Below are 46668 nucleotides of genomic sequence, written 5' to 3'. Positions count from 1 at the left end.
GGGAGCAGAGATAGAAGTGCTCACCCAGGGCGACGAGGGACGCGGTAACTGGTCGGGTGAAGCCGAGCTGATCGATCAGACTCGCAGTGACGCCGGAGGCTATTTTCGACTCGGCGTGTATCCGGGCGAATTCCAACTAAAGGCGGGCGCTCAGGGTTTTGCGCCGCTGGCGCTCAGGGACATTGTGGCCGGCAGTCGGGATGTTCAAGTGAGGCTCTCACCCGGTCGGCGCCTGACGGGCATTGTGCTCGACCAGCGGGGTCGGCCGGTTCCCGGCGCAGAGCTGGCCCTCTGGCTGGGTGAGGGAGTGAAGCACCGGTTCGCGGAACCGGTTTCCCTGCTCCAGACTGCCTTTAGCGTACCCGTCGCCAGGCGCACGAGCGACGACGAGGGCAAGTTTCAATTCGAGGGCTTGCGGGCCGGCGCCTATGGACTGCTGGCCCAAAAAGGAGGCTTCACGCCAGGTGTGGCACTGGGAGAGATCAGGCAAGACAACCGGGTCACGACCATCGAGCTGCGACTGGCATCGGGGTTCTTCCTGTTAGGAAGGGTCATTGATCTCGAGGGTAGTCCGGTCCCGGGAGCACTGGTCGCCGTGGTCCCGAACACGGTGTCGAATGAAGTGTTGCATGAGCGGCGCGAGCACGCACGTGTCGCCAGGGAACAGTTTCTGATCCGGGAAGGCCGTAATGAGGAGTTGCAGAACTGGTATGCCCGGCAGGTCCAGAGAGCCCGGGAACAGCCGTATCAGCCCATTTCCCTGAACCGTGCCATAGGTGCGGTCGAAACGGACACGCAGGGCCGTTTCCGGTTCGACACCCTGGAGGAGAAGGTTTACGACCTCAGCGTCGTGGCCGCCGACCTGCTGCCCCGTCGCCTGGAAAACGTCGCCGTCGGACAGGGCGCCACACAGCTAACCGTGGTGCTGGAATCGGGTGTGCGCGTGGAAGGGCGGGTTTTTTCTTCGCTGACCGGCAGTGCGATTTCTGACGCCATCGTGGCCGTTGGCAAGGGCGCCAAACGGCGTCTGTTGAGCCAGACCGATCGGGATGGGTGGTACCGTATAGGCGGCCTCCTGGAGAAGGAAATCGATCAGCTCACCGTCCGCGCGGAGGGTTTCGCTTTGCGCATTTTGGATGGCATCGACGTTCCGGCTGGATCCCAGGTACGCAGGCTCGACCTGGCGTTGGATCCGGCTGTTCGAGTGAGTGGAACCGTGATCGATCCCGCCGGGATACCGGTTGCGGGCGCGTGGGTACACGTGGAGCCTGTTGAGCAGTCACTCGTTTTAATGGCAGCGGGTGATGAGCAGTACGCTCGCGACTTGCGCCTCGTCCTTCGAGGCAGCGCTCAAAGTGATGCGACAGGATACTTCGAGCTCGACAATGTCAATCCAGCTTCATCCCTCGAGCTTTGCGTCAGGCATCCGGAATTTCAGACGCGCTGCATAGAACCCTTCGAAGGCATCTCTGGCCAGCGACTCTCGGCCATCCAGATTCAACTGGAATAGGCGCCTAGATTCCCATCGGAGACTTAGTTTCCCGATTTAATTACTAGAAGCCATCTCATAAATACTTTTTAGCCAAGATCATGAAAGCGGCGAGTTTGAGAAAGGCAAGGAAGTTTTCAGCATAATATTCGAATCGAGTGACAAGCCTGCGATAGTTTTGTAACCATGCAAATAGGCGTTCAACTTTCCAACGCCGTTTGTAACCTCGCAACGCTCGACCGTCTTGGCTCTTTGGTTTCTTACGGTTGGATTTATGTGGCGCAATCAGGGTTACCCCCAGACACTGACACAGATCATCCAGTGGATCGCTATCGTAGGCCTTGTCGCCTATGAATAATCCGGGCTAGGGATCCACCCAGTCGCGGTACAAAGCGGGCCGCCGGTCGGCCAGAAACAGTTTTCTTGCGTGCGACAAAGCGACTTGGGAAAAATCCAGGTCGGCGTACAGTATTTCATCGCTGCCCAGGCCGGCCCTGGCAATAACCACGCCTGCCGGGTTGCAGACGAAAGATTCGCCGGCAAAATCCATCGTCGGTTCTTTGCCGACGCGATTGCACAAGGCGGTAAAAAAACCGTTCTGAAAGGCCGCCACCCGCATTTCCGCTTCGAACAATCCAGCGGGCCATTCGTCCGCAGCGCCGGCTTGCGGCGTCAGAACAAGCTCGGCGCCGGCTACAGCGAGCGCTCTCATATATTCGGGGTAATGCCGGTCATAACAGATCGCGACGCCGATTCTGCCGATGGCCGTGTCATAGACGGCGGCACCGCGATCACCCGGCGTGTAATAGCTTTTTTCATGGAAGCAGGGATAGTCGGGCACGTGCACCATGCGTGTGCTGCCCAGGATGGCGCCATCGGCGTCGATGACCGGCGAGCTGTCAAAGGTCTTGCCGCCATCCATTTCGAGAAAATTGAGCACGACGATGACTTTCAGTTCGCGGGCCAGGGCGGTGAACATCTCCGTGGTCGGACCCGGGATGGTTTCAGCCAGCTTGTCCCGATCCGGACCTGCCGGTTGCGCCGGATAAAACCGGTCGAAAGCAAGCTCGGAAAAACAAACCAGCGCCGCACCGTTTTCCGCCGCTTCGCGAGTCGCGGCAATGCCTTTATTGATGTTTTCTCCGCGGCTACCCGATGCGGGCTGCTGGATTAGAGCGATTTTGGTCATCATCGGATTCCTGGCTCGCCGCCATCGTCCGGGAAGCGGCACGGGGTTTGCGGAAACTTGGGCATCAGTTTACATTAAAAGACGCAATGTCGATCCGGACCTTGGCCCGCATGTCGCCGAGGCGGTAGCCGCCGGGCCGACCCGGAATGGCCTTACCGGCGCTGCCAAAGTACAGGCGATGGAGGGTTTTATGAGCCGAAACATTCAGTTTCGCCATGCATGAGCAATCGGGCATCGATGAATGCCGGATGGGTGAGGCCTGGGAAGACGGGCAACCGGCTTCGCATCCAATATGGTCGGTTTATATCGTTCGCTGCGCCGATGGAACGCTCTATACGGGCGTTGCAAAAGACGTCGATGGCCGTCTGGCCAGCCATAATGACGGCGTGGGCGCTAAATACACACGCTCGAGGCTGCCGGTCAAGCTTGTTTTCCGGGAAGAAGTCGGTGACCACGGTGCCGCGTTGAGGCGAGAGATAAAAATCAAAGCCATGGCCGCTGGCGACAAGCGCGAACTCATAGACGCGTCCAGGATGCCTTGGAATCCTGTGGGCCGGTAAGCAAAGGGAAGCGGACGAATGGTTGGTGAAAAGGGCGGGAGCAGTATCAACCAGGGACGGCAAATCTGAATGTCCGCTTCGGGCTTGCAAAAATTCAGTGCGGCGTTGCTGGACCTGGGGCTGGAATGCCGCGTAATCACCCTGGCCGATACCACTCGGTCGGCCCAGGATGCGGCATCGGCGATAGGCTGCGAGCAGGGCCGGATCGTCAAGTCGATCATTTTCAGGGGGCTGAGCAGTGACACGCCGGTACTGGCGCTGGTCAGCGGCAACAATACCGTATGCCTCGAAAAACTCGGCGAAGTACATGGTGAGGCGCTGGGCAAGGCGGATGCGGAATTTGTCATAGATGCCACCGGATACGCAATTGGCGGCGTGCCCCCGCTGGGGCATGGCCGGATGATCGATACCTACCTCGATGATGATCTGTTTGCACATGCCACCGTCTGGGCGGCGGCCGGCGATGCGCACAGCGTTTTTGAGATAGAAACCAGCAAATTACTGGCCGCGACCCTGGGTACGCAGGCGGCGATCAAAAATTTGTCGCAATAGCGTCGATTCGTGGTGTACAATCGCCGCCACCTCAGGAACGTAGCTCAGCTGGCGTCGCCGATGCCTAATCGCTGAGGAATCCCCAGCCAGGCAAGCGTGACAGGTTTTAGGCCAATTCTTTATGGGGTTGGTAGTTTGTAACTCCGATTTATCGGAAATTTAAAAGTAAGAGAGAGTTATGTCTGAACAAGTAGAAGGTACCGTCAAGTGGTTCAATGATGAAAAGGGTTTTGGATTTATTGAACAGGAAAGCGGTAAAGACGTTTTCGTTCACTACAGCGCCATCGCTGGTAGTGGTCGCAAATCATTACACGAAGGCCAGAAAGTCACGATGGAAGTGACCATGGGCGCAAAAGGGCCCCAGGCCGAAAACGTAATGCCCGCCGAATAAGGCCAAGCTTGCGTGGCCGGATCCTGATATCCAAAAAATAAAAGGATCCGGCCTGCTGCTCCAGGCAGCAAAACATCCCGATATACTCCCGGCCTGACTCGCCGGCGGCATGTGCGTGGCCGGTGCTTTGTACTGGACAACGCCAGTTGCCTATAGTCCGTCCAGCTGCCGTCCCAGTGCGCTGCCAAAAATAATCAGCGCCGGCATTTGAGCGAACAGGCGCAGGCTCTCGGCGACCAGCCGCTTGCGTGCAAGCTGAAGATAATATCCAGCCATCCAGGACAGCAGACCCGCTGTGCCCGTGATCAACAGGATTTTTGCGAGCAGCCTCCAGCCCGGCAACAACCAGTACTGTGTCAAACCCAAATCCTGTGCAAGCCAACCGAACAACATCGCGCTGGCGACCATGCCCTGGAGGGTCAGGACGATCCCCGGAATCCGGCCCAGCCCGGGTACGGCCGGCAGCGCGAGGCTGACCAGCAAGACGCCGTTGATCCACCAGTCGAGCCGATAATGTCCGGCGCTCAGCAAGCTATCGATCGCTGGGGCATCTTGCAGCCCAAACAGCGCCGGGTAGGCGGCGGCCACAAAAACCAGAGCCAGGGCGGCCCTGAGCATGGGGATGTACAGGTGTTCGCTCAGCCAGGTCCCAAGGTTGCTGAGCGATGGGTGATTGTGCAGGTATTCTTCAAAAATCAGCAGTCCGATCGACCCGAGTACAAACAGGAAAATCGCGGTCAGCATTCGATCCGTTTAGTAACGATAATGCGCGGGTTTGTATGGGCCGTCGACGGTTACGCCGATATATTCAGCTTGTTCCGGGGTCAGTTTGGTGAGCGTGGCGCCAATCCTGTCCAGGTGCAACCGGGCAACTTCTTCATCCAGGTGCTTGGGCAGGACGTAGACCTCGTTGCCATACTGCTCAGGCTTGTTCCAGAGTTCCATCTGCGCCAGCACCTGGTTGGAAAAGGAATTGGACATCACGAAACTCGGATGGCCGGTTGCGCAGCCAAGATTCACCAGGCGACCTTCCGCGAGCAGAATGATTCGCTTGCCGTCCGGGAAAATCACATGGTCGACCTGCGGCTTGATGTTGTCCCACTCGTATTGCTTTAGCGCGGCGACGTCAATTTCATTGTCGAAATGCCCGATATTGCAAACGATGGCCTGGTGCTTCATTTTTTTCATGTGCTCATGGCTGATCACCAGGTAATTTCCCGTCGCGGAAACGAAAATATCGGCCTTGTCGCAGGCGTAATCCATGGTGACGACGCGGAACCCCTCCATCCCGGCCTGCAAGGCGCAAATCGGGTCAATCTCGGTAACCCAAACGGTTGCCCCGAGGCCTTTCAGCGACTGCGCGCATCCCTTGCCGACATCGCCATAGCCCGCAATCACCGCGGTCTTGCCGGCTACCATCACATCGGTCGCGCGCTTGATGCCGTCGACCAGCGACTCGCGGCAACCGTACAGGTTGTCAAATTTCGCCTTGGTGACCGAATCGTTGACGTTGATGGCCGGGAACGGCAGCTCGCCGGCTTTTTCCAGCTGGTACAGACGGTTGACTCCGGTGGTCGTTTCTTCGGTGACGCCCTTGAGGTTTTTCTGGATGTTCGAATACCAGCCCGGGTGTTTTTCCAGGCGCTTGCGAATCGCTGCGAAAAGAAATTGCTCTTCTTCACTGCCGGGGTTATCGAGCACGGATTTATCCTGTTCTGCTTTGCTGCCAAGCATCACCAGCATGGTTGCGTCGCCGCCGTCATCGAGAATCATGTTCGGGGTACCGCCGTCGTGCCATTCCATGATCTTGTGCGTAAAATTCCAGTACTCCTCCAGCGACTCGTCCTTGAAGGCGAATACCGGGACCCCGGTGGCGGCTATCGCCGCAGCGGCATGATCCTGGGTCGAATAAATATTGCACGAGGCCCAGCGAACTTCCGCGCCGAGCGCGGTCAATGTTTCAATCAGCATCGCGGTCTGAATGGTCATGTGCAGTGAGCCGGCAATCCTGGCGCCTTTCAATGGCTTTTCGCTGGCATACTTTTCGCGCAGCGCCATCAATCCTGGCATTTCCGTCTCGGCTATCGCCATTTCCTTGCGCCCCCACTCGGCAAGGCTCATATCGGCAACCTCGTAGTCGGCCGGCAAGGCTGTGGCAGTTTCAATGGTCATGGTCTTTTTCTCACGTTCATGTGATCGATGAACCGCTCAGGCCGCGGCTTCCATTTTCAGTAATTCGGCTTTGTCCGTGCGTTCCCAGGAAAAATCAGCTTCCTCTCGACCGAAATGGCCATAAGCGGCGGTAGCTTTGTAGATCGGCCGCAATAAGTCGAGCATTTCCAGGATGGCGAAAGGCGTCAGGTCAAAATGCTGGCGTACTAGCTGAATCAACCGCTCCTCCGAAACCTTGCCGGTGCCAAAGGAATCGATGCTGATCGAGGTGGGCTCCGCGACACCGATGGCGTAGGAAATCTGGATCTCGCAGCGATCGGCCAGACCGGCGGCGACGATATTTTTGGCAACATAACGGCCGGCATAAGCAGCCGAACGGTCGACCTTCGATGGATCCTTGCCAGAGAAGGCGCCACCCCCGTGCCGGGCCATGCCGCCATAAGTATCGACGATAATTTTTCGTCCGGTCAGGCCGCAGTCACCGACCGGGCCACCGATCACGAAACGGCCAGTCGGATTAACGTGAATCCGGGTTTTCTTGTGCAGCCAGCCATCCGGCAGCGTCGGGCGAATAATCTCCTCGATAACCGCTTCCGTCAGGTCCGCATGCGATATGTCCGGGTCGTGCTGGGTTGACAGGACGATGGCATCGACGGCGACCGGTACGTTGTCTTCGTAGCGTATGGATACCTGGCTTTTTGCATCCGGCCTCAGCCAGGGCAAAGTCCCGTTCTTGCGCAGTTCGGCCTGCCGCTGGACCAGCCGGTGAGCATAAGTAATCGGCGCCGGCATCAGTACCTCGGTTTCATTGCTCGCATAACCAAACATCATGCCCTGGTCGCCGGCACCTTGATCGGCCGGCGTCGCACGGTCCACGCCCTGGTTGATATCCGATGACTGCTTGCCGATCGCATTGATCACCGCGCAGGTCGCCCCATCGAAACCCACCTCGGAATTATCGTAACCAATGTCGAGGATCACCTGGCGGGTGATCTCTTCCAGGTCGACCCAGGCATCCGTGCTGACCTCGCCGGCGATAACTGCCATGCCGGTTTTGACCATTGTTTCGCAGGCGACCCTGGCACTTGGATCTAGCGCAATAATTGCATCCAGGACGGCGTCCGAGATCTGATCCGCTACCTTGTCCGGATGACCCTCGGAAACCGATTCCGAAGTAAATAGAAAATTTTTCAGCATGTTACTGAAACCTCTGAATCCTCAGCTGCGCTAACGCACAAGTATAACGGGCAGGCCGGCCGGTTTCACGCGGCCCCGGGATTATGTCGTTTGTTGGCGGCCCGCCTGCTAGTATTTTAAAAGATACTCCTTATCTTCGAGCAGCTGATGATTGCCCTGGAAACGCCTGTTTGTGATTTTGGCTGGCCGGCGCCCGATTTCGCGCTTCCCGACCCGGCTGGCAAGCTATGGACGCTGGAAGATTGCCGTGGCTCGCGTGCCACACTGGTCATGTTTCTCAGCAACCATTGCCCGTTCGTCAAGGCATCGTTGCGACGAATAATCGGGGACTTGCAGGTTCTGGCGCCCGAAGGCGTCGCAGCGGTTGGCATTATGAGCAACGATATCAGCCGTTACCCGGAGGATGGGCCGGATGAGATGCAGCGTCTGGCCAGTGAGCTGGCTTTTCCTTTTCCTTATCTGCTTGACGAAAGCCAACAGACGGCGAGTGACTACGGGGCGGTCTGTACACCGGATTTTTTTGGCTTCAACCAGGACCTGGAACTACAGTACCGCGGCCGTCTGGATGCCGGTCGAACCGAGGAGCCACCGGCCGGCAGCCCGCGCGAATTACTCGATGCGATGCTGCAGATCGTGCGTACCAGTCACGGGCCGCGGGAACAAACGCCTTCTGTGGGCTGTTCGATCAAGTGGAAGACCTGAGGCCGCACCCGCCAGTCTGTCGCGCGCGATTTTGCATATCTGGTGGTGCCACCGAGCGAAGAACCGGCAGCGGAACAATTTTCGGAATATAGCTCAGGCAAAGCGCAGTAAGTGACTCGGCCCGCTGGGCAGGACCTGGCAAGAGTGTATTTGCGAGGGCAGGCACGCAGCAGTTGCCCGTCGGCGGCTCATCGGCGAAAATGCGCCGCTTTCCAACTCAGGATTCAGCAAAAATGCCTCAGCGCAGAGACCTTGCCAATGCAGTTCGTGCCCTGTCGATGGATGCAGTTCAAAAAGCCAATTCCGGGCACCCGGGCATGCCGATGGGCATGGCCGACATTGCGGAGGTACTCTGGAACGATTACCTCAGGCACAACCCGGCTAATCCGCGCTGGGAAAATCGGGATCGTTTCGTGTTGTCGAATGGCCATGGCTCGATGCTCTTGTATTCGGTCTTGTACCTGAGTGGGTATCCGCTGGATATAGAGCAGATCCAAAATTTCCGCCAGCTCGGTTATCATACCGCCGGCCACCCGGAAATCGATCGGGACCTCGGTATAGAAACGACCACCGGCCCGCTGGGGCAAGGCATCACCAACGCGATCGGCATGGCGCTGGCTGAAAAAGTCCTGGCGGCACAATTCAACAAGCCCGGCTTCGATCTGGTCGATCACCATACCTATGCCTTCACCGGTGATGGTTGCCTGATGGAGGGCATTTCGCATGAAGCCTGCTCTCTGGCCGGTACCTTGCGCCTCGGCAAGTTGATTGTTTTCTATGACGACAACGGGATTTCCATCGACGGCAAGGTCGATGGCTGGTTTACCGATGATACGCCGGCCCGTTTCCGGGCCTATGGCTGGCATGTGGTTGCCGATGTCGATGGCCACGACCCGGTGGCCGTGGCGAAGGCCATAGACGACGCCCGCGCCAGCGACAGTCCCAGTCTGATCTGTTGTAAAACGGTAATCGGCTGGGGTTCGCCAAACAAGCAGGGCAGTGCAGCGACCCACGGTGCGCCGCTGGGCGCTGAAGAAATTGCGCTGGTCAGGGAGACCATCGGCTGGCCGCACGCGCCGTTCGAAGTCCCGAACGACATACGCGCCGGATGGGATGCCAGGGGAAAGGGAGCCAGGCTGGAAGAACAATGGCAGCAGATGTTTGCCGCTTACCGGCAAAAGCATCCGCAACTGGGGGCTGAATTCCAGCGGCGCATGGCTGGCGAACTGCCGGATAACTGGCAGGAATTCGCTGCCGGCGTCGTTGAGGAAATAAACACCGAAGCCGCCGATATGGCGACTCGCAAGGCATCGTTGCGGGCGCTCAACGGGTTCGCGCCGGTCTTGCCGGAAATGCTCGGCGGATCGGCGGATCTGACCGGCTCCAATCTGACTTACTGGGATGGGTCGAAGACGATTACCGCAGAGGATGTCGGCGGCAACTACCTTTATTACGGGGTCAGGGAATTCGGCATGTCCGCGATGATGAATGGCATGGCGCTGCACGGTGGTCTGATTCCCTATGGCGCCACCTTCCTGACATTCTCGGACTATGCACGCAACGCCGTACGGATGGCGGCGCTGATGAAAGTGCGCAGCATTTTCGTTTACACCCACGACTCGATCGGCCTTGGCGAAGACGGGCCCACCCATCAGCCGGTAGAACATCTCGCCAGCCTTCGGCTGATACCGGGGATGATCGTCTGGAGGCCATGCGACTCCGTCGAGTCCGTCGTCGCATGGCAGGCGGCGATCGAAAGGCGGGACGGGCCGACCTGCCTGGTATTTACCCGCCAGGGCCTGCCGTTCCAGAAACGTGACGGCAAGCAGATCGAAAATATCCGGCGCGGCGGCTATGTCCTGCGTGACTGTGCAGGAACGCCCGCGTTAATTTTGATCGCCACCGGTTCCGAGGTTGCCGTCGCGATGGAGGCGGCCGAGCAACTGGAAAAATCCGGCGTGTCCACACGGGTGGTGTCGATTCCGAGTACCAACGTTTTCGAGGTTCAGGACGATGCGTATCGCGCTTCGGTGTTGCCTGCCGAAGTTAGCGCCCGTGTAGTTATCGAAGCAGGCGTCAGCGATTGCTGGCATCGTTATGCTGGCCCGAGTGGCCGGATTATTGGTATGGACCGGTTTGGCTTGTCAGCGCCGGCCCGCTTGTTATTTGAAAAATTCGGATTCACCTCGGATAACATCGTCAAGGTTGCCCGAGAGATTCTTTGATCGCAGCCAGATATTCAGAAAGGAAAATAACATGACTGTCAAAGTAGCAATTAATGGCTATGGCCGAATTGGCCGCAATATTCTGCGCTCCCTGTACGAATCGGGTCGCAACGGGGAAATCAGCATTGTTGCCGTCAATGACCTGGGTGACGCGAATACCAATGCCCATCTGACGCGGTATGACACCGCGCACGGCAAGTTCCCCGGTGAGATCAGTGTGGATGGCGACCACATGGTAGTGAACGGCGACCGAATTCGTGTTTGCGCCGAACGTGACCCGGGCAAGTTGCCATGGGCCGAACTCGGCGTTGACGTTGTGCTCGAAAGCACCGGATTCTTTGCCACCAAGGAAAAGGCGGCGCCGCACCTGGCGGCGGGTGCAAAAAAAGTCATTATCTCGGCGCCCGCCGGCACATCCGTGGATGCGACAATCGTTTATGGCGTCAACCACGATACGCTGAAAGCGAGCGACCAGATCATTTCGAATGCTTCGTGCACGACCAACTGTCTGGCGCCGCTGGTCAAGCCCCTGCTTGACAAAATCGGTCTTGAACATGGGCTGATGACCACCATTCACGCCTACACCAACGATCAGGTCCTGACCGATGTCTATCACTCGGATCTGCGAAGGGCCCGTTCGGCGACCATGTCGATGATTCCGGCAAAGACCGGGGCCGCCGCCGCGGTTGGCCTGGTGATTCCGGAACTGGCAGGGAAGCTGGACGGCTTTGCGATCCGTGTGCCGACCATCAACGTGTCGCTCGTGGATCTTGTGTTTACCGCAACCCGCGATACCTCGGTCGAAGAAATCAACTCGATACTCAAACAGGCAAGCGAAGGAGAACTTAAGGGGGTGCTGCAGTACAGTGACGGACCGCTGGTTTCAATAGATTTTAATCACGACCCGGCTTCGTCCAGTTATGACGCGACCCTGACCAAGGTCATGCAGGGCAGGCTGGTAAAAGTTTGCGCCTGGTATGACAACGAGTGGGGTTTCTCAAACCGGATGCTGGATACGACGCTGGCGCTGATGAACGCGAAGTAATAATCGGTCTGCTAGCGGGTCGATCGCAGAGCCGCGCATTGCCGATAGATCTCCTGTGGCGGAGGACATGTGAATTTTCTACGTATGAGTGAACTGGATCTTGCGGGTCAACGCGTGCTGATCCGGGAAGACCTGAATGTGCCGATCAGCGATGGTAATGTCACCAGCGACGCCCGTCTCGGCGCTGCCTTGCCGACCATCCGCATGGCGGTTGCCGCCGGTGCGAAGCTAATGCTGATATCGCATCTTGGGCGTCCACGGGAGGGTGAGTATCAGGAAGAGTTTTCGCTGGCGCCGGTTGCCAAAAGATTGTCCAGCATGCTGGGTTTGAAAGTGAGACTCGAAAAAGACTGGCTGGATGGGCTAAGCATCGATGACGGCGAAGTCGTGCTATGCGAGAACGTGCGCTTTCATCCCGGCGAAAAAAGCAATGACGATAAATTGTCCAGAAAAATGGCGGCGCTGGCTGATATATTCGTCATGGATGCATTTGCCACCGCTCACCGCACCCACGCGAGTACACACGGTGTTGCGCGGTATGCGCCGATCGCTTGTGCCGGGCCGTTGCTGGTTGGAGAAATGCAGGCGCTGAGCCAGGCGCTGGAGAATCCGGCCAGGCCGCTGGTTGCCATCGTCGGCGGTTCCAAGGTCTCGAGCAAACTTACTATCTTGAAGACGCTTGCCGAAAAGGTTGACCAGTTGGTTCTTGGCGGCGGTATTGCCAATACCTTTATCGCGGCTGCGGGTCATCCGGTAGGCAAGTCATTGTATGAACCCGATATGCTGGATGCGGCCCGGGAAGTGTCTGAATTTGCCGCCCGGCGTGGAGCGAGTATTCCGCTACCCAGCGACGTTGTGGTCGCCACCGAATTCTCGGATACGGCAGAAGCGGATGTACGTGCAGTGGACCAGGTGGAAGACGATCAGATGATTCTCGATATCGGGCCGGATACGGCTGAAGTCCTGGCCGGCATTGTGCGTGATGCGGGAACCATAGTCTGGAACGGCCCGGTCGGTGTTTTCGAGATCGACCAGTTTGGCGAAGGCACGCGCACGCTCGCCAACGCGATCGCCGAAAGCTCGGCGTTTTCTATTGCCGGTGGTGGTGATACGCTGGCCGCGCTGGAGAAATACAAGCTTACAGCCCAGATTTCTTATATCTCGACGGGCGGTGGCGCTTTCCTGGAATTTCTTGAGGGCAAGACTTTGCCTGCCGTAGCGGTATTACAGGCGCGCGCGCAGGAAGCCGCCTGAGCGGAGGCCCCGGACGCGGGCGAGAGTCGACATGCAAAGACGAACAAAAATAATCGCGACACTGGGGCCGGCGACCGACACGCCCGAGATGCTCGAGCAGATGATCCTGGCCGGCATGGATGTCGCGCGGATCAACTTTTCTCACGGTAAAGCCGAAGACCACACGCGAATAATGCGCCTGATCAGGGAAGCTTCGGCGAAAACCGGGCGTGAGGTAACTGTACTCGGCGACCTCGGTGGCCCAAAGATTCGCATCGAGTGTTTTAGCGAGGATCGCATCGATCTGAAGGAAGGCGATCACTTCTCGCTGGATTACGAATACGATCCCGATGCCGGCACCAATACAGTCGTCGGGATTACCTACGAGCAGCTTTCCCAGGATCTTAGCCCCGGCGATGTCCTGTTGCTCGACGATGGGCAAATAACCCTTGAAGTCATCGAAGTGGCGCATCCGAGGGTCGTTAGCCGCGTATTGGTTGGCGGGGTGTTGTCGAGCAAAAAGGGGATCAATCGCCTTGGTGGCGGACTGTCGGTCAAGGCGCTTTCGGATAAAGATCGTGACGACATCAAGCTTGCCGTGGACATGGACGTGGATTTTCTGGCGGTCTCGTTTCCGCGTGATGCGACTGATGTCAACGAGGCGAAATCGCTGTATCAGCAGGCGGGAGGCCACGGAAAGATCGTCGCCAAGATAGAGCGTGCGGAAGCGATTGAAAATATTGAGTCCATCATCGATGCGGCCGATGTGGTCATGGTCGCCCGTGGCGATCTGGGTGTGGAGGTCGGGTATGCGGAACTGCCGGGTCTGCAGAAAAGAATTATTCGCATGACCAGGCAAAAAAACCGAGTCGGTATCACGGCGACCCAAATGATGGAGTCGATGATCAACAGCCCGATTCCGACCCGTGCCGAAGTGTCCGATGTTGCCAACGCGGTCATGGATGGTTCGGACGCGGTGATGCTGTCCGGTGAAACGGCAATCGGCAAGTATCCGGTCAAGGCCATAGCGGCGATGGCGAGGGTTTGCGAAGCGGCTGAAAAACACCATCTCGTGCATACCCGGTCGCGCCATAGAATCGATTCGACGTTCAAACATACCGACGAGGCGATCGCGATGGCGGCCATGTACACGGCCAATCACCTCGATGTCAAAGCGATTATCGCGCTGACAGAATCTGGCAAGACTGCCCTGTGGATGTCGCGGATCAGATCGGATATACCGATTTATGCTTTCACCCGTCATCAACGGACGCGGCGCAGGGTCAACTTGTACCGGGGCGTGTTTCCGGTATCGTTCGATATCACCCAGACCCGGACGGACAAGGTCTGGAAGCAGGTGTCCGAGCGCCTGCTGGAACAGGGCCTGGTGTCGCAGGGCGATTTGGTTATTTTTACCGAGGGTGAAGCGATTGGCATATCTGGCGGCACAAACTCGATGAAACTGTTGCGGGTGGGTGACTGAAAAAGCCTGATGAGAAGAATTCGCCGATTGCTGCTGCTGGCGGTACTTCTGCCTGCAGGCGCATTTTTCGCCGGTTGGGCCGCGTTGCATGGCAGTCTGCCCCAGCTCGATGGATCTTTCGAACTCGCCGGCCTGAAGGCGCCGGTTACGGTAAAACGCGATCGTCTCGGCGTACCCGAGCTTAGCGCCTGGAGCCTGGACGACCTGGCCCGCGCCATCGGGTTTCTGCACGCGCAAGAGCGCTTTTTCCAGATGGATTTGCAACGCCGCTCTGCCGCCGGTGAATTGTCGGAACTGTTCGGCAGCCGCGCGCTGGCTCACGATCGCTCGGTGCGCATACACCGGCTGCGCCACGTTGCGGGGCAAATTCTCACAGGCTTGACGGCCGGTCACAGGCGCATGCTCGAAGCCTATGCCGATGGCGTCAACGCGGGTCTGGGCGCGCTGGCAGTCAGCCCGTTCGAGTACTTGCTGCTGCGTCAGCCGCCACAGCCATGGATCCCCGAGGACAGTCTGCTGGTGGTGCTGGCGATGTATGCGGATCTGCAAGATGAAAACGCCGACTCCGATGCTGAACGGGGTTATCTGCGAAGCGTCCTGGCTGCGCCGATGTACCGTTTCCTGTATCCCGCGGGTAGCCAGTGGGATGCGCCCCTGACCGGTCCGACGATCAACCCGCCGCCACCGCCAGCGGCCGAGGTCTACGACCTCAGGTCGATTGCCGGGGCCTTGCGCGACACCGATTCTGCAGCGCCCGAATACCAGCCGGAAATGGCCGTGGGCAGCAATAACTGGGCGCTGGCGGGTCAGCGAACCGCACACGGCGGCGGCATGTTGGCCAACGACATGCATTTGCGGCAGCGGGTACCCGCGGTCTGGTACCGGGCGCGTTTCAGGGTCGGCAATGTACGTGGCAGGAACCTGGATGTCACCGGCGTGACCTTGCCGGGTACGCCGTTGATGATAGCCGGCAGCAACGGGCGGGTAGCCTGGTCTTATACCAACAGTTATGGGGACTGGTCGGACCGGGTAATCCTGGAAAGTCATCCTGAGGATGATGGGCGATACCTCACTGCCGATGGTTACCGCGATCTGCAAATCCACCGCGAGACGATCCGGATCAAGGGCGGCGAGGATGTGGTCCTGGATGTGCGCTACAGCCGTTGGGGCCCGGTCATCGGGCGCGACCGGCAAGGCCGGCTGCACAGCGTACGCTGGCTCGCGGCGATGCCGGAAGCGACCAACGTGCGGCTGCTGGAAATGATGTTCGCCGACAGCGTCGATGAAGCGCTGCGGGTTGCGCCCGAAATCGGCATGCCGCAGCAAAATCTGGTGGTTGCCGATGCGGATGGCAATATCGGCTGGACGATAATCGGGAAAATTCCGCGCCGCGAGGGTGGTTACGATCCCCTGCTGCCGGCGTCGTGGGCGCGCCCAGGGACCGGCTGGAATGGCTGGATCAGCGCGGCGGAGTACCCGCGCGTGACCGATCCTGCCTCCGGGCAAATCTGGACTGCGAATTCCAGGACAGTCGGCGAGGCGGAACTGACCCTGATTGGTGATGGCGGTTACAGCCTCGGCGCGAGGAGTAGGCAGATTCGTGACGATCTGGCTCCATTGCAAAATGCAACCCCAGGTGATTTTCTAAAAATCCAACTGGATGACCGGGCTTTGTTTCTGGACCGTTGGCGGCGTCTCGCGCTGGATCTGCTGGCGATGCCCGGCACCAGGCAGACCGCGCAGCGGCAACTGGCGGCAAGCGTTCTGGCGGACAACGAGCTGAGGGCATCGACGGGTTCGCAGGCGTATCGCCTGGTACGAGAGTTCCGGAATCTTTGTTTTGGCCGTGTTAGACATTTTCTGACCCTGGAGGCCCGGCGGGCCGATCCGGATTACCAGCCGCGCCTGAGCCGCAGGTTCGAGGGGGCGTTGTGGCAATTGGTCGACCAGCGGCCGCGGCATTTGCTGGATCCGCAATACGATTCATGGCCGGATTTCCTGCTGGCCGCACTGGATGATGCTGTCAGCAAGCTGGATCCGGACCGGGATGGGCAGCTGGCGACCTGGGGCGATTACAATGTGGTTCGCATCAACCACCCGCTGGGCAAGATTCCCGTGCTTGGCGCATATCTGAATATGCCGCCCCATGCGGCATCGGGCGACACCTTCATGCCGCTTGTGCAGAGCGCGAATTTCGGTGCGTCCGAACGCTTTGCCGTTGCCCCGGGGCGCGAAGCGGAGGGTTACTTCCATATGCCGGGTGGCCAGAGCGGACATCCTCTGTCCGCATATTACCGCGCCGGGTTTCGGGCCTGGGCAAGCGGTAAACCGCTACCGTTCCTGCCCGGGGAGCCGGTACATATCTTGCAGTTGCTACCGGTCAGTCCGCGGCCATCAGGGCTGTCAGGTCGGCAATGACCTGCGCCGAGTGAACATCCGGGTCAACTTTTGGATAATGCTTTGCCAATAGCCCATCAGGGTCGATCAGGAAAGTCTGGCGCTTCGCTATGCCGACGCCGCCACCGATGCCGAGATAGGTTCCATAGCGGCGGGAAATCTCGCCATCGTCATCGGCCAGCAATGAAAAAGGCAGGCTGTATTCCTTGGCAAATTCCCGGTGCGACTCGACATCGTCCATGCTGACGCCCAGCAGGGCGATATTCAGCTTGCGAAATTTGAATATATCGTCTCTGAACGAGCACGCCTCGGTCGTGCAGCCGGGCGTGAAATTCTTCGGATAAAAGTACAGGACTACCCACTGGCCGTCGTAATCATCCAGTTGGTGCCAGTCGCCGTTCTGGTCTTGCAGTTTAAAAGCCGGCGCCGGTTGTCCTACTGCGGGGCTTGCCGCGACCACAGCCGGTGAAAGCAGACCCAGGCAAAACAGGATCGGCAGGATTGATTTATACACTATAGGTCTCCACGATAGATGTTCGAGTCCAGCATCGACGGTCAGCATAACCTATGCGCTGGCCGCTCGCGCGTCTGGCAGCCCAAGAACATACATGCAGGCATATCGATGGCGAGTAAATCGGCTGATGAAACCAGCGCGTGGCTGACGGCTGCCCCGGGGCAGCCTTTGACGCTGGGCCGAGCCAGGCTGAATGCGCTGGGCCCAATGGATGTCGAGCTGGAGGTGATCGCCTGCGGCCTGTGTCACAGCGATTTGCACCTGGTCAACGATGACTGGGGTATCAGCGAGTACCCGCTGGTTCCCGGTCATGAGGTGGTCGGACGGATAATCGCGGCGGGCAAGGCGGTCAGTGACCTGGCAGTCGGTCAGAGAGTCGGCGTGGGGTGGTTATGCGGCGCCTGCCTGGATTGCCCCAGTTGTCATGCCGGTGAGGATAATCTTTGCAGCAAGCCCAAAAGAACCTGCGTAGCCAATGTGGGCGGATTTGCCAGCCGGATACGGGTTGATTCCCGGTTTAGCCATCCGATTCCCCAGGGCCTTAGCGATCTCCGGGCCGCACCGTTGTTGTGCGCCGGCGTAACGGTATACTCGCCGCTGAAAAGGCTGCTGCCGCGGACGGGCCGGGATGTTGGTGTCGTTGGCATCGGTGGCCTGGGGCACCTGGCCGTGCAGTACGCCAGCCGCATGGGCCACCGAGTGACTGCTATCGCTCGTGGACCGGGGAGGGAACAAGATGCCAAGGTCCTGGGCGCGCAATTCTTTCTGGACAACACGGATGGCGGCCAATTGGCCACCTCCGCAGCGGCCTTCGATCTGCTGCTGGTTACGGTCAGCGCGGATCTGGACTGGTCGGTCTATATGCGCCTGTTGAGGCCAAATGGCACGCTTTGCCTGGTTGGGATGCCGGCAGCGACGATCACGGTCCCAATCGACAATTTGGTTGGCGAACAGAAAACACTGACCGGCAGTTCCATAGGCAGTCGGGACATGACCCGGGAAATGCTGGAATACTCGGCCGCCAATGAGATTTATCCGTGGGTGGTCCAGATGCCTATGGACCAGGTCAATGAGGCTCTGCAAATCCTTGCGGATGGCGAGGCACGATATAGAATCGTGTTGACCGCATAGCGATGGTGGCTGGTATCGAGAGATCAGACAAAATGGATTTTTGCCTTGGTTAACAGAGCACAAAAATTGCAGAAAGGACTGGTCCTGCCCGGTGGCGGCGCGCGTGCCGCATACCAGGTCGGTGTACTAAAGGCCATTGCCGAGATGATTCCGCGCGGCTCAACCAGTCCCTTTCCAATCATCAGTGGAACATCGGCAGGCGCCATCAACAGTGCGGTGCTTGCCAGCAACGCCGACAACTATCGCCTGGCGGTCGCGCAAATGGCCAGGGTCTGGCGAAATTTCCGCGCGCACCACGTTTACCGCACCGATGCCTGGACCATGCTGCGCACCAGTCTGCACTGGTTCCTGAGCATGGTATCGGGTGGCGCATTGCTAAAAAACCCGGCCTGCCTGCTGGATAGCTCACCCTTGCGTGAGTTGCTGGCTCGCGATGTGGATTTCGACAAGATCGCCACGGCAATCGAACACGGGTCGCTGGAAGCGCTGGTTATTACCGCATCCGGCTACGGTTCCGCAAAATCCATTTCCTTTTACCAGGCCGCGCCCGGTCACCGGCCGTGGCATCGCATTCGCCGTGAGGGCAGGGCGGGCAAAATCGGTCTCGATCATCTGATGGCCAGTGCGGCGATGCCGGTCATCTTTTCGCCGGTACGCATCGGCGACGAATATTTTGGCGATGGCGCGATGCGCCAGGCGACGCCGCTCAGCGCTGCGATACACCTCGGCGCTGATCGCCTGCTTGCGATCAGCGTGCGGGACGAGACGGGCGAATCGCCACGGGATCGGGAATGGGACGACTCGCCAAGCCTGGGCCAGATCGCCGGTTATATGCTGGATACCTTGTTCATGGACGGTCTGTACGCCGATCTGGAGAGAATCACACGGATCAACAACTTGCTCGAGCATCTGCCGCAGCAAAGCGCGGTGTCGGGGGGCCGATTGCTACGCAGGATAGATTGCCTGGTCATGGTGCCCAGCGAGGATATTCGGGAAATCGCCCTGAAACACGCCCACGAATTGCCGCGTTCGGTTCGTATCCTGCTACGCGGGATGGGCGCGATGAATCGTGGCGGCAGACAGCTGATCAGTTACCTGTTGTTTGAAGGTGGCTTTACCCGCGACCTGATCCGGCTCGGTTATCGCGATGGTAAAGCGCAGGAGGAATCCTTGCGGGCGTTCCTCAATGACGAACCGATAAGAAGTTTGACCGCACCGAGAATCATGCGCGCAGATCTGTCAGGTGAGGAAAAGAGTCCCGAGGCCGAGGAATGACATAAATCCGACGACATCGGTAATCGTCGTAAGAACCACGCCGCCGGCCAGCGCCGGATCGACATCCATGCGCTTGAGAACGATCGGTACCATAACCCCGGACGCGGCTGCAACCAGCAGATTTATGACCATTGCCGCCGCGATAACCGCGCCGATCCGCCAGTCCTGGAACCAGAACACCACCGCCACTGCGACCACGGTCGCCCAGCCCATCCCGTTTAGCAGACCAACGGCGGTTTCCTTGATCATCAACCAGCGCGCGTTGGATTTTTCGACCTGGCCGAGCGCCATTCCCCTGATCATCAGGATCAGTGTCTGATTGCCGGCAACGCCACCCATGCTGGCCACGATAGGCATCAATACGGCGAGTGCGACGACTTCCGCCAGTGTCGCCTGGAACAGGCCGACTACCCATGCGGCAAGAAAAGCGGTTGCCAGGTTAATGCCCAGCCAGACCGACCGGCGGCGCGAACTTGTAAAAACGCCGGCAAACATGTCGTCCTCTTCATCGAGGCCGGCCATGCTCATCAGCGAGTGTTCGGCTTCATCACGGATGACGTCGACGACATCGTCAACCGTGATGCGTCCGAGCAGGCGGCCATCTTCGTCCACGACCGGCGCCGAACGGAGATCGCGATCCTCGAACAAGCTGGCAACGTCTGTCGCGGGCGTCCCGGGCAGGATGCCCGGTCGGTCTTTGTCGATCAGATCTGACACCACGGTTTGTGGGTCGTTGGTGATAAGGCAACTGATATCGAGACTGCCGAGATACTGGTCATTGCGGTCGACCACGAAAAACAGGTCGGTGCCCTGGGGTATTTCCTTGCGCTGGCGGGTGTACCGCAAGACTACCTCCAGGCTTACGTCCGGCCTGACGGTTACGGTGTCGGTGTTCATCAAGCCACCGGCGCTGTCTTCCGGGTAGGCCATGACCGTACTCAGGCGCTCGCGATCCTGATGGCCCATTGAACGCAGTATCTGCAGGGTGATCGTTTCCGGCAGATCGGCGATCAGGTCCGCAAGATCGTCGACCTCCATGCCATCGATTGCCGCCAGCAACTCTGCTGCATCCATGTCCTCGATCAGCTTGCCGCGGACCTCGTCATTGAGTTCGACGAGCACATCACCCTCGATGTCCTGATCGACCAGCTCCCAGACGACTTCACGCTCGGCCGGCGGCAGCGATTCGAGCAGATTGCCTATTTCCGCGGGATGCAGCGCGTTGATCAGGCCGCCTACCTGCTGCAGGCCACCCGATTGCAACGCTTCGCGCAGCCTTTGTAGGCGGGTCTCCGCCGCTGTCAAAATCTCTGCCGTCATGCTGGATTCCCGTGATTGAATCACTGTCCAGGCATTGCTGGACGCATGCGCAGTGTAACTAGGATAAGGGGGGCAGGTCTAACCTGCCATCGTCAGCCCGCTCAACACAGGCTGTCAGCCAGTATCCCGATCCCCGGCCAGTTCATTGTGCCGGGTCAGGACATTCTGATACTTGGCGGAGAACCGGCTGGCCAGGTTTTCGCAAATATAGACTGACCTGTGTTTCCCTCCGGTGCAGCCAATCGCGATCGTCAGGTAATTCCTGTTTTCGCGGACGAACTCAGGCAACCAGTTCTGCAGCAATCCATCGATCTCGCCCAGCATGCGGCCAACCGATTCCTGTGTCTCTAGGAACTCGATGACGTCCGGCTCCAGGCCGGTCAAGTCGCGCAGAGCGGGTTCCCAATATGGGTTTGGGAGACAACGGACGTCGAAAACAAAATCGGCATCGCCCGGAATACCGTGTTTGTAACCAAAAGACTGAAACATCAGTGACATTCTTCCTGCTTCCCGCTGGTCAACCCGCTGGCGAACAATTTCCCGCAATTGATGCACGCTGGTTCGCGAAGTATCGAGTACCAGGTCGGCTGCATTGCGTACCGGCGCGAGGATTTTCTTTTCCCGGCGGATTGCCTCGCGCAGACCGGTCATGTCGTCGCTTAGCGGGTGCCTGCGGCGTGTCTCGCTATAGCGATTGAGCAGCACGCCATCGTCCGCATGCGTAAAAATCAATTCGCAAGCAATATCGCTGTTCTTGAGTTCACCGATCAGTTCCGGCAGTTCGGCAAGATCCTCTGCCCGGTTTCTCGCATCTATACCGATGGCAATCTTCTGGCCCTGTTGATTGCCAGACTCCCTGGCGTTGGCGACCACGTTGTCGACGAGTTTTACCGGCAGATTATCGATGCAGTAATAGCCGAGGTCCTCCAGCATATTCAGCGCGACACTTTTGCCGCTGCCGGAGAGGCCGCTGACAATAATCAGGCGCATGCCGCTATCCCGGTCATGGCTGGCGTTCTTGCCACGCGCTGGCCGTCGCTATCAGCATCTCGTGCAAGGAGCGACTGTTATTGCACTCGCGCAGCCCGGACTGAAGCTGAGGATCGCTAAGGACCTCTGCGGCCAGCGCCAGAATGCCGATACTTTCATCCCCATCGGGGAACAGGACAGCAAGCGCGAGATCGACCGGCTTGCCATCTGGCGCTTCGTAATCGATAGGCTCGATCAGTTTGGCAAACGCGGCACAGGGTAGTTTCAAACCGCTTGCGCGACCATGCGGAATTGCTATCCCGTTATTCAGCCCGGTCGAGCCTAGCCGTTCGCGCTTGGTCAGGCCGCTAAAAATTTCGTTTGGCGGCAAACCGGCTGAATCGGAATTGCCAAGCAATTCACTTAGAATTTCGAACAAATGTTTGCGGCTGCGCGCATCGACATTGCATGCGACGCGATCTGGTGGTAGTAGTTGTTTGACATCCATAAGTTGCCGGCTGGGACAGGCTAATAGCCCGGATCATTCATGAATGCTCTGCGCAATCATCGCGACGATTCATGAAAAAGCCGGGCTAGAGATAGCGCGTTTTCTGCGCATCTCTGGCGTGATGATCCTGAAGTTTTTCCTTGTGTTTTTTGACCTGGCGGTCGAGCTTGTCGATCAACCCGTCGATGGCTGCATACATATCTTCCTGCACCTCGTCCGCAAACAGCGTTGCACCGCTGACCTGGACGGTTGCTTCCGCCTTGTGGCGCAATTTTTCCACGCTGAGAATACAATGTACATCGGTCACATTTTCAAAATGACGTTCGAGCCGCTCCAGTTTGTTGTCAACGTAATTGCGCAATGCGGGAGTGATATTGATGTGATGGCCTGTAATCGACAATTGCATACTTCGCTCCTTGCAAAAAAACCCATAGCAGTAAGTTCAACGAGACGCCATTCGCCGGCGTTCGCTTGAAGATGGAATATTCATCGCCTCGCGATATTTTGTGACTGTTCTGCGCGCGACGTTGATACCGTCTTCATTCAATACCTTAGCAATCTTATTATCGCTGAGCGGTTTGTTCCTGTTTTCCGATGCCAGCAGTTTCTTGATTTTCGCGCGCACCGAGACCGCTGACTGCTGACCGCCGTCATCCGCAGACAGGTGGCTCGAAAAGAAAAAACGAAACTCGAAAATACCGCGTGGCGTGTGCATATATTTGTTGGTGGTAACTCTGGAAATGGTCGACTCGTGCATCTCTACCGCCTGGGCAATGTCTTTCAATATCAGGGGCTGCATATGTTCCTCACCATGCTCCAGAAAAGGTGTCTGTCTCTCAATTATAGACGTTGCAACCTTGAGTAGAGTTTCATTCCTGATTTCGAGGCTCCTGACCAGCCAGCGGGCTTCCTGAAGTTGCGCTTTCAGCGCCTGATGATCTTTTCCGCCTCGTAACAAACGGGCGTAAGTCTGATTGACTCTCAGTTTGGGGGAAACGGCAGAGTTGGTTTCCACCAGCCAGATATTGTCCTGTTTCCTGACAAATACATCCGGGACGATATATTGGGGTATCGTGCTTTGCACCGCGTAGCCGGGTTTTGGCTGACAGGCGCGGACTGCAGTCAGGGCGTCTTCCAGAAGATCCTCGCTGACCCGCAACATTTGCCGCAGGCGGCCGAAATCCAGTGACGCCACCAAGTCGAGGTGCTCCGCCACCAAACGGTGTGCGAGCTCCAGGCCGGGTGTGTCCGGTCGGAACTGGTCGAGTTGCAGGCGCAAGCATTCCTCTACGGACCTCGCGCCTATCCCGGCGGGGTCAAAACCCTGGACCAGGCACAGTATTTTTTCCAGTTCCTGCTCGTCCGCAATGATTTCCGGAAGCAGAATTTGCTCTATTTCGTCCAGTGTTTCGGTCAGGTAGCCATCGTCGCCGATCGCATCGATGATGGTTCTGCCAATCGCTTGTTGTTCAGGCGATAAATGCTCCAGTCCCAGTTGCCAGAGCAGGTGCTCACCGAGCGTTTCCTGGCTGCGGTCGATGATTTCCGGTGTGGGCAAAAAATCGTCGCTGTTCCAGTTGGATGAGGCCGGGCCAACGTAGTTTTCATCGCGCCACTCACCCACTGCCACATCCGGGCTGGCCGGCTCGGCAGGAGCTGCCGGCTTGGTTTCCTCCGGTTCCGCGGTGGTGCTTCCGGGATCCTCCCCGGTTTCGAGCATGATGTTCTTTTCCAGCGCTTCGCGGATCTTGGCCTGAAGTTCCATCACCGGTAGTTGCAGCAACTGTATCGCCTGCTGCAGCTGCGGAGTCATGGTCAGCTGTTGGCTGATTCTCAATTGCAAAGACAGCTTTACCATAAGCCGGGTTGCCCCCTTGCCGGGCTGGCAGGTCGTTGAAAAAGCCTCATGCGGCACAATCCGGCGTTAAAAATCGGCTCACAACGCTCACTTGCTGGCGTGTTCACTCCGCTTGTTCGCCAATTTTTACCTGGTCTTGCACTCGCCTGAGGGGTTTTCAACAACCTGCTAGAGGCGGAACGATTCACCCAAATATACTTCACGCACTTCCCGGCTGGATAATATGTCATCCGTATCTCCCTCCGCGATGACCTTCCCCTGATGCAGAATATAGGCTCTTTTGCAGATTCCCAGTGTCTCCCTCACATTATGGTCGGTAATCAGTACGCCAATGTTGCGTTCGGTCAACTGGGTAATCACTCTTTGAATATCGAGAACCGAGATCGGATCAACGCCGGCGAAGGGCTCGTCCAGCAATATGAAGCGGGGCCGCGCCGCCAGGGCGCGGGCAATTTCAACGCGCCGGCGCTCGCCACCCGACAGGCTGATACCCATCGAGTTTCGGACCGGTGCGATATGCAAGTCTTCCAGTAATTCCTCCAGCTCCGATTCGCGGCTGGCTCGATCGAGATCCATGCGCAATTCGAGGATCGCGTTAATGTTTTGCTCGACCGTCAGCTTGCGAAATATGGAAGCTTCCTGAGGCAGGTAACCCAGGCCAAGCTGCGCACGTTTGTGCAACGGCAACCCGGTCAAATCGGTATCGTCCAGCATGATGCGCCCGCGGTCACAGGGGATCAGACCAACGATCATGTAAAAAGCCGTGGTCTTGCCAGCGCCGTTCGGTCCGAGCAAACCGACCACCTCGCCTTCCGACACCTCCATCGAGACGTCGGCAACGACGCAACGCGAGCGATAGCTTTTGGTCAGGCCAGTCGCCACGAGATGGGTCACGGTTGATCCTCCGACGCGGCAGCAGGCTCTGCAGGGCGGGTTTTGGCCGACTGTTTGTCGGTGGTCTCTTCAGGGGTGATGGTTATGCGGACCCCCTGGGATTCGTCATCCGGCGACCCGGCAATAATTTGTTCCGCGTTAAAGTCATACAGCAGAGTGCTGCCGCTGATTTCACTGATCCCCGAACTGAGCACCGCGTCGCCGGTCAGAGTCAGCGTTCCGGACTCGCGGTTGTAGATCAATTCATTGGCCTGGCCGGTTATTGCCTCGTCGTTTTTACTGGATTCCCAATTTATGGTTGCCGGCTGGCCGCTAATGCTGGCACTAACCAGGCGATGATCCTGGAAATTAATAACAGCTTTTTCGCCGGAAATCAGCGCCTCTTCCGCCCTGATTTTCACGTTTCCGGTGAAAATCCAGGCGGCATTTTCAAATTCCAGTTCAGTTGCCTCCGCCAGATTCGCGCTGACGCTCATGTCGCCCTGACTGATGGTGACTTCCCTGAAAACCAGGTGGCCGGTTTCACGATCATAGGTGGAAGATGCGGCTTGCAGGTCTATAGCCTCCGGAATCTGCTGGCCATAGCCAGCGGAGGCAATCAGGGCAAACAGCAGCAAAGGCCGGGATTTAGGGTTCAAAATGCGCATTGATTGCCGATTGTAGCTCGACTGTGTTGGCCTTCAAGTCCGCGATCATCCCGGTTGCCGTCAGCCGATAGCCAGCCAACTCGACAATTACCTCGGCGTCGGTGCTGGCGATGGCATTGACCGGGTCGAAAACCAGTTCACTCGTCCTGATCAGACTCATGGCCTTTTCGCCTTTTTGACGCGCCTGCACGTTGTCTCGCAATACGATTTTCCGGCCATCGTCCATAATCTCTCCCTCGTTTGCGCTCAGCTCCCAGCCCTGGTTTTGCTCGCTCCCCGGGTGGCTGACCCGCACCATGCTCAAGCGCACCAGTTTGCTGTTTGGAAACTGTTCTATGCGGTCTGCCTGCAGGCGGTATAACGGTTTCCCCAGGCTGTCACTCTGTACGAGTATAGCGTCTGTCAGGTAGTAACCTGCAACCGCGCGGGCTGCCGATTGTTCCGGTTCATCGGAAACCGGCGAGCGGTCCAAAAACTGGCGGCTGATTGCCAACGCCGCAAGCAATATTACGAAGGCAATGATTCCCCTGAAGTTCACTTAGGAAGCTCTGATCTATTCATGGGCGAAGTAGATTGTGGTCCAAAATGTTCAGATTCAAGGCGCGAATCGCACGTAATAGCAGGCTATTGCGAAGATTTGCAACGCGGAAGCTGGAAATTTTGGGCGCAAGATACGAGTTCATGAGTAGATCAGAGCTTCCCTAACGATATCTTTTTTGCGCTTCGCTGATCAGATCGCAGGCTTCGCGTACCGCGCCATTGCCGCCACTTGTTTGACTCTGCCATTTTGCACAGGCTAAAAGCTTCGGGGGCGCATCGGCCACACACAGTGGTAGGGCGACCGCTTGCATGGCTTCCAGGTCGGGAATATCGTCACCCATGAATGCGCATACATCGCTGCCCAGGCCCAGTTCTTTTAGTAGTTCACGCAAAGTGGCGAGCTTGTCGCTACAACCCTGGTAGACATATTTGACACCCAGTTCGTTCATACGGCGAGTGACCGCAGCGGACTGCCGACCCGAGATGACGGCGACCTGGACGCCCGCAGCCAGCAATTTTCTGATGCCATAGCCATCGCGCACATGAAATGTCTTGGTTTCATCGCCATTAACCGAAAAATAAAGACGTCCATCGGTCAGCACGCCATCAACATCCAGAATCAGCAGTTCAATGGATGCCGCCAGTTTTTCTAGGTCGGAATTCACCAGGCTACATTATCCCCGCGCGCAACAAGTCGTGAATGTTCATTGCACCGATCACCTTGTCGTTTTCGTCGACGACGATCAGGGCGGTAATTTTATGGGTATCCAGCAGTTGGACGGCTTCCGCCGCCAGCATGTCAGCGCGCACTGTCTTGCCGTTTTTGGTCATGACCTGTTCGATCCGGGTCGTGTGAATATCGACAGCATTGTCCAGGCTGCGCCTCAGGTCGCCATCGGTGAACACGCCGGCCAGTTTCCCGTCTTTATCTACGATCGCCGTCATGCCCAGTCCTTTGCGGCTCATTTCAAGCAGGCCCTCGCTCAATGGCGTACCGATGGCCACCCTGGGTATCGATTCGCCGGTATGCATTAATTCGTCGACATGCAGCAACAGGCGTCGGCCCAGGGTCCCGCCCGGGTGCGAGCGCGCAAAATCCTCTTCGGTAAAGCCCCTCGACTCGAGCAACGCCACGGCCAGGGCATCCCCCATCGCCAGTGTCGCCGTCGTGCTCGCCGTCGGCGCCAGGTTCATCGGGCAGGCCTCTTCGGCGACACTGACATCGAGGTTGACGTCAGCGGTTCTTGCCAGCGTCGAGTCGGGGTTGCCAGTCAGCGTTATCAACCGTACGGCGAGCCGCTTGATCAGCGGCAGGATAGTAATAATTTCTTTGGTCTCGCCGGAATTCGATACGGCCAGCACCAGGTCTTCGCCGGTAATCATGCCCAGGTCGCCATGACTGGCCTCACCGGAATGAACGAAAAATGCAGGGCTGCCGGTGCTGGCCAGCGTAGCTGCGATCTTGTTGCCGATATGGCCGGACTTGCCCATCCCGGTCACGACGATGCGCCCGCGGCAGTCGATGCAAAGTTGGCATGCTGTGGAGAACTTATCATCGATCCGGTCCGCCAGCGCAGTCACGGCCTGCGCTTCCGTGGTCAGCACCTTGCGAGCCAGCGATTGCACTTTGTCTTTATCTATTGTTGACATGATTCATTCAGACTGTCGCACACTGCGAACTCAGCCTATAGCCCCATTGATGACGTAGGTCTGATAGACGATAAACGACATCAGCAAAAGAAATCCTTCCGCTCTGTATACCCGGCCGCGACCGCCAAAATTGTACGCGATGGCGAAAACTACCAGGGTCAGACCCACCATCACCGGTATATGCAAGGTCAACACAGAGGGCTCGATATCGACAGGGCTGATGGTCGCCGCCACGCCGATCACGGCCAGCAGGTTAAACATGTTCGAGCCGATAATATTGCCAAAGGCAAGGTCGTGCTCGCCTTTGATCGCGGCGACGATGGAGACGGCAAGTTCCGGCAGGCTGGTGCCGACCGCAACCACGGTCAGCCCGATAATCAAGTCCGATACGCCGAGGGTATGGGCAATTTCAATGGCTCCCGAGACCAGAAATTGGGCGCCGGTGAGCAGGACCGCAAGCCCCAGAAGAAACCAGGCCAGCGCTACCGGCGTACGCATGTCGGAGCGAATCTCGGCTGCGTACTCGGCGCTCATCGGATCGCCCGCGGCCGAACGAAAACCCAGGTTGGCCATCCAGTGCAGCAGCAGTCCCAGGCCCAGCAACAGCACGAAGCCATCGGTGCGACTGAGATATTCATCGAGAAACAACATGACACTGAGCAAGGTGACGGCCAGCAACGCCGGAATTTCCCTACGCAAGGTTTCGGACTGGATATTCATTGGCCGGGTCAGGGCGGTCGCGCCGAGGACCAGGCCGATATTGGCGATATTGGAGCCGATCGCATTGCCGATGGCGAGACCTGTATTGTCCCGGAGAGCGGCGATCGTGGACACGAGAATTTCCGGCGCCGAGGTGGCGAAGCCAACGATGGTCAGGCCGATTAGCAATGGGGACACGCCGAAATTTCGTGCCATTGCCCCTGCTCCGAGGACAAAACGATCTGCTCCCCAGACCAGCAGCATAAATCCGGCTAAAATAGTAATGACAAGTAATAGCATTTACGGTGTCTGTTTCTTGCGCGAAAGCCATCAATGATACACTGACCCAGGTCACGCGGGCACGATAAATATGGTTTGGGGCAACTGTTCGTCGGTGATTTTTTCTTTAACATTCGACTCCCCATTCTGTGCCTAACCACCATTCAGGTATGGGGACGTGCGGCTGCGGGGCTATAAAAGGTTAATCATGCAGGCAAAACAAGTTGAAGAACTGATAATTGCCGGGCTTGCGAACGCCCGCGTAGAGGTCGAAAGTGGCGACGGCAGCCATTTCACGGCGCTGGTCATTGCGGCAGAGTTCGACGGTCTGGCAAAAATCAAGCGCCACCAGATGGTCTATGGCGCACTGGGCGAGCTGGTCGGCCGGGAGATTCACGCTCTGTCCATCAGAGCCTTCAGTCCGGATGAATGGGAAGCGTTGCAGGCAACGCAAAGGGACTGATTTTGGATGCCTTGTTGATCAATGGCGGCAGGCGGCTGGAAGGCGAGGTTCGCATTTCCGGCGCGAAAAACGCCGCCTTGCCGATACTTGCGGCTACCTTGCTGGCGGACGAACCGGTCCGGCTGGGAAATATCCCGCACCTGAACGATGTGACCACCTGCATCGAATTACTGGGGCGCATGGGTGTTCAAGTCACGGTTGATGAGAATATGTCCATCGAGGTTGACTCGACGACAATCACCGAATTCGAAGCGCCTTACGACCTCGTCAAGACCATGCGGGCATCTATCCTGGTGCTTGGCCCGATGCTGGCGCGCCATGGAAAAGCGGATGTGTCGTTGCCCGGCGGTTGCGCCATCGGCTCAAGGCCAGTGAATATCCACGTCGAGGGTCTGCGCGCCATGGGCGCCGATGTGGAGATCGACAACGGTTACATACGTGCCCGATCCGCAAAACTGCATGGTGCACGACTGGTTCTTGAGACGGTAACTGTCACCGGCACGGAAAACCTGGTGATGGCCGCTACACTTGCCGATGGGCAGACGGTTATCGAAAATGCAGCACGCGAGCCGGAGGTAGTGGATCTGATCGAATGCCTGAATCAAATGGGCGCCAGGATTACCGGCGCCGGCACCGACACGCTGGTCATCGAGGGAGTCGAGCGTTTGCACGGTACCGATTATCGCGTGCTGCCGGACCGTATCGAGGCGGGGACTTACCTGGTCGCTGGTGCGATCACCGGCGGGTTGGTGCGGGTCAGGGATGTGCGGCCCGGGCACCTGGAAGCCATACTCGGCAAACTGCGGGAAGCGGGGGCAACCGTTAGCACAGGTGACAACTGGGTGGAAGTTGATATGCAGGGCAAGGTACCGAAGGCGGTCAGTCTTCGCACGGCGCCGTATCCAGCGTTTCCCACCGATATGCAGGCGCAGTTTTCGGCATTGAACGCGGTGGCCGATGGGACCGGCACGATCACCGAGACCATTTTTGAAAATCGTTTTATGCATGTTCTGGAGATGCAGCGCATGGGTGCGGACTTCCGGCTGGAAGGAAATACGGCGATTTCGCAGGGCGTGAAGCAATTGACCGGCGTGCCGGTCATGGCGACCGACCTCAGGGCATCGGCAAGCCTGGTACTCGCCGGGCTGGTCGCCGATGGTGAAACCCGGGTGCAACGTATCTACCACATCGATCGTGGCTACGAACGCATAGAAGAAAAGTTAGGCCTGATTGGCGCCGACATACGCAGGGTAAGCGATTGACCCGCTTTGCCGATATGCGGGTCAAGGCAGTGGTGGTCTTTCTTCGATCTTCGCCTGAATCTGAAAGTCGCGCCCATCCCTGATCCCGTCGATCCTTATCACAGATTCCGGGCTAAGCCCGGCGACCAGGTTCAGCGCTTCCCGCGATAGCGCAATTGCAGCGCCGTCGATATGGGTAATAATGTCCCCGGGCCGTAAGCCGGCGCGGAATCCCGGCCCATCACCGGCAACTTCGTATAGCTCGATACCAGTGGTGTCGGGGATGCCCAGTTCTGCGGCTCGCTGCGGGCTGAGGTTTTGCGGTGAAACGCCCAGCCATCCGCGAATGACGCGACCGTTTTCGATGAGTTGCCGGCTCACGCCGCGAACCAGGTTGACGGGTATGGAAAAACCGATGCCATCCGGCATCAGGCCTGCCGACAGCACCGCTGTATTGATACCAACCAGTTCGCCATTGGTGTTTACGAGTGCGCCGCCGGAATTGCCCTGATTGATTGCCGCATCGGTCTGAATAAAATTCTCGAAGGTAAACAGGCCGAGCTGGGCGCGGCCGGTAGCGCTGATAATGCCCTGGGTAACGGTATGCCCTAGACCATAGGGGTTGCCGATCGCCAACACCACATCGCCAACCTTTAGCTGGTCTGACCGGCCAAGTGGAATCGACGGCAGACCAGTCAGCGGTATTTTCAACAAAGCCAGGTCAGTGTCGATATCTGTGCCGACCAGAACGGCTTTTTCTTCGCGTCCATCGAGCATCTGAACGCTGATCTCATCGGCATTCTCAATGACATGATAGTTGGTGACGATATATCCGTCGCTGCGAATAATGACGCCTGATCCCAGGCTGCGCTGCGGCCGCTCGAGATTGCCGGCTCCGCTGCTGCCGAGAATTCTGCCGACGACGTCCTGGCGATCGGTTCGGCTGACCACGCGTATCGTATAGACATTAACGACCGAGGGTATCGATGTGGAAATACCATCGGCAAAAGAATTCTGCTCGACACCGGGCCGGTCGGACCCGTACCCCTGCCCCGGAGCCCGCAACAAATCCGGCCTGAACCAGACCAGGATGAACGCGATTGCCAGCCCAAGTATTATGGATTCAGCCAGAAAGACCGCGTGTTTTGTCCATCGTCTGTTCATCAGGTCCATGTCCGTCCGGGGCCTTATTAATCTGCATCGAGTATTGCATGGTGATGCATCGTCAGCTATTGACAGCCAGTGTATAATGCGCGAGCCGAAAAAACCCGGGCCGTACAAACCTGCCTGCGGACAGTCGGAAATCAAATAAAGCCAGGCGCCAAACAAAGGGAGTTGCACGCATGAGTAGTGACGTTGACCTCAGCAGACGTCATTTTTTGATCGTGGCCACGACATTGACAGGTACCGTCGGTGCTGTGCTGGCGACCGTGCCATTTATTTCCAGCTGGCAGCCCAGCGCCAGGGCGCAGGCGGCAGGAGCACCGATCGAAGTCGATATTTCGAAAATTGACCCGGGTTCCATGGTGGCGATTAAATGGCGTGGCAAAGCGGTTTGGGTGTTGCACCGAACGCCACAAATGCTTGCGACTCTCGACAAGATCGAGGATCAGCTTCGCGATCCGTTTTCGAACAAGCCTCAGCAGCCTGCTTATGCAGCCAATCAGCAACGCTCAATCAGATCCGAATTCCTGGTACTAGAGGGCGTCTGTACTCATCTTGGGTGTGCGCCGCTGGAGAAATTCCAGCCGAACGATCCCGCAGTGGGTCCCGGCTGGCTGGGTGGATTCTTCTGCCCCTGCCATGGTTCGAAGTTTGATCTGTCCGGCCGTGTCTACAAGGGCGTGCCGGCGCCAACCAACCTGGTTGTTCCGCCACATCGTTATATCGGCGACGCGACCATCCTGATCGGCACCGATAGCGGGGTAGCGGCATGAAATCGGAGCGGACCCCTGCGCTCGAGCGGGTGACCGAACGCATGCAGGCACTGTTGGTCTGGATCGACGCACGTTTTCCGCTCAGCAAGATGTGGCGTGAGCATATCTCCGAATATTATGCACCAAAAAATTTCAATTTCTGGTACTACTTTGGATCACTGGCGATGCTGGTGCTGGTGCTGCAGATTGTCACCGGCATTTTTCTGACGATGAGCTACAAGCCTTCCGCCGCCGAAGCCTTTGCTTCGGTGGAATACATTATGCGTGATGTAAACTGGGGCTGGCTGATTCGCTATATGCACTCAACCGGAGCATCGGCAATCTTTATCGTGGTCTATTTGCACATGTTTCGCGCCGTGCTTTATGGCTCGTACAAAAAACCGCGTGAGTTGCTCTGGTTGTTTGGCATGCTGATCTACGTCGCGCTGATGGCCGAGGCCTTTTTTGGCTATCTGTTGCCGTGGGGGCAGATGTCCTACTGGGGTGCGCAGGTCATCGTTTCGCTGTTTGGCGCAATACCGTTTGGTATTGGCGAAGCATTGGTGGAATGGGTGCGCGGAGATTATTTTATCTCCGACATAACGCTGAACCGATTCTTTGCCCTGCATGTCATTGCCGTACCATTTGCCCTGGTTTTCCTGGTCATCGCGCATATCCTGGCGCTGCATGAAGTCGGTTCGAACAACCCCGATGGTATCGAGATCAAGGAGAACAAGGACGCCAAGGGTATCCCGCGCGACGGCATTCCGTTTCACCCGTACTACACGGTCAAGGACATCATGGGCGTAGCGGTCTTTTTGATGCTGTTTTCCGCCGTGGTTTTTTTCGCGCCGGAAATGGGCGGCTATTTCCTCGAGCATGCCAACTTTGAACCGGCCAACAGCCTGAAAACCCCCGAGCGCATCGCGCCGGTCTGGTATTTCACGCCGTTTTACGCCATTTTGCGAGCCGTGCCGGACAAGCTGCTGGGCGTGCTGTTGATGGGCGCTGCGATCGTGGTGCTGTTTATCCTGCCCTGGCTCGATCGCTCGCCGGTCAGATCCATTCGTTATCGCGGCTGGATCTTCAAGCTTGCAGTGACCTTGTTTGCCATCAGTTTTGTGGCGCTGGGCTACCTTGGCATGCAGCCGGTGTCGGCGACATTCACCTTGGCTGCGAGAATCTTCGCAACGATCTATTTCCTGTTTTTCCTGCTGATGCCGTTTTACACGCGTTGGGACCGGACCAAACCGGTGCCGGACAGGGTGACCTATCATGGTTGACCACAGATTGACCGGCATGATTGCCCTGGGCGCATTGGTTTTATCATCGCCTGTTTTTGCTGCCGGCAGCGGTGGGGCGAAAATGGAGCCAGCCAACAACGTGCTGAGCAATGTACGGTCGCTGCAGCGTGGAGCAAGCCACTTCGTCAATTACTGCATGGGTTGTCATTCGGCCAAGTATGTCCGCTATAATCGCCTGGCTGATGACCTTCAGCTCAGCGAGCAGCAGGTCACCGATAACTTGATGTTCGTTGGCAAGAAACTGCTGGATACCATGGAAATCGCCATGGACCCGCTGGACGCCAGACGCTGGTTCGGGCAGGTGCCGCCGGATCTCAGCCTGATCGCGCGGGCCAAGGGCACCGACTACGTGTTCAATTTCCTGAAGGGATTTTATCTGAACCCCGATCGTCGCAAAGGAACCGACAACCTGTTTCTGCCCGGGGCGAGCATGCCGCATGTGCTGTGGGAGTTGCAGGGTTTGCAAAAACCGGTTTACGAGGCGATTATTGACGCCAGCGGCGACGTACACAAAGTCATGGTTGGCTTCGAACAGGTCACTGAAGGACTGTTGAGCCCGGAAGAATACGATCAGTTTGTACGCGATTTGACTAATTTTCTTGAGTACATCAGTGAGCCGGTAAAGCTCGAGCGACAAAAACTGGGCGTCCGCGTGCTGATGTTCCTGCTGGTGTTCTTTTTGTTTTCCTACTTGTTGAAGCAGGAATACTGGAAAGACATCAAATGACCGTTTGCCAGGTTTTTAATCGCGGCCTGATCTCTATTTAATTTTCTGGAGTATGTTATGGCATTAGTGGCTAACCGCCGATCCGTTATGACCCTGTTTTCCAAGTCCGTGTGTGTGCACAGTCACCGCGCCAGGATCGTGCTGGCAGAAAAAGGCATCAGCGTCGATTTGATCGATGTTGACGGGCCGGAGCTTCCCGAGGACTTGCTCGACCTGAACCCCTATCACAGCCTGCCCACATTGGTCGACCGGGACCTCGTTCTGTATGACTCCAGGGTTATCATGGAGTACCTCGACGAACGTTTTCCTCATCCGCCGTTGATGCCGGTCGACCCGGTCAGCCGTGCCCAGTTTCGGCTGGCGTTATTCCGGATTGAGAGAGACTGGTACGAACTGGCGGACAAAATAGAAAGCAGCGGTGACACCAAATCGGCCAACCAGGCGCGCAAGCAAATGAAAGAAAGTCTGCTATCGAGCGGGGAAATTTTTGCCACGAAGCCGTTTTTTATCAGCGATGATTTCTCCCTGGTCGATTGCACAGTGGCGCCGATTCTGTGGCGGCTGCAGCATTTTGGCATCGAGTTGCCGGGCAATGCAAAACCCATCCAGCAATACATGGACAGAATTTTCTCCCGGCCGTCGTTTCAGGCCAGCTTGTCCGAACTGGAACAGGAAATGCGAACCTAAGCCGTTTTCCGGTCAGGGGCAAAAGGCAATCATATGGTGAGCAATCCCGAGCCGTCGAGGCGGCCCTACCTGCTGCGTGCAATGTACGAGTGGATCGGCGACTGTGGCTATTCCTCGCATATCGTCGTTGATGCGCTGGCAAAGGGCGTAGTCGTACCGGCCGAAAATGTTGAAAATGAAAAAATCATTCTGAATATTGACAGCAATGCGGTCAGGAATCTTTCTCTGGGCAACGAAATCGTCGAGTTCGATGCGCGTTTTCAGGGTAAAAACTGGCATGTATCGGTACCGGTGTCGGCTGTGCAGGGCATTTATGCCAAAGAGACCGGTGTCGGAATGATTTTCAGCGACGACCAAGACCTGGGTCCGCCCGAACCCGACACGCCGGACCAGCCAAAGACCAACAGTCGGCCAACACTCAAGATCGTGCGCTGATCCGCGATCACCTGCGAGTCAGTGACCTGACTGGTCCGGATACATTTTTCCCGGGTTGAGAATATTCAGCGGATCCAGCTGGTTCTTGATGCCACGCATGACCGCCATCGTCTCGGCGTCAACTTCCAGGCCGACAAAGTTCCGTTTTACGAAGCCGATGCCATGTTCGCCTGACAGGCTGCCGCCCAGCGACAGGGTCAGCTCGAATACCTCGGCCAGGCATTTGTTTGCCGCCGCGGTTTGTTGCTCATCGGCCGGGTCATACAACAAGTTGACATGGATATTTCCGTTGCCCGCATGGCCATAATTGACGATTAACAGTTGGTGTTCGCGTGCCAGCCGGTCGAGTGCGTCGATAAGCTCGGCAATCTTCGACACCGGCACGACGATGTCTTCATTGATTTTCCCCGGCGCCAATTTGCGCAGCAATGGCGACAGAACCTTGCGGGTCTGCCACAGAGCCGCCGCCTCTTTTGCACTGCCTGCCTGCAACCATTCGAGCAGACCGTCACTCCTGGCCGCGGCCTGGATTGCGTCAACCGACTCTTGCAGACCATTCACGGTGCCATCCACATCGATCAGCAGCAAGGCGCGGGTCTGTTCAGGCAGCGGGTTTTGGTCCAGCCGGCCGATCGCGCGTATGGCGCCAGAGTCCATGAATTCCAATGCCCGAGGTTGACAAGCCTGCGCCATGATTCGCGACACCGCGTCCGCTGCTTCCTTTATCGATGTATAGCTCGCCCGCAATGTCGTTTCGACCGGCGCTGCTGGTGTCAGCAAAAGCGTAGCTTCGGTAATGATTGCCAGGGTGCCTTCCGATCCGATCAGCAGGCGCGTCAGATCCAGGCCGACTACGCACTTGGTCGTGTAGCTGCCGGTCCTGATGATTTTGCCTTGGGGGGTCACCGCAGTCAGGCCCAAAGTGTTGTCGCGCGGGGTTCCGTATTTGAGGGTACGCGGACCGGCCGCGTTGCAGGCGAGGTTGCCGCCTATAGTCGAGTACGCGGCTGAGGTCGGGTCGGGCGGCCAGAAAAACCCGTGCGGCTGCAGGTGATTCTGCAGATCCTGGTTGATGACGCCTGCCTCGACGACGGCAACTCGATTGGCCGGGTCCACACTGAGAATTCGGTCCATTCGTTCGAGCGAAAGGGCAAGCCCCCCCTGTGGCGGGATCGCGCCTCCTGTGGTGCCGGTGCCCCGGCCGCGCGGGCAGACCGCGATCCGGTGCTCGTTGCAGGCCCCCATGATTCCAGCGACTTCAGCGGTGCTTTCGGGCAGGGCCACGGCCGCCGGCAATGATCGGCCCCGGCTGTTGTCATAGCCATAGGCCCAGCAATCGGCCGGGTCGGTCAGTATTTTTCTGTTGTGATGTTGCCCCGAAACAATCCTGAGCTGTTCGATGAATGCCGCGGGCAGGCCGGCCGTACGGCTAGTCCTGGACACCCAGCAGCTCCCGGTCAATGAGATCGCACAGGCAATGGATGAAGACCAGGTGAACCTCCTGGATACGCGCCGTATTCTGCGCCGGAACCCTTAGCTCGATATCGTCCTCGCCAAGGATGCCGGAGAGGTCGCCGCCATCGCGCCCGGTCAAGGCAACGATTCTCATGCCGCGTTCGTGTGCGGCCACACAGGCGCGGGTAACGTTTTCGGAGTTACCGGAGGTGGAGATTGCCAGCAGGACATCCCCGGGCTGACCCAGTGCCCGAATCTGCTTTGAAAAAATATCGTCAAAGCTATAGTCGTTGGCGATCGAGGTCAGAGTCGAACTGTCGGTGGTAAGCGCAATCGCCGGCAGACCCGGACGCTCCATCTCGAAGCGGTTGAGCATTTCAGCGGAAAAATGTTGTGCGTCTCCGGCCGAGCCGCCATTGCCGCAACTGAGTACCTTGCCATTGTCGAGCAAGCTCCTCGTAATCAAAGTCGCGGCGCGGCTGACCAGTGGCGCCAGTTCGCTTGCTTGGCGTTTGATTTCGATGCTGTCGGCGAAGTGCTGTCTGACTCGATCCTCACTGTTCATTGCTGCTGTTTCCGGTTCTGGGCTATAAAAACGGCATGGCTCCACCGCCGTATATTGTCTCATGAATCGCCGTTGCTTACTCATCCTGAAATGCGTCGGCGACCCAGCTAATCTGCGGGTCATTCAACGATCCGCCGATGGCGATCACATCGAAGCGCAACGGCCACTCGGCCAGCGCCGGGTTGTCCTGCAGGAATTTCAGGGCGGCCCGGCGTATTCTTTGTCTCTTCTGATAACCGATCGAGTAAAGGGCATCCTCGACGCCGCTTGCGCGATAACGCACCTCGGTCACGACCAGGGTGTCGCCGTCCCGCATCAGCAGGTCGATTTCACCAACCCGGCAGGTGAAATTACTGTCCAGCAGGACCAAGCCGTGTTTTTGCAAATGGCTGAGCGCGATGGCTTCCGCGCCACCGCCATCCCGTTGCTGGCTGGTCTGCACGTCACTCAGGCGGTAGCGGCCGCGGACGCCTAGTTTCCGAAACTCTGGTCATCGTCGGGTGTCGTGGGCTCAGCCACGAAAGACGAATCGATTACGCCGGGGTCGGCGAAGATAGGGCTCAGCGCCGGCAAAAGCCTCGGCTCGCCAGCGTTGATTTCCGCCCATTCGAGGTCACGCCGGATACGTCGATCCGAGTCCAGCCACAAGGTACCGGTCATGCCCGCCACTTGCTGGTCGCCAAATGAGCCCCGGTGCAGCATGGGCACCATGCGGTAGGCATCGAATCCCATCGCGAACAGCCGGCCACGGGCCGCCATCGACGGCCATACCCGATGTATGGCTTTGCTGAGCTGACCTTGCAACAGGTCGGGATCTATCATCCACGGCATGTCTGCGAAGGACACGCCATCCAGCAGCCGGTTACCGTCGGTACCGGGACTGAAAATTGCCGAGGTGCTGAAGACGGGCAAATCAGCGGCGTAATGATATTTAAGCTGGGGCCGGATTTGGCGGCCCTGAGCGGGCCTGGCCGCGAGAAAAATGAACTCTATGTCCTGCCGGCGCCTCGGTTCAAACTCAAGGCCGACGCCCAGTGTGGACTGCAGACGGCTGCGCCTGGAGTAGCTGTCGCTCAGCATCAGCAAACGCCTGATCGTGGATGAGAAATCCTGTGCGCTGACATCGTAGGGGAGATAGTCGAGCAATTCGCCGCCCTGGACCTGAATTTCGTCCCTGAAGGCTTTGACCAGCCTCATTCCCCAGTCGTTATTGGGGACCAATGCCAGGCCACGGGTCAGGCCCTGGCCTGCAATACGCCTGGCTACCGCTCGGGCTTCGTCTTCCGGGATCAGCGCAAACTGGTAAAAACCTTCCGCTGCACCGACGTTGCTATCGAGAAAATTCAGGGCCAGCATCTTTATCTGTGAGACATATTTTTCAGCGACGGCGGCAACAGCCGGCCGGGTCAGGGGGCCAACGACAAAATCCGCACCCTCTACGATGGCCAGGTGGTATGCCTGTTCTGGGCCAAGCTTGCTGACATCGTAGATACGGATATCGGGGCGCAGGCCGACCTCGGTTTGCTGAAAATATGCGGCCATGAATCCTTCCCTGATCGCCAGTGCCGCGGACTGTTGTCTGCCGCTCAATGGCAATAACAAGGCTACCTGCTGCGGGTATTCGGTGAATATCCGGTATGCCTCGATGACTCGCCGCAGCAGGGGGCCATCCGCCGGGTGGCCGGGGTAATGATCGCGCCAGATTGCGATCGCGGTTTTGAATAAGAATGGGTTGCGGTCCGCCAGTTTTGTCGTCGCGGCAAGGTTAAGCCAGCCCGCAACCAGCGGGTCTTCCGCATGGGACAGCTCATCCTGAATCATTTGCAACGGCACTTGCTGCAGGCCGTTCCAGATTTCCTGCTGATTGTTGTCGCGTGCGTTGTCGCTGGGCAGCAAGGTTTCACGATATATCAAAAACCCGATTCCGTTGCTGGGCTGGCCAAGCTGGAAACTGCTTTTCCCGCGCAACAAATAGGCCCAGGCCTGGTCCTCGCGCGATAACTCGACCGGTAACTGGCCGAGCAAATCGACCGCCGCAACCGGTTCGTGGCGCAATAGCGCGAGGCTGGCGCCGAGCAAGGCCCAGCGGCTCAACGCGTTGCCCTGCATTGGACCGGTCACCCGTCGCAGCGCGTCGCGTGCGCGTCCATCTTCCCCGCTTTGATAAAGGGCAAAGGCGGCGGCCACCAGGTAGCGGTCCCGGTCCTGGCCCCTGGTGCTTTGCGCCAGGCGCAGATAAAGGGTTGCTGCTTCCTGGTAGTCTCCCCGCTGTTCCAGCCTGGTCGCCTGCGCGCCAAGGCGGCCGGGGTCGCGTACGCCACCGGTGCTGACGCAGGAAGCTGACAGCAGCGCCACGATCAGAACCAGCCATCCTTTGATTATTTTTCCATTCACTTGCATGGCCGGTTTTCCTCAGGGCAGGATGGCGTCTTGTACCATCTTCAGCGGGGCATTATATCGTGTCGGAGCAGCGCGGCATTCTTTATGTGGTCGCAACACCGATCGGCAATCTGGGCGATATCACTTTGCGGGCAAAAGAGGTGTTGGCCTCGGTTGACCTGGTGGCGGCTGAAGACACCCGCCACAGCCGCATATTATTGACTCGGCTGGGGTTGGAAAAAAAGCTGATTTCATTGCACGAACACAATGAAATAGCCCGCACGCCGGAGATTATCCGGTTGCTGGCGGCTGGCCATTGCGTTGCGCTGATCAGCGACGCTGGCACGCCGCTACTCAGCGACCCGGGATATCGCCTGCTAAAAGCGGTGCGTGAGCAAGGGCTGCGAGCGGTGCCGGTGCCAGGCCCTAGCGCGCTTACGGCTGCGCTCAGCATCGCGGGTCTGCCGACCGACCGGTTCGTTTTCGAGGGCTTTCTGCCGGCCAAAAGCGGTGCCCGCACGAGGCATCTGAAATCATTGCTTGCCGAGCCGAGGACGATGGTTTTTTACGAAGCCCCGCACCGGTTAAAGAAAGTCCTGGATGACATGGCGCAGATTCTCGGCGGCGATCGGCTCGCCTGTGTGGCCAGGGAACTGACCAAGAAATTTGAAACTGTCTATTACGGTACGCTGGCTGAACTGGCCACGCGGGCGCAACGCGAAAGCGATATGGGGCGTGGTGAACTCGTCATCGTGATCTCGGGCGCGGACAGCTCCGTGACCGCCGGGGCGCTGGATGTCAGCGCACTGCTCAACGAGTTGCTGACCGAATTACCACCAGCCAAGGCCGCCAGGATTGCCAGCCGGGCATGTGGTCTGCCGCGTCAGGAGGTATATGCGCTGGCCACGAGGCTCGCCGGGAAACGTTAGCCCGCATTATTCATGAATAATGGGGGTTAGACGCCAGCCTCCCCGGATAAACGCTTGAGAAATTAGCCGCGTGGCCTTACCTTTGTTGCGGGGAGTCGGCCAGGCAATCGCTGTACTTTTGTGCAGAGGAAAGTCCGGGCTCCAAAGGGCGAGGTGCCAGGTAACGCCTGGGGGGCGTGAGCCTACGGAAAGTGCAACAGAGAGTAGACCGCCTAAGCGCTACGGCGCCGGCAAGGGTGAAACGGTGCGGTAAGAGCGCACCGCGCGGGTGGCAACATTCCGCGGCACGGCAAACCCCACCTGGAGCAAGACCAAATAGGGGAACAGGCTTTTTGCCACGCGCGGCCCGCGTGGGTTCCCGGGTAGGTTGCTCGAGGTCTGCGGCGACGCAGATCCCAGATGAATGGTTGCCCAAGACAGAACCCGGCTTATCGGCCGGCTCCCCGCTGTTTTTTGCAAGCATCAGGAAATCTACCGATCTGAAAGAAAAGAAAAACCAGCAAAATGCGTAGATTTAGCCTGACAAAGCATTCGCAAGCTATTGATTTTTGGCCTGTCTAGACGCCACCGCAAGCATGAACTGTCGCTCCTAAGTTACTGTCTTAGCTAAAAAAACATCACTTTCCACTGTTGACAGGCAATCGATGCGCTCCCTATAGTGTCTCAGAGTGGGAAAAAGTGGGAAATCTAGGGATTTCCAGCCGCGGTAACAGGGATTTCGGATGTTTCGAGGGGCAAACAAAGTCACCGTTGATAGCAAGGGTCGCCTGGCGATACCGACCCGCTATCGAGAGCGGATCGGCCAGCGCAGCGACGGCCAGCTGGTGATCACCGTAGACCGGCAATGCCTGCTGATTTACCCGTTGCCGGACTGGGAAGAAATCGAAAGAAAACTGATTCGACTGCCCAGTCTTCATCCGCAAGCTCGCCGTCTTCAGCAATTCATGGTCGGTTATGCCAGCGACGTGACGCTGGATTCACATGGCCGTGTTCTTTTGGCCAAAGAACTCCGGGAATTTGCCGCGATCGATCGGCAGGCATTGCTGATTGGCCAGGGGAACAAATTCGAATTATGGGATGAAGCGCGTTGGAACGAGCGGATCGATGAATGGCTCAAGGATGACCAGACCGGTGAATCCGGTTTGTCGCCTGAGCTCGAATCACTTTCGTTGTAACGATCTGTGGCACAAATGAATTTGCACAAACCGGTGCTTCTGGATGAAGCGCTGGAGGGGCTGGCAATAAAGCCATCCGGGACCTACCTGGATTGTACTTTTGGCCGGGGCGGGCATAGCAAGGCGATCCTCGGGAAATTGGACAAAAAAGGCCGCCTGATCGCGATCGACCGGGATCCGGAAGCGGTGGCAGAAGCCCAGTCCGGCTTGGGGCGTGATTCCCGGTTCAGCATTTGCCGGGGAACTTTTGGAGAGATAACCGACATTGTCCGGCGGCATGGCATGACTGGTTTGGTGGATGGAGTCCTGATGGACCTGGGTGTTTCGTCGCCACAGCTTGACGACCCGGCGCGCGGGTTCAGTTTCAGCTCGGACGGTCCGCTGGATATGCGGATGTCGCCCGATGAAGGGATAAGCGCCGCGGACTGGCTAGCGCGGGCGGCAGAGGGGGAAATCAGGCGGGTGTTGTTTCGTTACGGCGAAGAGCGGCAGGCAAAACGCATTGCCCGCGCAATCGTCGAAGCTCGTCTGGACGCGCCGATACGAACGACCGGCCGCTTGGCGGCGATCATCGAGCCGCTGGTGCCGGCGCACAGACGCAAGCGTCACCCGGCGACAAAAACCTTTCAGGCGATCCGGATTTTTATTAATAAGGAATTGCAGGAACTCGAAAAGTGCCTCACGCAGAGCATCGATTTGCTGGCCAGGGACGGCCGGCTTTGCGTGATCAGTTTCCATTCGCTGGAGGACCGCATCGTCAAGCGGTTCATGCGGGACCAGTCCAGGCCCGATCCGGTTTATGCCGGCCTACCTGATATCCCGTCACGGGCGCAGCCAAAATTGACGCGGGTTGGCAGGCCGGTCAAGGCGCAGCCGGAAGAAGTTGCGGATAACCCCAGGGCAAGGAGCGCAGTGCTGCGCATCGCGGTGAGGCTATGATGCTGGCCGACCGCAGGTTCAACTCCCTGATGGTGTTCATTCTGTGGCTGGCCATCGGTTTCTCGGCCATTGTCGCCGTATATGCGCGGCACGAATCTAGACTGTCGTTTTCGGAACTGCAGAAACAGGAAGCTGCACGCGATTTGCTCAATATCGATTGGGGACGGCTGCAACTCGAACAAAGCACCTGGGCGACACATGCGCGAATCGAGCGTATGGCGCGCGAGGAACTGGGCATGGTTGTGCCGAGCCCGGAACAATTGCTGGTGGTCAAGCCATGAAGCGCAACAGCAAGCAGGAATTGTATCGGCAGTTCCGCTGGCGTGCCTGGCTGGTCATGGCCGTGTTCGCGATGGTCTCGCTGGTGATTATCGGTCGCGCCCTGCAATTGCAGGTGTTGGACAAAGAGTTCATTGAACGACAAGCGGATGCGCGCCATCTCAGGGTGATCGCGCTGAGCGCCCATCGTGGGTCAATTCTCGATCGTAACGGTGAAACCCTGGCGGCGAGCACGCCGGTGGATTCGGTCTGGGCAGACCCGCCCGCCCTGGCGCGGTCCAGCGATCGCATTGGTGAACTGGCAAAAATACTCGAGCGCAGCCCGGAAAATCTTTTGCGCCAGATCACCAGCAACCTGGAGCGCGAGTTTATTTTTCTGCGCCGCCACCTGTCGCCTGACCGCGCCGCTGCCGTCATGGACCTGGAAATTCCCGGGGTCTATTTGCAACGCGAATATCGCCGCTATTATCCGGCCGGAGAAGTGACCGGGCACCTGCTCGGTTTTACCGACATTGACGACCGCGGTCAGGAGGGCCTGGAGCTGGCATACGACCAGTGGCTGGTCGGCGAACCGGGCGCCAAACGCGTCATCAAGGATCGGCTGGGGCGCGTGATCGGCGATGTCGAAAGCATCCGGCCGGCGCGACCCGGCAAGGACCTGGTCAGCAGTATAGATTTGCGCATCCAGTACCTGGCCTATCGCGAACTGAAAGCGGCAGTCCAGCACCACCAGGCAAGATCGGGGTCCGTGGTCGTCTTGGACATCACCAGCGGCGAAGTCCTCGCCATGGTGAATCAGCCCGGTTATAACCCGAACGACCGTGCGCAGTTTTCTGCCGCGCGTTACCGCAACCGCGCGGTAACCGATATTTTCGAACCTGGATCCAGCTTCAAACCCCTGGTTATTGCCGCGGCGCTGGAAAGCGGGCAGTACACGCCGCACTCACGGATCGATACATCGCCCGGTTATGTCACGGTACCCGGCAAGACCATCGAGGACACGAAGAATCTGGGAATCATTCCGATCGGGACGATCCTTGCGAAATCGAGCAACGTGGGCGCGACCAAGGTAGCCTTGTCGCTGGATAGCGAGTATTTGTTCGGGATCATCAGCCGATTCGGTATCGGTCGGCTCACGACCAGTGGTTTCCCCGGTGAATCGGCGGGCCTGCTGAATCATTACAGCCACTGGCGCGAGATCGGCCAGGCGACGCTGGCCTATGGTTATGGCTTGTCGCTGACGCCGCTGCAACTGGCGCAAGCGTACGCAGTTTTGGCGGCGGACGGTATCCGCCGGCCGGTGTCCTTGTTGCGAACCGATCGGCCCGAAGCCGGTGAACGAGTGATTAGGGCGGCAACCGCGATCGCTGTGGTCGATATGCTGGAACGGGTGGTCAGTTCCGGCGGTACCGGCAGGAAAGCGGCCGTGCCCGGTTACCGGGTCGCCGGCAAGACCGGCACCTCCTGGAAATTCCAGGCGGGTGGGTATTCGACCGACCGTTACATTGCCGTGTTCGTCGGCCTTGCACCGGCCACCGATCCGCGGCTGGTTATCGTCATCCTGATCGACGAGCCCGGTGGTGAAAAATATTATGGCGGTGATGTGGCCGCGCCGGTTTTTTCCGCGGTCATGTCCGGTGCGTTGCGCTACCTGGCGGTACCGCCCGATGCGCTGACGCCATACCGGCTGGAACCGAGTGCGATCGTACAGGCTCGAGTTCAGCCCGCTGCCGCGGCGGTGAGAGCCCGATGATGATTGCGACGCCCGCAAAAGCCGGAATCTCGCTGGCCCGGTTGCTTGGCATCCCGGAGGACAGACTGGCAGGCAACCCGGTGATCACCGATATCACGCTGGACAGCCGCGAGGTGGTCGCGGGGAGTCTGTTCCTGGCTTGTGCCGGCACTCAATCTCATGGCCTGGATTATCTCGAGCAGGCGCTTGCGCAAGGGGCAGTCGCGGTTGCCTGGGAATCCTCGATCGGTACCGGGCCGCCATCGGTCGACACCAGCGTGCCTTTGCTGGAGGTGCCCCAATTGAGGCGCCGCCTGGGCCGTATGGCAGACCTGTTTTTCGATGCTCCATCGAAGAAAATCGAGGTTACCGGCATTACCGGGACCAACGGCAAGACCACTTGCGCGTGGTTGCTGGCTGGCGCGCTGGATGCCAGTGGCCAGTCCACCGGAATCATCGGCACCCTGGGGCATGGTTTTCCGGTCGCCCTGTCGGCGGGAGAGCTGACCACACCGGACTGCATCGGTATACACCGGCGGCTGGCTGAGCTGCGCGGACTCGGAGCCGCTCATGTGGCGATGGAAGTGTCCTCGCACGCACTGGACCAAGGCCGCGTCGACGGGGTTCATTTCAGCGCCGCAATGTTTACCAACCTCAGTCGCGATCATCTCGATTACCACGGTGACCTCGCGAGCTATGGGGCCGCCAAGGCCAGGCTGTTTCTGAACCCGGAGTTGAATCGCGCCGTCATCAATGTAGACGACGCCTACGCCGAAACCATCATTGAGCAATTGCAACAGCGGATCAGATTGCTGCGTGTTGGACGGACTGCGGATGCACACGCGCGTGGCGAATTTCTTCGCCTCGAGCAAGTCAGAGAAACGACCGGCGGGCTGGAACTGGATTTTAACAGCAGCTGGGGCGAACTGAGCCTGAGCAGCGGTCTGCTCTGCGATTTCAATGCCAGCAACCTGGCGCTGGTCCTGGCGGCCCTGCTGGCCGACGGGGTTGCGGCGGAAGATGCCATCCAGGCGTTGGCCGGGGTGTCCGCGCCACCAGGGCGCATGGAGGTCGTGAGCGGAGGCGACCGATGGCCGACTGCCATTATCGACTATTCGCATACCCCGGACGCGCTAGAGAAAGCCCTGTCCGCGTTGCGCCGGCATGTGACGGGACAACTCTGGTGCGTGTTCGGTTGCGGTGGAGAACGCGACCAGGGGAAGCGGGCCTTGATGGGTGAAATTGCCGCCAGGTCCGCGGATCGGGTCATCGTCACCAGCGACAATCCCCGAGGCGAAGATCCGCTTGCCATCATCGACGACATAAGGTCGGGTACCGCTGACGCCGACCATGTGATCACGATTGCGGATCGCCGCGAGGCCATTGCCACGGCACTGGAACAGGCCGGACCCGATGACATCGTGCTGGTTGCAGGCAAAGGCCACGAGTCCTGCCAGGAAATTGCCGGGCAGAAGCTGCCATTTTCAGATATTCAGGAAATTCTCCAGGTCCTGGAGGAGCCT

48 protein-coding genes and 1 other RNA gene (1 of these 49 cut by a window edge) are annotated in these 46668 nt (G+C 58.1%); 26 read left to right on the top strand and 23 right to left on the bottom strand.

Going from position 1 to position 46668, the window contains the following annotated elements; genetic code table 11:
- The coding region (locus tag IIA05_04255) for a carboxypeptidase regulatory-like domain-containing protein (GenBank protein ID MCH9026317.1) at positions 1-1510 on the top strand (1510 nt) is incomplete at its 5' end.
- A 55-nt stretch (positions 1511-1565) separates the two neighbouring features.
- Here the strand turns inward: IIA05_04255 and IIA05_04250 are convergent.
- From IIA05_04250 to IIA05_04240, 3 genes are all read right to left on the bottom strand, one after another.
- Entirely contained in the window at positions 1566-1841 is a 276-nt protein-coding gene (locus IIA05_04250; protein ID MCH9026316.1) for a transposase, read from the bottom strand.
- Positions 1842-1853: 12 nt separating this feature from the next.
- Positions 1854-2678: a carbon-nitrogen hydrolase family protein gene (locus IIA05_04245; GenBank protein MCH9026315.1), complete on the bottom strand. Its 825-nt coding sequence runs from the start codon at positions 2676-2678 to the stop codon at positions 1854-1856.
- 64 nt (positions 2679-2742) lie between these two features.
- A complete protein-coding gene (locus IIA05_04240) occupies positions 2743-2895 on the bottom strand; it encodes a hypothetical protein (protein MCH9026314.1) in 153 nt (50 codons plus the stop codon).
- 31 nt (positions 2896-2926) lie between these two features.
- Here IIA05_04240 and IIA05_04235 point away from each other — a divergent pair, with 31 nt between their 5' ends.
- The 3 genes from IIA05_04235 to IIA05_04225 all read left to right on the top strand — a co-directional run bounded on the left by IIA05_04235 (position 2927) and on the right by IIA05_04225 (position 4181).
- Entirely contained in the window at positions 2927-3238 is a 312-nt protein-coding gene (locus IIA05_04235) for a GIY-YIG nuclease family protein (protein MCH9026313.1), read from the top strand.
- A gap of 69 nt (positions 3239-3307) precedes the next feature.
- Positions 3308-3790 (top strand): YbaK/EbsC family protein, encoded by a 483-nt coding sequence (locus IIA05_04230; protein MCH9026312.1) that lies wholly within the window; start codon positions 3308-3310, stop codon positions 3788-3790.
- 178 nt (positions 3791-3968) lie between these two features.
- Positions 3969-4181, top strand: a complete 213-nt coding sequence (locus IIA05_04225) for a cold-shock protein (protein ID MCH9026311.1) — start codon at positions 3969-3971, stop codon at positions 4179-4181.
- Between the two features lie 150 nt (positions 4182-4331).
- Here IIA05_04225 and IIA05_04220 read toward each other — a convergent pair whose 3' ends face one another.
- Genes IIA05_04220 through IIA05_04210 form a run of 3 tightly spaced genes read right to left on the bottom strand, consistent with a single transcriptional unit; the run spans position 4332 to position 7550 of the window.
- Positions 4332-4925, bottom strand: coding sequence for a hypothetical protein (locus tag IIA05_04220; protein ID MCH9026310.1), 594 nt, complete (start codon positions 4923-4925; stop codon positions 4332-4334).
- Positions 4926-4934: 9 nt separating this feature from the next.
- Complete coding sequence (locus IIA05_04215; protein MCH9026309.1) at positions 4935-6353, bottom strand: adenosylhomocysteinase; 1419 nt, start codon at positions 6351-6353, stop codon at positions 4935-4937.
- Positions 6354-6389: 36 nt separating this feature from the next.
- Positions 6390-7550: a methionine adenosyltransferase gene (locus IIA05_04210; protein MCH9026308.1), complete on the bottom strand. Its 1161-nt coding sequence runs from the start codon at positions 7548-7550 to the stop codon at positions 6390-6392.
- A 147-nt stretch (positions 7551-7697) separates the two neighbouring features.
- Here IIA05_04210 and IIA05_04205 point away from each other — a divergent pair, with 147 nt between their 5' ends.
- From IIA05_04205 to IIA05_04180, 6 genes are all read left to right on the top strand, one after another.
- A complete protein-coding gene (locus IIA05_04205; protein MCH9026307.1) occupies positions 7698-8252 on the top strand; it encodes a thioredoxin family protein in 555 nt (184 codons plus the stop codon).
- A 233-nt stretch (positions 8253-8485) separates the two neighbouring features.
- Positions 8486-10477 (top strand): transketolase, encoded by a 1992-nt coding sequence (tkt, locus tag IIA05_04200; GenBank protein ID MCH9026306.1) that lies wholly within the window; start codon positions 8486-8488, stop codon positions 10475-10477.
- Between the two features lie 31 nt (positions 10478-10508).
- The gene (gene gap / locus IIA05_04195) at positions 10509-11522 is read left to right on the top strand and encodes a type I glyceraldehyde-3-phosphate dehydrogenase (GenBank protein MCH9026305.1); all 1014 of its coding nucleotides are present in this window, start codon (positions 10509-10511) and stop codon (positions 11520-11522) included.
- 69 nt (positions 11523-11591) lie between these two features.
- The gene (locus IIA05_04190; protein MCH9026304.1) at positions 11592-12776 is read left to right on the top strand and encodes a phosphoglycerate kinase; all 1185 of its coding nucleotides are present in this window, start codon (positions 11592-11594) and stop codon (positions 12774-12776) included.
- A gap of 31 nt (positions 12777-12807) precedes the next feature.
- Positions 12808-14238, top strand: a complete 1431-nt coding sequence (gene pyk, locus IIA05_04185; GenBank protein MCH9026303.1) for a pyruvate kinase — start codon at positions 12808-12810, stop codon at positions 14236-14238.
- Positions 14239-14247: 9 nt separating this feature from the next.
- Positions 14248-16656, top strand: a complete 2409-nt coding sequence (locus tag IIA05_04180; protein ID MCH9026302.1) for a penicillin acylase family protein — start codon at positions 14248-14250, stop codon at positions 16654-16656.
- Here IIA05_04180 and IIA05_04175 read toward each other — a convergent pair.
- On the bottom strand, positions 16619-17197 hold the full coding sequence (locus tag IIA05_04175) for a peroxiredoxin (GenBank protein ID MCH9026301.1): 579 nt from the start codon (positions 17195-17197) through the stop codon (positions 16619-16621). The genes IIA05_04180 and IIA05_04175 overlap by 38 nt on opposite strands.
- 60 nt (positions 17198-17257) lie before the next feature.
- Between IIA05_04175 and IIA05_04170 the strand changes: the two genes are divergently transcribed.
- Together IIA05_04170 and IIA05_04165 are read left to right on the top strand one after the other, a co-directional pair.
- Positions 17258-18280 (top strand): NAD(P)-dependent alcohol dehydrogenase, encoded by a 1023-nt coding sequence (locus tag IIA05_04170; protein MCH9026300.1) that lies wholly within the window; start codon positions 17258-17260, stop codon positions 18278-18280.
- A gap of 66 nt (positions 18281-18346) precedes the next feature.
- The gene (locus tag IIA05_04165) at positions 18347-19555 is read left to right on the top strand and encodes a patatin-like phospholipase family protein (GenBank protein ID MCH9026299.1); all 1209 of its coding nucleotides are present in this window, start codon (positions 18347-18349) and stop codon (positions 19553-19555) included.
- On the opposite strand, the gene mgtE is transcribed toward IIA05_04165, so the two are convergent.
- From mgtE to IIA05_04110, 11 genes are all read right to left on the bottom strand, one after another.
- On the bottom strand, positions 19520-20875 hold the full coding sequence (gene mgtE, locus IIA05_04160; GenBank protein ID MCH9026298.1) for a magnesium transporter: 1356 nt from the start codon (positions 20873-20875) through the stop codon (positions 19520-19522). The genes IIA05_04165 and mgtE overlap by 36 nt on opposite strands.
- Positions 20876-20989: 114 nt before the next feature.
- Positions 20990-21865 carry an RNase adapter RapZ gene (gene rapZ / locus IIA05_04155; protein ID MCH9026297.1) on the bottom strand — a complete coding sequence of 292 codons (876 nt, stop codon included), beginning with the start codon at positions 21863-21865 and terminating at the stop codon, positions 20990-20992.
- A 13-nt stretch (positions 21866-21878) separates the two neighbouring features.
- Positions 21879-22352 (bottom strand): PTS sugar transporter subunit IIA, encoded by a 474-nt coding sequence (locus IIA05_04150; protein MCH9026296.1) that lies wholly within the window; start codon positions 22350-22352, stop codon positions 21879-21881.
- Positions 22353-22437: 85 nt separating this feature from the next.
- On the bottom strand, positions 22438-22758 hold the full coding sequence (raiA, locus tag IIA05_04145) for a ribosome-associated translation inhibitor RaiA (GenBank protein MCH9026295.1): 321 nt from the start codon (positions 22756-22758) through the stop codon (positions 22438-22440).
- A 36-nt stretch (positions 22759-22794) separates the two neighbouring features.
- Positions 22795-24210: an RNA polymerase factor sigma-54 gene (locus tag IIA05_04140; protein ID MCH9026294.1), complete on the bottom strand. Its 1416-nt coding sequence runs from the start codon at positions 24208-24210 to the stop codon at positions 22795-22797.
- Between the two features lie 168 nt (positions 24211-24378).
- Positions 24379-25104, bottom strand: coding sequence for an LPS export ABC transporter ATP-binding protein (gene lptB / locus IIA05_04135; GenBank protein ID MCH9026293.1), 726 nt, complete (start codon positions 25102-25104; stop codon positions 24379-24381).
- Complete coding sequence (gene lptA, locus IIA05_04130; GenBank protein ID MCH9026292.1) at positions 25101-25751, bottom strand: lipopolysaccharide transport periplasmic protein LptA; 651 nt, start codon at positions 25749-25751, stop codon at positions 25101-25103. Before lptA ends, lptB begins: the two co-directional genes overlap by 4 nt.
- Positions 25732-26289, bottom strand: coding sequence for an LPS export ABC transporter periplasmic protein LptC (lptC, locus tag IIA05_04125; GenBank protein MCH9026291.1), 558 nt, complete (start codon positions 26287-26289; stop codon positions 25732-25734). Before lptC ends, lptA begins: the two co-directional genes overlap by 20 nt.
- A gap of 163 nt (positions 26290-26452) precedes the next feature.
- Positions 26453-26959 carry an HAD hydrolase family protein gene (locus IIA05_04120; protein ID MCH9026290.1) on the bottom strand — a complete coding sequence of 169 codons (507 nt, stop codon included), beginning with the start codon at positions 26957-26959 and terminating at the stop codon, positions 26453-26455.
- A gap of 1 nt (position 26960) precedes the next feature.
- Entirely contained in the window at positions 26961-27941 is a 981-nt protein-coding gene (locus IIA05_04115; GenBank protein ID MCH9026289.1) for a KpsF/GutQ family sugar-phosphate isomerase, read from the bottom strand.
- Between the two features lie 30 nt (positions 27942-27971).
- Positions 27972-28940, bottom strand: coding sequence for a calcium/sodium antiporter (locus IIA05_04110; protein MCH9026288.1), 969 nt, complete (start codon positions 28938-28940; stop codon positions 27972-27974).
- Positions 28941-29127: 187 nt separating this feature from the next.
- Between IIA05_04110 and IIA05_04105 the strand changes: the two genes are divergently transcribed.
- Both IIA05_04105 and murA read left to right on the top strand, forming a co-directional pair.
- Entirely contained in the window at positions 29128-29382 is a 255-nt protein-coding gene (locus tag IIA05_04105) for a BolA/IbaG family iron-sulfur metabolism protein (GenBank protein ID MCH9026287.1), read from the top strand.
- A 2-nt stretch (positions 29383-29384) separates the two neighbouring features.
- A complete protein-coding gene (gene murA, locus IIA05_04100; GenBank protein ID MCH9026286.1) occupies positions 29385-30644 on the top strand; it encodes a UDP-N-acetylglucosamine 1-carboxyvinyltransferase in 1260 nt (419 codons plus the stop codon).
- A gap of 21 nt (positions 30645-30665) precedes the next feature.
- Here murA and IIA05_04095 read toward each other — a convergent pair whose 3' ends face one another.
- Positions 30666-31787 (bottom strand): trypsin-like peptidase domain-containing protein, encoded by a 1122-nt coding sequence (locus IIA05_04095; protein MCH9026285.1) that lies wholly within the window; start codon positions 31785-31787, stop codon positions 30666-30668.
- A gap of 179 nt (positions 31788-31966) precedes the next feature.
- Here IIA05_04095 and petA point away from each other — a divergent pair, with 179 nt between their 5' ends.
- Genes petA through IIA05_04070 form a run of 5 tightly spaced genes read left to right on the top strand, consistent with a single transcriptional unit; the run spans position 31967 to position 35692 of the window.
- Positions 31967-32560 (top strand): ubiquinol-cytochrome c reductase iron-sulfur subunit, encoded by a 594-nt coding sequence (gene petA / locus IIA05_04090; protein MCH9026284.1) that lies wholly within the window; start codon positions 31967-31969, stop codon positions 32558-32560.
- Positions 32561-32601: 41 nt separating this feature from the next.
- On the top strand, positions 32602-33822 hold the full coding sequence (locus IIA05_04085; GenBank protein MCH9026283.1) for a cytochrome bc complex cytochrome b subunit: 1221 nt from the start codon (positions 32602-32604) through the stop codon (positions 33820-33822).
- Positions 33823-33838: 16 nt separating this feature from the next.
- Positions 33839-34570 (top strand): cytochrome c1, encoded by a 732-nt coding sequence (locus IIA05_04080; GenBank protein ID MCH9026282.1) that lies wholly within the window; start codon positions 33839-33841, stop codon positions 34568-34570.
- A gap of 57 nt (positions 34571-34627) precedes the next feature.
- Positions 34628-35257: a glutathione S-transferase N-terminal domain-containing protein gene (locus tag IIA05_04075; protein MCH9026281.1), complete on the top strand. Its 630-nt coding sequence runs from the start codon at positions 34628-34630 to the stop codon at positions 35255-35257.
- 33 nt (positions 35258-35290) lie between these two features.
- The gene (locus IIA05_04070; protein MCH9026280.1) at positions 35291-35692 is read left to right on the top strand and encodes a ClpXP protease specificity-enhancing factor; all 402 of its coding nucleotides are present in this window, start codon (positions 35291-35293) and stop codon (positions 35690-35692) included.
- Between the two features lie 18 nt (positions 35693-35710).
- On the opposite strand, the gene IIA05_04065 is transcribed toward IIA05_04070, so the two are convergent.
- From IIA05_04065 to IIA05_04050, 4 genes are all read right to left on the bottom strand, one after another.
- Positions 35711-37135, bottom strand: coding sequence for an FAD-binding protein (locus IIA05_04065; protein MCH9026279.1), 1425 nt, complete (start codon positions 37133-37135; stop codon positions 35711-35713).
- Entirely contained in the window at positions 37122-37712 is a 591-nt protein-coding gene (locus tag IIA05_04060) for a phosphoheptose isomerase (GenBank protein ID MCH9026278.1), read from the bottom strand. Before IIA05_04060 ends, IIA05_04065 begins: the two co-directional genes overlap by 14 nt.
- Positions 37713-37788: 76 nt before the next feature.
- Positions 37789-38154 (bottom strand): YraN family protein, encoded by a 366-nt coding sequence (locus tag IIA05_04055; GenBank protein ID MCH9026277.1) that lies wholly within the window; start codon positions 38152-38154, stop codon positions 37789-37791.
- 29 nt (positions 38155-38183) lie between these two features.
- On the bottom strand, positions 38184-40106 hold the full coding sequence (locus IIA05_04050) for a penicillin-binding protein activator (GenBank protein ID MCH9026276.1): 1923 nt from the start codon (positions 40104-40106) through the stop codon (positions 38184-38186).
- A gap of 92 nt (positions 40107-40198) precedes the next feature.
- Here IIA05_04050 and rsmI point away from each other — a divergent pair, with 92 nt between their 5' ends.
- The 7 genes from rsmI to IIA05_04015 form a co-directional block, all read left to right on the top strand.
- Entirely contained in the window at positions 40199-41020 is an 822-nt protein-coding gene (gene rsmI / locus IIA05_04045; GenBank protein MCH9026275.1) for a 16S rRNA (cytidine(1402)-2'-O)-methyltransferase, read from the top strand.
- Positions 41021-41111: 91 nt separating this feature from the next.
- An RNA gene (gene rnpB / locus IIA05_04040) (RNase P RNA component class A) lies at positions 41112-41467 on the top strand.
- 275 nt (positions 41468-41742) lie between these two features.
- The gene (gene mraZ / locus IIA05_04035; GenBank protein ID MCH9026274.1) at positions 41743-42195 is read left to right on the top strand and encodes a division/cell wall cluster transcriptional repressor MraZ; all 453 of its coding nucleotides are present in this window, start codon (positions 41743-41745) and stop codon (positions 42193-42195) included.
- A 15-nt stretch (positions 42196-42210) separates the two neighbouring features.
- Positions 42211-43134 carry a 16S rRNA (cytosine(1402)-N(4))-methyltransferase RsmH gene (gene rsmH / locus IIA05_04030; protein ID MCH9026273.1) on the top strand — a complete coding sequence of 308 codons (924 nt, stop codon included), beginning with the start codon at positions 42211-42213 and terminating at the stop codon, positions 43132-43134.
- Positions 43131-43415: a cell division protein FtsL gene (gene ftsL / locus IIA05_04025; GenBank protein ID MCH9026272.1), complete on the top strand. Its 285-nt coding sequence runs from the start codon at positions 43131-43133 to the stop codon at positions 43413-43415. The genes rsmH and ftsL overlap by 4 nt, the downstream gene beginning before the upstream one ends.
- Entirely contained in the window at positions 43412-45166 is a 1755-nt protein-coding gene (locus IIA05_04020) for a penicillin-binding protein 2 (protein MCH9026271.1), read from the top strand. The genes ftsL and IIA05_04020 overlap by 4 nt, the downstream gene beginning before the upstream one ends.
- A protein-coding gene (locus IIA05_04015; protein ID MCH9026270.1) for a UDP-N-acetylmuramoyl-L-alanyl-D-glutamate--2,6-diaminopimelate ligase crosses the window boundary here: on the top strand, positions 45166-46668 show its 5' portion. Its footprint extends 6 nt past the window's final position; only the first 1503 of its 1509 coding nucleotides appear in the window; it begins with the start codon at positions 45166-45168; the stop codon falls past the right edge of the window. The genes IIA05_04020 and IIA05_04015 overlap by 1 nt, the downstream gene beginning before the upstream one ends.

The sequence above is a fragment of the Pseudomonadota bacterium genome (genome assembly GCA_022572885.1).
Classification (GTDB): Bacteria; Pseudomonadota; Gammaproteobacteria; order Steroidobacterales; family MnTg04; genus MnTg04.
The sequence above is the reverse complement of the archived record's forward strand: the minus strand, read 5'-3'. Positions and strand labels throughout refer to the sequence as shown.

Excerpts from the sequence above, each read along its gene's own strand:
- IIA05_04245 (MCH9026315.1), bottom strand. The coding sequence starts at position 2,678 with ATGACCAAAATCGCTCTAATCCAGCAGCCCGCATCGGGTAGCCGCGGA.
- IIA05_04240 (MCH9026314.1), bottom strand. The coding sequence starts at position 2,895 with ATGGCGAAACTGAATGTTTCGGCTCATAAAACCCTCCATCGCCTGTAC.
- IIA05_04235 (MCH9026313.1), top strand. The coding sequence starts at position 2,927 with ATGGGTGAGGCCTGGGAAGACGGGCAACCGGCTTCGCATCCAATATGG.
- IIA05_04230 (MCH9026312.1), top strand. The coding sequence starts at position 3,308 with ATGTCCGCTTCGGGCTTGCAAAAATTCAGTGCGGCGTTGCTGGACCTG.
- IIA05_04225 (MCH9026311.1), top strand. The coding sequence starts at position 3,969 with ATGTCTGAACAAGTAGAAGGTACCGTCAAGTGGTTCAATGATGAAAAG.
- IIA05_04220 (MCH9026310.1), bottom strand. The coding sequence starts at position 4,925 with ATGCTGACCGCGATTTTCCTGTTTGTACTCGGGTCGATCGGACTGCTG.
- IIA05_04215 (MCH9026309.1), bottom strand. The coding sequence starts at position 6,353 with ATGACCATTGAAACTGCCACAGCCTTGCCGGCCGACTACGAGGTTGCC.
- IIA05_04210 (MCH9026308.1), bottom strand. The coding sequence starts at position 7,550 with ATGCTGAAAAATTTTCTATTTACTTCGGAATCGGTTTCCGAGGGTCAT.
- IIA05_04205 (MCH9026307.1), top strand. The coding sequence starts at position 7,698 with ATGATTGCCCTGGAAACGCCTGTTTGTGATTTTGGCTGGCCGGCGCCC.
- tkt (MCH9026306.1), top strand. The coding sequence starts at position 8,486 with ATGCCTCAGCGCAGAGACCTTGCCAATGCAGTTCGTGCCCTGTCGATG.
- gap (MCH9026305.1), top strand. The coding sequence starts at position 10,509 with ATGACTGTCAAAGTAGCAATTAATGGCTATGGCCGAATTGGCCGCAAT.
- pyk (MCH9026303.1), top strand. The coding sequence starts at position 12,808 with ATGCAAAGACGAACAAAAATAATCGCGACACTGGGGCCGGCGACCGAC.
- IIA05_04180 (MCH9026302.1), top strand. The coding sequence starts at position 14,248 with ATGAGAAGAATTCGCCGATTGCTGCTGCTGGCGGTACTTCTGCCTGCA.
- IIA05_04175 (MCH9026301.1), bottom strand. The coding sequence starts at position 17,197 with ATGCTGACCGTCGATGCTGGACTCGAACATCTATCGTGGAGACCTATA.
- IIA05_04170 (MCH9026300.1), top strand. The coding sequence starts at position 17,258 with ATGGCGAGTAAATCGGCTGATGAAACCAGCGCGTGGCTGACGGCTGCC.
- mgtE (MCH9026298.1), bottom strand. The coding sequence starts at position 20,875 with ATGACGGCAGAGATTTTGACAGCGGCGGAGACCCGCCTACAAAGGCTG.
- rapZ (MCH9026297.1), bottom strand. The coding sequence starts at position 21,865 with ATGCGCCTGATTATTGTCAGCGGCCTCTCCGGCAGCGGCAAAAGTGTC.
- IIA05_04150 (MCH9026296.1), bottom strand. The coding sequence starts at position 22,352 with ATGGATGTCAAACAACTACTACCACCAGATCGCGTCGCATGCAATGTC.
- raiA (MCH9026295.1), bottom strand. The coding sequence starts at position 22,758 with ATGCAATTGTCGATTACAGGCCATCACATCAATATCACTCCCGCATTG.
- IIA05_04140 (MCH9026294.1), bottom strand. The coding sequence starts at position 24,210 with ATGGTAAAGCTGTCTTTGCAATTGAGAATCAGCCAACAGCTGACCATG.
- lptA (MCH9026292.1), bottom strand. The coding sequence starts at position 25,751 with ATGCGCATTTTGAACCCTAAATCCCGGCCTTTGCTGCTGTTTGCCCTG.
- IIA05_04115 (MCH9026289.1), bottom strand. The coding sequence starts at position 27,941 with ATGTCAACAATAGATAAAGACAAAGTGCAATCGCTGGCTCGCAAGGTG.
- IIA05_04110 (MCH9026288.1), bottom strand. The coding sequence starts at position 28,940 with ATGCTATTACTTGTCATTACTATTTTAGCCGGATTTATGCTGCTGGTC.
- IIA05_04105 (MCH9026287.1), top strand. The coding sequence starts at position 29,128 with ATGCAGGCAAAACAAGTTGAAGAACTGATAATTGCCGGGCTTGCGAAC.
- IIA05_04095 (MCH9026285.1), bottom strand. The coding sequence starts at position 31,787 with ATGAACAGACGATGGACAAAACACGCGGTCTTTCTGGCTGAATCCATA.
- petA (MCH9026284.1), top strand. The coding sequence starts at position 31,967 with ATGAGTAGTGACGTTGACCTCAGCAGACGTCATTTTTTGATCGTGGCC.
- IIA05_04085 (MCH9026283.1), top strand. The coding sequence starts at position 32,602 with ATGCAGGCACTGTTGGTCTGGATCGACGCACGTTTTCCGCTCAGCAAG.
- IIA05_04080 (MCH9026282.1), top strand. The coding sequence starts at position 33,839 with ATGATTGCCCTGGGCGCATTGGTTTTATCATCGCCTGTTTTTGCTGCC.
- IIA05_04075 (MCH9026281.1), top strand. The coding sequence starts at position 34,628 with ATGGCATTAGTGGCTAACCGCCGATCCGTTATGACCCTGTTTTCCAAG.
- IIA05_04070 (MCH9026280.1), top strand. The coding sequence starts at position 35,291 with ATGGTGAGCAATCCCGAGCCGTCGAGGCGGCCCTACCTGCTGCGTGCA.
- IIA05_04060 (MCH9026278.1), bottom strand. The coding sequence starts at position 37,712 with ATGAACAGTGAGGATCGAGTCAGACAGCACTTCGCCGACAGCATCGAA.
- mraZ (MCH9026274.1), top strand. The coding sequence starts at position 41,743 with ATGTTTCGAGGGGCAAACAAAGTCACCGTTGATAGCAAGGGTCGCCTG.
- rsmH (MCH9026273.1), top strand. The coding sequence starts at position 42,211 with ATGAATTTGCACAAACCGGTGCTTCTGGATGAAGCGCTGGAGGGGCTG.
- ftsL (MCH9026272.1), top strand. The coding sequence starts at position 43,131 with ATGATGCTGGCCGACCGCAGGTTCAACTCCCTGATGGTGTTCATTCTG.
- IIA05_04020 (MCH9026271.1), top strand. The coding sequence starts at position 43,412 with ATGAAGCGCAACAGCAAGCAGGAATTGTATCGGCAGTTCCGCTGGCGT.